At 38.6% G+C, this 56,465-nt stretch carries 69 protein-coding genes, 1 rRNA gene and 2 other annotated features (1 of these 72 running past the window's edge); of the genes, 66 read left to right on the forward strand and 4 right to left on the reverse strand.

Annotated features, from left to right (window positions below; translation table 11 throughout):
- From rrf to rpsI, 65 genes are all read left to right on the forward strand, one after another.
- Positions 1–92 (forward strand): 5S ribosomal RNA (rrf, locus tag HNR27_RS16535); the annotation flags it as partial.
- A 120-nt stretch (positions 93–212) separates the two neighbouring features.
- On the forward strand, positions 213–908 hold the full coding sequence (locus tag HNR27_RS16540; RefSeq protein ID WP_429340545.1) for an MgtC/SapB family protein: 696 nt from the start codon (positions 213–215) through the stop codon (positions 906–908).
- Between the two features lie 282 nt (positions 909–1,190).
- Positions 1,191–1,652 carry a CtsR family transcriptional regulator gene (locus HNR27_RS16545; protein WP_429340546.1) on the forward strand — a complete coding sequence of 154 codons (462 nt, stop codon included), beginning with the start codon at positions 1,191–1,193 and terminating at the stop codon, positions 1,650–1,652.
- Positions 1,653–1,684: 32 nt separating this feature from the next.
- Positions 1,685–2,233, forward strand: coding sequence for a protein-arginine kinase activator protein McsA (mcsA, locus tag HNR27_RS16550; protein ID WP_429340547.1), 549 nt, complete (start codon positions 1,685–1,687; stop codon positions 2,231–2,233).
- Complete coding sequence (gene mcsB / locus HNR27_RS16555; protein WP_212922255.1) at positions 2,230–3,294, forward strand: protein-arginine kinase McsB; 1,065 nt, start codon at positions 2,230–2,232, stop codon at positions 3,292–3,294. Before mcsA ends, mcsB begins: the two co-directional genes overlap by 4 nt.
- Positions 3,295–3,312: 18 nt before the next feature.
- Positions 3,313–5,739: an ATP-dependent protease ATP-binding subunit ClpC gene (clpC, locus tag HNR27_RS16560; protein ID WP_212922254.1), complete on the forward strand. Its 2,427-nt coding sequence runs from the start codon at positions 3,313–3,315 to the stop codon at positions 5,737–5,739.
- 209 nt (positions 5,740–5,948) lie between these two features.
- A complete protein-coding gene (gene radA, locus HNR27_RS16565) occupies positions 5,949–7,322 on the forward strand; it encodes a DNA repair protein RadA (protein WP_429340548.1) in 1,374 nt (457 codons plus the stop codon).
- Between the two features lie 191 nt (positions 7,323–7,513).
- Positions 7,514–8,608 (forward strand): PIN/TRAM domain-containing protein, encoded by a 1,095-nt coding sequence (locus tag HNR27_RS16570; protein WP_212922252.1) that lies wholly within the window; start codon positions 7,514–7,516, stop codon positions 8,606–8,608.
- A gap of 289 nt (positions 8,609–8,897) precedes the next feature.
- Positions 8,898–10,367, forward strand: a complete 1,470-nt coding sequence (gltX, locus tag HNR27_RS16575) for a glutamate--tRNA ligase (RefSeq protein WP_212922251.1) — start codon at positions 8,898–8,900, stop codon at positions 10,365–10,367.
- A gap of 62 nt (positions 10,368–10,429) precedes the next feature.
- Positions 10,430–10,650, forward strand: a binding site (T-box leader).
- 80 nt (positions 10,651–10,730) lie between these two features.
- The gene (cysE, locus tag HNR27_RS16580) at positions 10,731–11,372 is read left to right on the forward strand and encodes a serine O-acetyltransferase (RefSeq protein ID WP_212922264.1); all 642 of its coding nucleotides are present in this window, start codon (positions 10,731–10,733) and stop codon (positions 11,370–11,372) included.
- Between the two features lie 3 nt (positions 11,373–11,375).
- The gene (cysS, locus tag HNR27_RS16585) at positions 11,376–12,776 is read left to right on the forward strand and encodes a cysteine--tRNA ligase (RefSeq protein ID WP_429340549.1); all 1,401 of its coding nucleotides are present in this window, start codon (positions 11,376–11,378) and stop codon (positions 12,774–12,776) included.
- A gap of 3 nt (positions 12,777–12,779) precedes the next feature.
- On the forward strand, positions 12,780–13,178 hold the full coding sequence (locus HNR27_RS16590) for a Mini-ribonuclease 3 (protein ID WP_212922249.1): 399 nt from the start codon (positions 12,780–12,782) through the stop codon (positions 13,176–13,178).
- Positions 13,178–13,921, forward strand: a complete 744-nt coding sequence (gene rlmB, locus HNR27_RS16595; protein ID WP_212922248.1) for a 23S rRNA (guanosine(2251)-2'-O)-methyltransferase RlmB — start codon at positions 13,178–13,180, stop codon at positions 13,919–13,921. Before HNR27_RS16590 ends, rlmB begins: the two co-directional genes overlap by 1 nt.
- A gap of 2 nt (positions 13,922–13,923) precedes the next feature.
- Entirely contained in the window at positions 13,924–14,430 is a 507-nt protein-coding gene (locus tag HNR27_RS16600; protein WP_429340550.1) for an NYN domain-containing protein, read from the forward strand.
- 109 nt (positions 14,431–14,539) lie between these two features.
- Positions 14,540–15,190 carry an RNA polymerase sporulation sigma factor SigH gene (sigH, locus tag HNR27_RS16605; protein ID WP_212922246.1) on the forward strand — a complete coding sequence of 217 codons (651 nt, stop codon included), beginning with the start codon at positions 14,540–14,542 and terminating at the stop codon, positions 15,188–15,190.
- Between the two features lie 69 nt (positions 15,191–15,259).
- Positions 15,260–15,409, forward strand: a complete 150-nt coding sequence (rpmG, locus tag HNR27_RS16610; RefSeq protein WP_429340551.1) for a 50S ribosomal protein L33 — start codon at positions 15,260–15,262, stop codon at positions 15,407–15,409.
- A gap of 45 nt (positions 15,410–15,454) precedes the next feature.
- The gene (gene secE / locus HNR27_RS16615) at positions 15,455–15,628 is read left to right on the forward strand and encodes a preprotein translocase subunit SecE (RefSeq protein ID WP_212922244.1); all 174 of its coding nucleotides are present in this window, start codon (positions 15,455–15,457) and stop codon (positions 15,626–15,628) included.
- A 254-nt stretch (positions 15,629–15,882) separates the two neighbouring features.
- Entirely contained in the window at positions 15,883–16,416 is a 534-nt protein-coding gene (gene nusG, locus HNR27_RS16620) for a transcription termination/antitermination protein NusG (protein ID WP_429340552.1), read from the forward strand.
- A gap of 153 nt (positions 16,417–16,569) precedes the next feature.
- Complete coding sequence (rplK, locus tag HNR27_RS16625) at positions 16,570–16,995, forward strand: 50S ribosomal protein L11 (RefSeq protein WP_042145365.1); 426 nt, start codon at positions 16,570–16,572, stop codon at positions 16,993–16,995.
- Between the two features lie 171 nt (positions 16,996–17,166).
- Positions 17,167–17,859: a 50S ribosomal protein L1 gene (rplA, locus tag HNR27_RS16630; RefSeq protein WP_429340553.1), complete on the forward strand. Its 693-nt coding sequence runs from the start codon at positions 17,167–17,169 to the stop codon at positions 17,857–17,859.
- 49 nt (positions 17,860–17,908) lie between these two features.
- Positions 17,909–18,042 (forward strand) — a sequence feature (ribosomal protein L10 leader region).
- Between the two features lie 43 nt (positions 18,043–18,085).
- A complete protein-coding gene (gene rplJ, locus HNR27_RS16635) occupies positions 18,086–18,586 on the forward strand; it encodes a 50S ribosomal protein L10 (RefSeq protein WP_212922241.1) in 501 nt (166 codons plus the stop codon).
- A 64-nt stretch (positions 18,587–18,650) separates the two neighbouring features.
- Positions 18,651–19,016, forward strand: coding sequence for a 50S ribosomal protein L7/L12 (gene rplL / locus HNR27_RS16640; RefSeq protein WP_212922240.1), 366 nt, complete (start codon positions 18,651–18,653; stop codon positions 19,014–19,016).
- Between the two features lie 115 nt (positions 19,017–19,131).
- Complete coding sequence (locus tag HNR27_RS16645; RefSeq protein ID WP_429340554.1) at positions 19,132–19,734, forward strand: class I SAM-dependent methyltransferase; 603 nt, start codon at positions 19,132–19,134, stop codon at positions 19,732–19,734.
- 428 nt (positions 19,735–20,162) lie between these two features.
- Positions 20,163–23,699: a DNA-directed RNA polymerase subunit beta gene (rpoB, locus tag HNR27_RS16650; RefSeq protein ID WP_212922238.1), complete on the forward strand. Its 3,537-nt coding sequence runs from the start codon at positions 20,163–20,165 to the stop codon at positions 23,697–23,699.
- Between the two features lie 97 nt (positions 23,700–23,796).
- Positions 23,797–27,405 (forward strand): DNA-directed RNA polymerase subunit beta', encoded by a 3,609-nt coding sequence (rpoC, locus tag HNR27_RS16655; RefSeq protein WP_280530762.1) that lies wholly within the window; start codon positions 23,797–23,799, stop codon positions 27,403–27,405.
- A gap of 161 nt (positions 27,406–27,566) precedes the next feature.
- A complete protein-coding gene (locus tag HNR27_RS16660) occupies positions 27,567–27,818 on the forward strand; it encodes a ribosomal L7Ae/L30e/S12e/Gadd45 family protein (protein ID WP_212922237.1) in 252 nt (83 codons plus the stop codon).
- A gap of 130 nt (positions 27,819–27,948) precedes the next feature.
- Positions 27,949–28,368 (forward strand): 30S ribosomal protein S12, encoded by a 420-nt coding sequence (rpsL, locus tag HNR27_RS16665; protein ID WP_047983292.1) that lies wholly within the window; start codon positions 27,949–27,951, stop codon positions 28,366–28,368.
- 40 nt (positions 28,369–28,408) lie between these two features.
- Complete coding sequence (rpsG, locus tag HNR27_RS16670) at positions 28,409–28,879, forward strand: 30S ribosomal protein S7 (RefSeq protein WP_212922236.1); 471 nt, start codon at positions 28,409–28,411, stop codon at positions 28,877–28,879.
- Positions 28,880–28,921: 42 nt separating this feature from the next.
- The gene (fusA, locus tag HNR27_RS16675) at positions 28,922–31,000 is read left to right on the forward strand and encodes an elongation factor G (RefSeq protein WP_212922235.1); all 2,079 of its coding nucleotides are present in this window, start codon (positions 28,922–28,924) and stop codon (positions 30,998–31,000) included.
- 121 nt (positions 31,001–31,121) lie between these two features.
- Positions 31,122–32,312: an elongation factor Tu gene (tuf, locus tag HNR27_RS16680; RefSeq protein WP_212922234.1), complete on the forward strand. Its 1,191-nt coding sequence runs from the start codon at positions 31,122–31,124 to the stop codon at positions 32,310–32,312.
- Positions 32,313–32,741: 429 nt separating this feature from the next.
- Positions 32,742–33,050 (forward strand): 30S ribosomal protein S10, encoded by a 309-nt coding sequence (gene rpsJ, locus HNR27_RS16685; RefSeq protein WP_010095771.1) that lies wholly within the window; start codon positions 32,742–32,744, stop codon positions 33,048–33,050.
- 31 nt (positions 33,051–33,081) lie between these two features.
- Positions 33,082–33,711, forward strand: a complete 630-nt coding sequence (rplC, locus tag HNR27_RS16690; RefSeq protein ID WP_212922232.1) for a 50S ribosomal protein L3 — start codon at positions 33,082–33,084, stop codon at positions 33,709–33,711.
- A 26-nt stretch (positions 33,712–33,737) separates the two neighbouring features.
- Entirely contained in the window at positions 33,738–34,361 is a 624-nt protein-coding gene (gene rplD, locus HNR27_RS16695) for a 50S ribosomal protein L4 (protein WP_429340555.1), read from the forward strand.
- Entirely contained in the window at positions 34,361–34,648 is a 288-nt protein-coding gene (rplW, locus tag HNR27_RS16700; protein WP_212922230.1) for a 50S ribosomal protein L23, read from the forward strand. Before rplD ends, rplW begins: the two co-directional genes overlap by 1 nt.
- Before the next feature lie 29 nt (positions 34,649–34,677).
- On the forward strand, positions 34,678–35,508 hold the full coding sequence (rplB, locus tag HNR27_RS16705) for a 50S ribosomal protein L2 (protein WP_212922229.1): 831 nt from the start codon (positions 34,678–34,680) through the stop codon (positions 35,506–35,508).
- A gap of 58 nt (positions 35,509–35,566) precedes the next feature.
- On the forward strand, positions 35,567–35,845 hold the full coding sequence (gene rpsS / locus HNR27_RS16710) for a 30S ribosomal protein S19 (protein WP_212922228.1): 279 nt from the start codon (positions 35,567–35,569) through the stop codon (positions 35,843–35,845).
- Positions 35,846–35,866: 21 nt separating this feature from the next.
- Positions 35,867–36,208 carry a 50S ribosomal protein L22 gene (gene rplV, locus HNR27_RS16715; RefSeq protein ID WP_212922227.1) on the forward strand — a complete coding sequence of 114 codons (342 nt, stop codon included), beginning with the start codon at positions 35,867–35,869 and terminating at the stop codon, positions 36,206–36,208.
- Positions 36,209–36,211: 3 nt separating this feature from the next.
- Positions 36,212–36,853: a 30S ribosomal protein S3 gene (gene rpsC, locus HNR27_RS16720; protein WP_212922226.1), complete on the forward strand. Its 642-nt coding sequence runs from the start codon at positions 36,212–36,214 to the stop codon at positions 36,851–36,853.
- A 17-nt stretch (positions 36,854–36,870) separates the two neighbouring features.
- A complete protein-coding gene (rplP, locus tag HNR27_RS16725; RefSeq protein WP_010095762.1) occupies positions 36,871–37,305 on the forward strand; it encodes a 50S ribosomal protein L16 in 435 nt (144 codons plus the stop codon).
- Positions 37,295–37,495, forward strand: coding sequence for a 50S ribosomal protein L29 (rpmC, locus tag HNR27_RS16730; RefSeq protein ID WP_212922262.1), 201 nt, complete (start codon positions 37,295–37,297; stop codon positions 37,493–37,495). Before rplP ends, rpmC begins: the two co-directional genes overlap by 11 nt.
- Positions 37,496–37,519: 24 nt before the next feature.
- On the forward strand, positions 37,520–37,783 hold the full coding sequence (rpsQ, locus tag HNR27_RS16735) for a 30S ribosomal protein S17 (protein WP_042145406.1): 264 nt from the start codon (positions 37,520–37,522) through the stop codon (positions 37,781–37,783).
- 43 nt (positions 37,784–37,826) lie between these two features.
- Complete coding sequence (rplN, locus tag HNR27_RS16740) at positions 37,827–38,195, forward strand: 50S ribosomal protein L14 (protein WP_010095756.1); 369 nt, start codon at positions 37,827–37,829, stop codon at positions 38,193–38,195.
- Between the two features lie 34 nt (positions 38,196–38,229).
- Positions 38,230–38,541: a 50S ribosomal protein L24 gene (gene rplX, locus HNR27_RS16745; protein WP_212922225.1), complete on the forward strand. Its 312-nt coding sequence runs from the start codon at positions 38,230–38,232 to the stop codon at positions 38,539–38,541.
- 27 nt (positions 38,542–38,568) lie between these two features.
- Complete coding sequence (rplE, locus tag HNR27_RS16750) at positions 38,569–39,108, forward strand: 50S ribosomal protein L5 (RefSeq protein ID WP_212922261.1); 540 nt, start codon at positions 38,569–38,571, stop codon at positions 39,106–39,108.
- A 29-nt stretch (positions 39,109–39,137) separates the two neighbouring features.
- A complete protein-coding gene (locus tag HNR27_RS16755; protein ID WP_010652082.1) occupies positions 39,138–39,323 on the forward strand; it encodes a type Z 30S ribosomal protein S14 in 186 nt (61 codons plus the stop codon).
- Between the two features lie 30 nt (positions 39,324–39,353).
- Positions 39,354–39,752: a 30S ribosomal protein S8 gene (gene rpsH / locus HNR27_RS16760; protein ID WP_212922224.1), complete on the forward strand. Its 399-nt coding sequence runs from the start codon at positions 39,354–39,356 to the stop codon at positions 39,750–39,752.
- A gap of 30 nt (positions 39,753–39,782) precedes the next feature.
- Positions 39,783–40,319, forward strand: a complete 537-nt coding sequence (gene rplF, locus HNR27_RS16765) for a 50S ribosomal protein L6 (protein WP_212922223.1) — start codon at positions 39,783–39,785, stop codon at positions 40,317–40,319.
- Positions 40,320–40,349: 30 nt separating this feature from the next.
- Positions 40,350–40,712 (forward strand): 50S ribosomal protein L18, encoded by a 363-nt coding sequence (rplR, locus tag HNR27_RS16770; RefSeq protein ID WP_212922222.1) that lies wholly within the window; start codon positions 40,350–40,352, stop codon positions 40,710–40,712.
- Between the two features lie 20 nt (positions 40,713–40,732).
- Positions 40,733–41,236 carry a 30S ribosomal protein S5 gene (gene rpsE, locus HNR27_RS16775; protein ID WP_212922221.1) on the forward strand — a complete coding sequence of 168 codons (504 nt, stop codon included), beginning with the start codon at positions 40,733–40,735 and terminating at the stop codon, positions 41,234–41,236.
- 13 nt (positions 41,237–41,249) lie between these two features.
- Positions 41,250–41,432: a 50S ribosomal protein L30 gene (gene rpmD, locus HNR27_RS16780; RefSeq protein WP_212922220.1), complete on the forward strand. Its 183-nt coding sequence runs from the start codon at positions 41,250–41,252 to the stop codon at positions 41,430–41,432.
- 29 nt (positions 41,433–41,461) lie between these two features.
- The gene (gene rplO, locus HNR27_RS16785) at positions 41,462–41,902 is read left to right on the forward strand and encodes a 50S ribosomal protein L15 (RefSeq protein WP_212922219.1); all 441 of its coding nucleotides are present in this window, start codon (positions 41,462–41,464) and stop codon (positions 41,900–41,902) included.
- Complete coding sequence (secY, locus tag HNR27_RS16790; protein ID WP_212922218.1) at positions 41,902–43,191, forward strand: preprotein translocase subunit SecY; 1,290 nt, start codon at positions 41,902–41,904, stop codon at positions 43,189–43,191. Before rplO ends, secY begins: the two co-directional genes overlap by 1 nt.
- 30 nt (positions 43,192–43,221) lie before the next feature.
- Positions 43,222–43,866 carry an adenylate kinase gene (locus tag HNR27_RS16795; protein WP_429340556.1) on the forward strand — a complete coding sequence of 215 codons (645 nt, stop codon included), beginning with the start codon at positions 43,222–43,224 and terminating at the stop codon, positions 43,864–43,866.
- Between the two features lie 435 nt (positions 43,867–44,301).
- Positions 44,302–44,520 (forward strand): translation initiation factor IF-1, encoded by a 219-nt coding sequence (infA, locus tag HNR27_RS16800; protein ID WP_010529010.1) that lies wholly within the window; start codon positions 44,302–44,304, stop codon positions 44,518–44,520.
- Positions 44,521–44,551: 31 nt separating this feature from the next.
- The gene (rpmJ, locus tag HNR27_RS16805) at positions 44,552–44,665 is read left to right on the forward strand and encodes a 50S ribosomal protein L36 (protein WP_010095733.1); all 114 of its coding nucleotides are present in this window, start codon (positions 44,552–44,554) and stop codon (positions 44,663–44,665) included.
- A gap of 23 nt (positions 44,666–44,688) precedes the next feature.
- Positions 44,689–45,054: a 30S ribosomal protein S13 gene (gene rpsM / locus HNR27_RS16810; RefSeq protein ID WP_212922216.1), complete on the forward strand. Its 366-nt coding sequence runs from the start codon at positions 44,689–44,691 to the stop codon at positions 45,052–45,054.
- A gap of 21 nt (positions 45,055–45,075) precedes the next feature.
- On the forward strand, positions 45,076–45,465 hold the full coding sequence (rpsK, locus tag HNR27_RS16815) for a 30S ribosomal protein S11 (RefSeq protein WP_212922215.1): 390 nt from the start codon (positions 45,076–45,078) through the stop codon (positions 45,463–45,465).
- 305 nt (positions 45,466–45,770) lie between these two features.
- Complete coding sequence (locus HNR27_RS16820) at positions 45,771–46,715, forward strand: DNA-directed RNA polymerase subunit alpha (RefSeq protein WP_212922214.1); 945 nt, start codon at positions 45,771–45,773, stop codon at positions 46,713–46,715.
- Positions 46,716–46,759: 44 nt separating this feature from the next.
- The gene (gene rplQ, locus HNR27_RS16825) at positions 46,760–47,113 is read left to right on the forward strand and encodes a 50S ribosomal protein L17 (RefSeq protein ID WP_212922213.1); all 354 of its coding nucleotides are present in this window, start codon (positions 46,760–46,762) and stop codon (positions 47,111–47,113) included.
- Positions 47,114–47,363: 250 nt separating this feature from the next.
- On the forward strand, positions 47,364–48,203 hold the full coding sequence (locus HNR27_RS16830) for an energy-coupling factor ABC transporter ATP-binding protein (protein WP_429340557.1): 840 nt from the start codon (positions 47,364–47,366) through the stop codon (positions 48,201–48,203).
- Positions 48,179–49,051 (forward strand): energy-coupling factor ABC transporter ATP-binding protein, encoded by an 873-nt coding sequence (locus HNR27_RS16835; RefSeq protein WP_429340558.1) that lies wholly within the window; start codon positions 48,179–48,181, stop codon positions 49,049–49,051. The genes HNR27_RS16830 and HNR27_RS16835 overlap by 25 nt, the downstream gene beginning before the upstream one ends.
- Positions 49,044–49,844, forward strand: coding sequence for an energy-coupling factor transporter transmembrane component T family protein (locus HNR27_RS16840; RefSeq protein WP_212922211.1), 801 nt, complete (start codon positions 49,044–49,046; stop codon positions 49,842–49,844). Before HNR27_RS16835 ends, HNR27_RS16840 begins: the two co-directional genes overlap by 8 nt.
- Before the next feature lie 18 nt (positions 49,845–49,862).
- Positions 49,863–50,603 (forward strand): tRNA pseudouridine(38-40) synthase TruA, encoded by a 741-nt coding sequence (truA, locus tag HNR27_RS16845; protein WP_212922210.1) that lies wholly within the window; start codon positions 49,863–49,865, stop codon positions 50,601–50,603.
- 272 nt (positions 50,604–50,875) lie between these two features.
- Entirely contained in the window at positions 50,876–51,313 is a 438-nt protein-coding gene (gene rplM, locus HNR27_RS16850; RefSeq protein WP_212922209.1) for a 50S ribosomal protein L13, read from the forward strand.
- Positions 51,314–51,331: 18 nt separating this feature from the next.
- Positions 51,332–51,724 carry a 30S ribosomal protein S9 gene (gene rpsI / locus HNR27_RS16855; protein WP_212922208.1) on the forward strand — a complete coding sequence of 131 codons (393 nt, stop codon included), beginning with the start codon at positions 51,332–51,334 and terminating at the stop codon, positions 51,722–51,724.
- Between the two features lie 439 nt (positions 51,725–52,163).
- Here the strand turns inward: rpsI and HNR27_RS16860 are convergent, their stop codons facing one another.
- The 4 genes from HNR27_RS16860 to HNR27_RS16875 all read right to left on the reverse strand — a co-directional run bounded on the left by HNR27_RS16860 (position 52,164) and on the right by HNR27_RS16875 (position 56,004).
- Positions 52,164–52,529 carry an SRPBCC domain-containing protein gene (locus tag HNR27_RS16860; RefSeq protein WP_212922207.1) on the reverse strand — a complete coding sequence of 122 codons (366 nt, stop codon included), beginning with the start codon at positions 52,527–52,529 and terminating at the stop codon, positions 52,164–52,166.
- 384 nt (positions 52,530–52,913) lie between these two features.
- The gene (locus HNR27_RS16865; RefSeq protein ID WP_212922206.1) at positions 52,914–53,831 is read right to left on the reverse strand and encodes an NAD(P)H-binding protein; all 918 of its coding nucleotides are present in this window, start codon (positions 53,829–53,831) and stop codon (positions 52,914–52,916) included.
- 826 nt (positions 53,832–54,657) lie between these two features.
- On the reverse strand, positions 54,658–55,263 hold the full coding sequence (locus HNR27_RS16870; protein WP_429340559.1) for a hypothetical protein: 606 nt from the start codon (positions 55,261–55,263) through the stop codon (positions 54,658–54,660).
- Between the two features lie 138 nt (positions 55,264–55,401).
- Positions 55,402–56,004: a TetR/AcrR family transcriptional regulator gene (locus HNR27_RS16875; RefSeq protein ID WP_429340560.1), complete on the reverse strand. Its 603-nt coding sequence runs from the start codon at positions 56,002–56,004 to the stop codon at positions 55,402–55,404.
- Positions 56,005–56,183: 179 nt separating this feature from the next.
- On the opposite strand from HNR27_RS16875, the gene HNR27_RS16880 reads away from it, so the two are divergent.
- Positions 56,184–56,465, forward strand: partial view of a hypothetical protein gene (locus HNR27_RS16880; protein WP_429340561.1) — the 5' portion only. The gene runs 270 nt beyond the window's last position; the window shows 282 of its 552 coding nt (coding positions 1–282); it begins with the start codon at positions 56,184–56,186; its stop codon lies beyond the right edge, outside the window.

Genomic DNA, 56,465 nt, shown 5'->3' on the forward strand with positions numbered 1-56,465 from the left:
ACACCTGTTCCCATACCGAACACAGAAGTTAAGCTTCTCAGCGCCGATGGTAGTTGGGGCATTGCCCCTGCGAGAGTAGGACGTTGCCAGGCAAATTAAAAGCTAAGTTACTTATATAGTGACTTAGCTTTTTTCTTTATAATAAAATCAACATCATATTTACTCTCAAAATTACTAAACTGATAATAGAGAGAATAAGGAGGAGTTGTAGGATGAATGCACTTTTTTCAGAGCTTTTGAACGAGCACTTTATTTTAATTATTACTCGAGTACTTATTGCTTTGCTATTATCGGGACTTATCGGGTTTGAAAGGGAGTTAAAAAATCATTCAGCAGGGTTCCGTACACATATTTTAGTAGGTGTTGGTTCCTGTCTAATGATGGTATTATCCTTATATGGCTTTGACGCTTATATCGAACAGTATGGTAATATCCGTTTTGATCCAGCAAGAATACCTTCTTATGTAATTAGTGGTATTGGGTTCTTAGGAGCAGGTACTATTATGGTTTACGGCGGCACGATAAGAGGTTTAACTACCGCGGCATCTATTTGGGCAGTTGCAGGTCTTGGGCTCGTTGTAGGTGTAGGTATGTATGCGGTAGCTGTATTTACAACATTAATCATTTTATTAAGCTTAGTATTTCTAAATAATTTTGAGAGACTTTTTACCAAAAATAAGAACTATATGGTCATTGAGATAGTCGCATATCCAAATTTAGAAATCAATAAGGTAATATCAGTATTTGAAGAACACAATTTGACGATTAAGGAAGTAGAAGTAATAAAGGTAGAGAATAATTTAAGGAGCATATTTGTTAAATTTAACCGTGAAGAAAATCTAAATAGGATGAAGCTGATGGATCATTTGTCCAATATTGATTCTGTAAAAGGCGCTTCAGAGCGTTAACTTCATATTATAAAGTCATAAATAGGTCTGACTTCTTTGTTTCAACACTAAAACTTCTATAAAAGTGTTAGTTGTAAATAAGGAATGTTAGACCTTTTGCCTTTTTATACAAATAGCTACGTAAAAATAGGGATCAATGATTTTTTCAAAAAATTTTTGTCTAGAATAGAGAGGGTAAGGTATTTGCATCTATTCAAATTTGAAGTATAATAAAGGCATAGTCAAAGATAGTCAAAGTCAGAACGATTTTATTGGCAGGATTGGATTAGGGGAGGTATACTTATGAGCAATATTTCTGACATAATTGAACAATATTTAAAGAAGGTATTACAAACAAAAGGACAGGATGCAATTGAGATAAAGCGAAGTGAGATTGCAGATAGATTCCAATGTGTTCCTTCTCAAATAAATTATGTCATAAATACACGCTTTACGGTTGAAAAAGGATATATTGTTGAAAGTAAGCGTGGTGGAGGAGGCTATATTCGAATTATACGTATCAAACATCAAGACAAGTCAGAGTTGATCGATGAAATTATTCGCTTAATAAATCCTACTGTTACCCAACAAGCCTCCATTGATGTATTAGAACGTTTAGTAGAAGAAGAAATTATTACAGAGCGAGAGGCAAAGATTATGGCTAGTGGGCTTGGAAGAAATACACTTGCCTTTCAATTACCACTAAGGGATGAAGTAAGAGCTCGTATATTAACATCGATGTTAACAACCTTAAAGTATTTATAATGGTTTCAATTTGATTTGAAGGGGGAAAACCAATGGAGTGTCAGGAATGCCATCAAAGACCCGCTACATTGCATTATACACAAGTTATTAATGGTCATAAAACCGAGGTTCAAATCTGTGAAGTCTGCGCCAAAGAAAAAGGATATATGACATATCCAGAGGAAGGCTATTCACTTCATAATTTGTTAACAGGTTTATTTAATTTTGAATCAAATCCTATGGGTGCTTCACATGGGACGACATTTAATAAGGAAAATGATCTCCAATGTCCAAAATGTGGTTTAACATTTACAGAGTTTAAGCAAATAGGAAAATTTGGTTGTGGTGAGTGTTACCATACATTTGCGTCAAATTTAAATCCTATTTTTCGCAGGGTGCATAGTGGAAATACGGAGCATCGTGGAAAAATACCAAAGCGCATAGGAGGTAACCTACACTTAAAAAAACAGCTATCTTCTTTAAAAGATGAACTACAAAATTTAATTATGAATGAAGAATTTGAGCAAGCAGCCGTAGTGAGGGATAAAATTAAGGAAATAGAGCAACAAATTGATCGGAAGGAAAAGGGTGATGCAAGGTGACACTAGAGCATTTTATGAATGAAGCAATTAGTCCATGGATGCGGGAGGAAGGACCAGATAATGATATAGTTCTAAGCAGTCGTATTCGATTGGCCCGAAACTTTGCAGACATGCCATTTCCGATTATCGCTGATCAGAAGGATCTTGAGAAGATTAGGGAGTTTTTCCAAATAGAATATGAACACACTTCGTTTCAGGACTATAAGGATCTGGAGTTTGTTTCAATCCGAGATCTTACCGCAATTGAGAAGAGTGTCTTAGTTGAAAAACACCTAATTAGTCCCTTATTAGCAAAAAAGGAAGGGGCTGCTGCTACCTTAATTTCTGAAAATGAACAAGTATCAATTATGATAAATGAAGAAGACCACATCAGGATTCAGCTATATTTTCCAGGACTTCAACTAACCAAAGCGTTAACGAAAGCATTGGAGCTTGATGACTGGCTAGAAGAGAAGGTTTCTTATGCTTTTGATGAGACAAGAGGATTTCTTACAAGCTGTCCGACAAATGTTGGAACTGGAATGCGGGCTTCTGTAATGATGCATTTGCCTGCACTTGCGATGACAAAACAAATTAATCGGATGATGCCAGCAATTAATCAATTAGGCCTTGTTGTCCGTGGAATTTATGGTGAGGGTAGCGAGGCGTTAGGGAATCTATTTCAAATTTCCAACCAGATTACACTAGGAAAAACAGAAGAACATATCATAGAGGACTTAGAAAGTGTTGTTCAGCAATTAATTGGCCACGAAAGAAAAGCAAGAAACAGAATACTAGAGCAATCCGGAATTGAGTTGGAGGATCGCATTTATCGTTCATTAGGTGTTTTAGAATACAGTAGAATTATTGAATCAAAGGAAGCAGCAAGATGTTTATCTAATGTTCGTTTAGGAATAGATTTAGGAATCATTAAAAATGTTTCTCGTAATATACTTAATGAACTAATGGTTTTAACACAGCCTGGCTTTTTGCAGTATTTTGCTAAAAAGACGTTAACAGCAAATGAACGAGACATACTTAGAGCATCTTTAATTAGGGAACGATTACAATTTGAGAAATAGGTAGGAGGAAATGGTTATATGATGTTTGGGCGTTTTACAGAAAGAGCACAAAAAGTATTGGCTTTGTCCCAAGAAGAGGCGGTACGACTTGGACATAATAATATTGGAACAGAACATATTTTACTCGGTCTAGTGCGTGAGGGCGAAGGGATAGCTGCTAAAGCATTAGAATCACTTGGGCTCGAAATTGCAAAGATTCAAGAAGAAGTGGAGAAATTAATAGGGACAGGTAAACAACCGATGCAAACAATCCATTACACTCCTAGAGCCAAAAAGGTAGTGGAGCTATCCCAGGATGAAGCACGAAAGCTAGGTCATTCCTATGTAGGGACTGAACATATTCTACTAGGGTTAATTCGTGAGGGTGAGGGTGTTGCTGCTAGAGTTTTAAATAATCTAGGAGTCAGTTTAAACAAAGCAAGACAACAGGTGCTTCAGCTTTTAGGAAGTAATGAGTCACAGGCAGGTCGACAAGGCCGTGGACAATCCTCTAGTGCAAATACACCAACACTAGACTCTTTAGCACGTGATTTAACAGCTAGTGCAAAAGATGGCAACATAGACCCGGTTATCGGAAGAAGCAAAGAAATTGAACGTGTTATCCAAGTGCTAAGCCGTCGAACAAAAAATAATCCGGTACTAATTGGTGAGCCTGGAGTGGGAAAAACTGCAGTAGCAGAAGGGCTGGCACAACAAATTGTTAATAATGAAGTTCCTGAAACACTTCGTGATAAGCGTGTCATGACCCTTGATATGGGGACGGTTGTTGCTGGTACTAAATATCGTGGTGAGTTTGAAGACCGTTTGAAAAAAGTAATGGAAGAGATTCGTCAGGCGGGTAACATTATCCTGTTTATTGATGAGCTGCATACCTTAATAGGTGCTGGAGGAGCAGAAGGTGCGATTGATGCTTCGAATATATTAAAGCCTTCCTTAGCACGTGGAGAGCTTCAATGTATTGGTGCTACTACATTAGAGGAGTATCGTAAATATATCGAAAAAGATGCAGCCCTTGAAAGAAGATTCCAACCAATTCAAGTGGATGAACCAACATTAGAAGAAACCATTCAAATATTAAAAGGATTACGTGACCGATATGAAGCACATCATCGTGTTACAATAACAGATGAAGCAATTGAAGCAGCGGCGAAATTATCGGACCGTTATATTACCGATCGCTTCCTTCCAGATAAAGCAATTGATCTAATAGATGAGGCGGGTTCGAAGGTTAGACTACGCTCATACACCGTTCCACCAAATTTAAAAGACCTAGAACAAAAACTAGAAGAAGTACGAAAGGAAAAGGATGCAGCAGTACAAAGTCAAGAATTTGAAAAAGCTGCTTCACTAAGAGACTCAGAGCAACGGTTAAGGGAAGAATTGGAAACCACGAAAAGAGAGTGGAAGGCGAAGCAAGGCCAAGAGGATTCCCAAGTAACTGTTGAGGATATAGCAAGTATTGTTTCTACATGGACAGGAGTACCGGTATCGAAATTAACGAAGGATGAAAGTGAGCGTCTATTGAACCTAGAAGAAGTTCTTCATGACCGCGTAATTGGTCAAGAAGAGGCAGTTAAGGCGGTTGCAAAAGCGATTCGTAGGGCTCGTGCAGGTTTAAAGGATCCGAAGCGTCCAATTGGATCATTCATTTTCCTAGGTCCTACAGGAGTTGGTAAGACCGAGCTTGCTCGTGCATTAGCAGAGGCAATGTTTGCAGATGAGGATGCGATGATTCGTATTGATATGTCGGAATATATGGAGAAGCATTCAACTTCACGTTTAGTTGGATCACCTCCAGGTTATGTAGGTTATGAAGAAGGCGGCCAATTAACGGAAAAGGTTCGCAGGAAGCCATATTCTGTTGTATTACTAGACGAAGTAGAAAAGGCTCATCCAGATGTCTTTAATATTTTATTACAAGTACTAGAGGATGGACGTTTAACCGATTCTAAAGGAAGAGTTGTAGATTTTCGTAACACGGTTCTAATCATGACATCAAATGTAGGCGCAAGCGAATTAAAACGTAATAAGTTTGTTGGCTTCAACTTAGAAGAGGAAGGCAAAGACTATAAGGATATGAAAGCAAAAGTTATGGATGAATTGAAGAAAGCATTCCGTCCAGAATTTTTAAACCGCATTGACGAGACAATTGTTTTCCATTCTTTAGAGAAGAAACATATGAAGAGTATCGTTACCCTCATGATCAAGGATGTACAAAAACGATTAGCGGAACAGGATGTGGAATTCACGTTAACAGATAAAGCAATTGAGAAGATTGCCAATGAAGGATTTGATCCTGAATATGGTGCAAGACCACTTAGAAGATCCATTCAAAAGAATATTGAAGATTTACTGTCAGAGGAATTACTAAAAGGCACGATTAAAATAGGGCAAAAGGTCAAAATTGGCTTAAGTAATAAAGGTGAATTTATTATTTTGTCCTAAAAAATGAATAAAACAATAGAAAAAACTAGAAGAATTTTCTCTTCTGGTTTTTTTCTATAATCCGGGAATTGTGATAAGATGCGAAATAGGGTTCAATGTGAAAAATATGTGGCAAACATTAGGGAATTTACAATAAAATTGATAGATTCCTGTAACCAAGCACATATAAAAAACGTATATAATAGAGATAGCCGAAAGGAATGAGTAGGTTGGCAAAACTTAAAACAAAATTTGTCTGTCAAGATTGTGGCTATGAGTCAGCTAAGTGGCTTGGAAAATGTCCTGGCTGTCATAATTGGAATACATTTGTTGAAGAAATAGAGATGACAGGAAAGCAGAGTAGACACACCTTTAGTGGTGTAACAACTGCTGGAAGTAAACCCCAAAAAATAACAGAAATAGTGTCGCAAAAAGAACCAAGGATTACGACAAAATCGAAGGAGCTTAACCGTGTCTTAGGTGGTGGAATTGTCGCAGGATCACTCGTGTTAATTGGTGGAGACCCTGGTATTGGGAAATCGACACTATTATTACAAGTATCTTCGCAGCTTGCAGAGAAAGAGCTGCCAGTCCTTTATATTTCCGGTGAGGAGTCGATTCGTCAAACGAAGCTACGAGCAGATCGTCTAGGGGTAAAATCTGATTTGCTTTATATACTTTCCGAAACAAATCTGTTAGCAATAGCAAATCATATCGAACAACTCAAACCATCATTTGTCGTCATTGACTCTATTCAGACTATTTATCGAGAAGAGATTGCTAGTGCTCCGGGAAGTGTCTCACAAGTAAGGGAATGCACCAGCGAATTAATGCGTATCGCAAAAACAAGCGGTGTTCCAATATTTATTGTGGGACATGTTACGAAGGACGGCGCTATTGCTGGGCCGCGACTATTGGAGCATATGGTGGATGCAGTTCTTTATTTTGAGGGAGAAAGACATCATACTTATCGCATACTTCGCGGGGTAAAAAATCGTTTTGGTAGCACGAATGAAATGGGCATTTTTGAAATGAAGGAAGAGGGACTACGGGAAGTTATGAACCCTTCGGAGATATTTTTAGAGGAACGTTCACAAGGTGCCGCGGGCTCTACAGTTGTTGCATCGATGGAAGGTACAAGGCCTGTTTTGGTAGAAATACAAGCATTAATTTCCCCAACTAGCTTTGGTAACCCAAGAAGAATGGCTACAGGTGTAGATCATAACCGTGTTCCATTATTAATGGCCGTATTAGAAAAAAGAGTAGGGCTCATGCTTCAGAACCAGGATGCTTATATTAAGGTAGCTGGTGGTGTGAAATTGGACGAGCCGGCAATAGATTTAGCAATCGCAGTAAGTATTGCCTCCAGTTTTCGAGATATTCCGACAAGACCAGATGATATTTTTATTGGCGAAGTAGGCTTAACCGGAGAGATAAGACGTGTATCAAGAATAGAACAGCGTGTTCAGGAGGCTGCTAAATTAGGTTTTAGTCGGGTTTTCTGTCCAGAAAACAATCTAGATGGATGGACTCCTCCGGCAGATATTCAGGTTGTAGGGGTGAAAAGCATACAGGATGCGTTGAATATAGGGTTGGTTAGATAACAATCGCAGAAAATAATAGAATTTTGTCGAATTTTGATTGACTTGGAATTCTGTATATGGTAAAATTTATATTTTGCCAATTTGATTGTTTTTATTAGCTGTGCTATTATGGTAAAGTACTAATCTAATTTGTAAATAATGGTTATTATTTTAAGTTTATAGGTAATAATAATGGTTAGGAGGTGACAGTGGTGCTGAAAAAAATTGTTCACTTATTCTTTATCATTTCGGGTGGTACCATTGGGTATTTATATATACCATATTTTATTAGGCTATTAAATTTCTCGAATATAACCTGGATTGATTCACCATATTTAGGGGCTGCATTAGGTGCAATTATATTTTTCGTCATTTCTTATTGGATTGCTAATTATATTGTAGACTTTTTAAGGTGGATTGAAGAGGGATTAGTAAGGATTCCGATAGGTGATCTATTATTCGGGAGTTTAGGATTAATTATTGGTCTGGTTACTGCATTTTTAATTAATTTACCGATTCAAGAAATCAATATCGAATTTGTTTCAAAGGTTATTCCACTATTTATTACAATTCTATTAGGTTATTTTGGCTTCCAGGTTGGATTTAGACGACGGGATGAATTATTGAATTTGTTAACCATTAACCGTAAGGAAAAGAAGCGGACATCATCAGATGGTGAAACAAATGAACTAAATCTACCTCGACCTAAAATACTAGATACTAGTGTTATTATTGATGGTCGAATTGCAGATATTTGCCAAACTAACTTTTTAGAAGGAACAATTATCATCCCTCAGTTTGTTCTCGGTGAGCTTCAGCATATTGCAGATTCATCAGATGTTCTTAAGCGGAATCGTGGTAGAAGAGGATTAGACGTGCTAAATCGAATTCAAAAGGAACTACCTATTAAGGTAGAAATCTATGAAGGTGATTTTGAAGATATTCAAGAGGTAGACAGCAAACTTATAAAGCTTGCGAAGGTTATCGATGGTATTGTTGTAACAAATGATTTTAACTTAAATAAGGTTTGCGATCTTCAAGGTGTTCACGTTCTTAATATCAATGATCTTGCAAATGCAGTTAAGCCTGTTGTCCTACCTGGTGAAGAACTGTTGGTACAAGTTATCAAGGACGGAAAGGAACAGAATCAAGGGATTGCATATTTAGATGACGGCACCATGATTGTTGTAGAAGAAGGTAGAAATTATATCGGAAAAACAATTGAAGTACTTATAACTAGTGTTTTACAAACATCAGCAGGACGTATGATTTTTGCTAAACCAAAATTACTTGAAAAAGCATTGTAAAAAGGGTATAACTTATATTGGAGATTGACAATAAATAAAGTGATAACAGTCAGTGTTATCACTTTTTGTTATAATGTTATAGGGAATTAAATACTTGTGTTTTGTTACGTGTGTTTACCGCTGCATAAGTACACTTCGCTTTCCGTTTGGTGGCGGTGAGCCCTTGTGTAATGGACTACTCGGTACACCAAATTTTTCTTACTAGCAATAATACATTCAGCCACCACCAAGCTGTCTTTATACTAAGATATTTTATAACAAATCCAATAAAAGAAGGAAGAGACTAACTATGACAAATGAAGTACGTGTGCGTTATGCACCAAGTCCAACTGGACATTTACATATAGGAAATGCTCGTACTGCATTATTTAATTACTTATATGCTAAACATTTTAATGGCAAATTTATTATTCGTATTGAAGATACAGATGAAAAACGTAATGTTGAAGGTGGAGAAGAGAGTCAGCTTAAGTTTTTAAAATGGCTTGGTGTAGACTGGGATGAAGGTGCCGATGTTGGAGGCAATTATGGTCCTTATCGCCAAATGGAACGCTTAGATATTTATAATAAATATGTTAATGAGCTATTAGAGATGGGCCTTGCTTACAAATGCTATATGTCAGAAGAGGAACTTGAGCAGGAACGAGAAGAACAGATAGCAAAAGGACAAGCACCTAAGTATTCTGGAAAACATCGTAATTTGACACCAGAACAAATTGCTGCCTTTGAAGCAGAGGGACGTAAGCCAAGTATTCGTTTCCGTGTTCCAGACAATGTAACTTACGTATTTGATGATATCGTTCGTGAAACGATTAAATTTGAATCAAGTGATATCGGTGACTGGGTAATGGTTAAGAAAAATGGTGTACCAACTTATAACTTTGCTGTAGCCATTGATGACCATTTAATGAATATTACCCATGTTCTTCGTGGTGAAGAGCATATTTCTAATACTCCGAAACAGTTGATGATTTACCAAGCATTTGGTTGGGAGGCGCCAAAGTTTGGTCACATGACGTTGATTCTTAATGAAAACCGTAAAAAGTTAAGTAAGCGTGACTCTCATATCATTCAGTTTATTGAGCAATACAAAAACCTTGGGTATTTACCTGAAGCACTATTTAATTTTATTGCTTTACTCGGATGGTCTCCAGTAGGAGAGGAAGAAATATTTAGTCAAGAAAAGCTCGTTGAAATATTTGATCCAGAGCGACTATCCACTTCGCCGGCTATATTCGATGTTCAAAAATTAAAGTGGATGAACAATGAATATATTAAAGCTACAGATTTAGATAAGGTAATTGAATTAGCAATGCCACATTTAATTGATGCAGGTCGCATACCAGAGAATATGGATGAGGAAACAAGAATCTGGGCAGAGAAGGTAATTGGACTGTATCGAGAGCAATTACGCTATGGTGAAGAAATTGTAGAACTATCTGAAATGTTCTTTTCAAAAACTGTTCAGTATGATGAAGAAGCTAAAGCGATATTAGCAGAAGAACAAGTACCTGAGGTATTACAGGTATTTACCGATAAATTGATTCATTTAGATGAATTTAATAAGGATACAATTAAAGATCAAATAAAGGCCACACAAAAAGAGACAGGGCATCGTGGTAAAAAGCTATTTATGCCAATTCGTGTTGCAACTACTGGCCAAACTCATGGTCCAGAGCTTCCATTAGCAATTGAGCTACTAGGCAAGGAAGTAATTTTAGAGCGATTGGACACCTTATTGAAGGAATTAGGAGCATAAAAATCGAAGCGATCTAATTCACATTTAGGGCAAATTATAATATAGTATTACTACAATAAAATAAAGGAACGTGGAAGAGGGAAAGTAGTAGCTAGATGGTTACACAGAGAGAATCACCATAGGCTGGGAGTGATTTTAACCACTAACTATGAAGTGCCCCTTGGAGTCCGTTATGGAAGTAATAGTACATAGCGGCGGTTCTCTACCGTTAATAGAGTTAAGTTGGAAGGATACTTACTGGTACCTTCAAACAGAGTGGAACCGCGCTTAGAGCGTCTCTGTGTTTTAAACACAGAGACGTTTTTTTTATATATAAAAGTGTAACGAATAATTTTATATGGGGAAAGAGGGATATGGATGGGAATGTTTAAACGCATGAAGGAAGATATGGATGTGGTCTTTGAACAGGATCCTGCTGCCAGAACATATCTGGAGGTATTTTTAACTTATTCCGGACTGCATGCTGTATGGTCTCACCGAATTGCACATGCGTTTTATAAGCGAAAGCTATATTTTATTGCAAGAGCCATTTCCCAGATAAGCCGCTTTTTTACAGGAATTGAAATACATCCAGGTGCGAAAATAGGTAGACGTTTATTTATTGACCATGGGATGGGCGTTGTCATTGGAGAGACTTGTGAAATCGGTGATAATGTTACGATATTCCAGGGAGTTACACTAGGGGGAACTGGAAAGGAAAAAGGGAAGCGTCATCCAACGATAAAGGATAATGCACTGATTGCCTCGGGAGCAAAGGTGCTAGGATCAATTACCGTTGGTGAGAGTGCTAAGATTGGTGCTGGCTCTGTTGTATTAAAGGATGTTCCCGACCATTCAACTGTTGTAGGGATTCCGGGCAAGGTTGTCATTCAAAACGGAGAGAAAGTAAGACGCGATTTAGATCATCATAAGTTACCAGATCCAGTTGCTGATACATGTTCAAAAATGCAAGAGGAAATTGAACTATTAAAAGCAGAAATAGCTAAATTGAAAGAAGGGAAATAAATCATGTCGATAAAAATTTATAATACACTGACAAGGGAAAAGCAAGCGTTTCAGCCAATTGAGGAAGGGAAAGTACGGATGTATGTTTGCGGACCAACCGTATACAACTATATTCATATAGGGAATGCCCGTCCTGCTATTGTGTTTGATACGGTTAGGAGATATCTAGAATACAAAGGGTTTGACGTTAACTATGTGCTCAACTTTACCGATGTTGACGATAAAATTATTAAAACTGCCAATGAGCTTGGCGAAAATGTTTTTGATGTATCTAATCGGTATATCGATGCGTATTTAGAAGATGTTAGTAGATTAGGCGTGAAAAAGGCATCCCATAACCCAAGAGTAACAGATACGATGCAGGACATTATTCATTTTATCGAAAGCTTAGTAGAGAAAGGCTATGCATATGAAGCAGATGGGGATGTTTACTTCAAGCCTAGAGCATTTGATGGGTATGGAAAGCTATCCCATCAATCCATCGATGAATTACGTTCTGGTGCTAGAATCCAAATAGGGGAAAAAAAGGATGATCCATTAGATTTTGCTTTATGGAAGGCCGCAAAAGAGGGCGAAATTTCATGGGATTCTCCTTGGGGCAAAGGTCGTCCTGGTTGGCATATCGAATGCTCGGCAATGGCTAAAAAATACCTAGGCGAGACGATAGATATCCATGCAGGAGGCCAAGATTTGACGTTCCCACATCATGAGAATGAAATAGCACAATCTGAGGCAAATAATGGGAAGTCCTTTGCAAACTATTGGATGCATAATGGGTATATTAATATTAATAATGAGAAAATGTCCAAGTCACTTGGTAACTTTGTATTAACAAGGGATCTTCTAGCAGAGCATGACCCAAATGTTATTCGGTTCTTTATGTTAAGTGTACATTATCGTCACCCGATCAATTTTTCAAATGATCTATTAGAATCTGCGAAAAACAGTCTGGAACGAGTAAAAACATCCTATCAAAATTTAGAGCATCGAAAGGCATCTAGTACAAATCTTGATTATCAGGCCGATGAATGGTTAGAGAAAATTGATGATTTCAAAAAACGCTTTGAAGCTGAAATGGACGATGATATAAATACGGCAAATGCTATTTCTGTTCTTTTTGACCTAACAAAAGAAGCAAATGTGTACTTAAATCAAGATCACACATCAGTTGAGGTAATCAATCTGTTTCAGGAAACCATTTTAACCTTCCTTGATATTTTGGGCATTACAATTAAGGAAGAAGAAACACTACTAGATGAGGTCATTGAGGAGTTAATCCAAGAACGTAATGATGCTAGAAAGAATCGAGACTTTAATCGTGCAGATGAAATTCGTGATCTTCTTAAGGAGAAAGGTATTATTCTAGAAGATACACCACAAGGAGTGCGCTGGAAGAGAGGCTAGGAAATGAACAACGATATCAGACTAATGAAAAGCCTAGCCCTTGCCTATATGGGCGATGCGGTTTATGAGGTTTTTGTTCGAGAGTATTTATTAGGGAAGGGGACAGTCAAGCCGAATGATTTGCATAAGGAAGCGATAACCTTTGTTTCTGCAAAAGCCCAAGCTGCTGTCCTATTGAATTGGCTGGAAGAGAAATTACTTACAGAGGAAGAAGAAGCGATTGTAGCAAGAGGAAGAAATGCAAAATCTGGTTCTATTCCGAAAAATACAAGTGTGCAAACATATCGTTATAGTACTGCTTTTGAAGCGTTGCTTGGATATTACTATTTATCAAAAGAAGAAACGCGCTTAAATGAGTTAATGAAGCAAGCAATCGACTACATAGAAAGGAGGAATAACTAATGGAAAAGGAAATAATTATTGGTAAAAATCCAGTTGTTGAGGCGCTTAAATCTGGTCGTTCAGTCAATAAAGTATTAATCTCAGATCAGTTAAATGCAAATGCACAAGGAAAAATAAACCAATTAGCCAAGTCAGCAGGTACAATCGTACAAAAAGTCCCAAAGAATAAAATAGATCAGCTCTCAGATGGTAACCATCAAGGGGTTATCGCATATGTGGCTCCTTATGATTACGCATCATTAGATGAATTGTTTGAACGAGCCAAAGAACGAGAGGAAAGCCCATTTTTTATTATTCTTGATGAACTGGAGGATCCACATAATTTAGGCTCTATCCTAAGGACGGCTGATGCTACTGGAGCGCATGGTGTTATCATTCCGAAAAGAAGGTCTGTAGGTCTAACGGCAACGGTGGCCAAGACAGCAGCTGGGGCATTAGAACATATTCCTGTTGTACGAGTGACAAATATTGCTCAGACAATTGAGGAGTTAAAGGAACGAAATGTCTGGGTGGTTGGGACGGAAGCGGAGGCAACAGAGGACTATCGAAAGCTCGATGGCGCATTGCCGATAGCTCTTGTTATCGGTAATGAAGGAAAGGGTATGAGTAGACTGGTGCGTGAAAAGTGTGATTGGACTGTAAGTCTTCCGATGAAAGGAAAAGTCTCTTCTCTTAATGCTTCTGTTGCCTGTAGCTTGCTATTGTATGAGGTGTATCGTAAAAGATATCCGATTGGTGAGTAACCATGGTGGTATTAATAGTGGATGGCTACAACATTATTGGCGATTGGGATGAGTTGAAACAACTAAAGAAGAAGGATTTGGGACAAGCACGAGATAAATTAATCGAGATGATGGCAGAATATCAAGCATACTCGGGTCACAGGGTAATTATTGTATTTGATGCGTATTATGTGCGTGGTATTGAAAATAAATTGAAGCAATACAAAGTAGAAATAATCTATACGAAGGAAAAGGAAACAGCTGACGAATGCATTGAGCGCCTAGTTAAGAGGTTAAAGAATGTCCAGACACAGGTTTATGTTGCAACCTCTGATTATGCAGAGCAACGAATTATTTTTGGGCAAGGTGCTCTAAGGAAGTCTGCACGGGAATTGTCACTGGAATTGGCGGAGCTTGAAAGGGAAATTAGTCACAATGTGTCACAGCACCTCAAAACCATGCCGAAATCTAAAATACCTTTATCTGATGATGTTCTAGAAAAGTTTGAAAAATGGCGAAGAGGGGAATAAATATCATGGCGCCCATGCATTTGTCTAGAAAATTTAGGCTATTGTGTTATTAAGGTGCTTACTGTATAATGTTTGTAATATTGACTAATTTGTCAAGGGGGCTTTCCGGGTGAACATCAAGCAATTAATCAAAGACAATGACAAATTACTCAAGCTTGATGATGATGAAGTTTTAGAGCTAATCCATCAAGGAGATAATGAGGCATTGGATTATTTAATTCATAAGTATAAGAACTTTGTCCGGGCTAAAGCTAGAACTTATTTTCTAATTGGTGCTGATAAAGAAGACATTATCCAAGAAGGCATGATTGGCCTTTATAAGGCAATTCGGGATTATAATGAGGATAAATTGACATCCTTTAAAGCATTTGCGGAATTATGTATTACGAGACAAATTATAACGGCTATTAAGACTGCTACGAGGCAGAAACATATTCCATTAAATTCTTATGTTTCGTTGGACAAGCCTATTTATGATGAAGAATCCGATCGAACATTACTTGACGTTATCGCTGGCTCTAGGGCGATTGATCCACAGGAGCTATTGGTTAACCGAGAAAATTTTGGCGATATGGAACTAAAGCTTTCAGAGTTACTGAGTGAATTTGAAAAAGGGGTACTCCATTTATACTTAGAAGGTAAGACATATCAAGAAATTTCTGTCGAGTTAAATAGGCACGTAAAATCGATTGATAATGCGTTGCAGCGAGTAAAACGAAAGCTGGAACAACTGATGGAAACGAATGAACTAAGCTTATAAGTATCGTTGACACAATTGGACAACCGTGCTACATTAAAATGAGAAAAAACCCTAATTTGGGGTGATATGATGACGAAGAAAATCACATTAGCGTGTGCAATATGCTCCAGCAGAAATTACACAACTAGTAAAAATGTATCCACACAAGCTTCACGCATGGAAGTGCGAAAATTTTGCAAAACATGTGGACAACATACATTGCATCGCGAAACAAAATAATTTTTAGATAAGTGGAATCCACGCCTGAGTTTGGGGGGTACAAACATGTTTAAATTTCTAAAAAATGTCTCTAGAGAAATGAAGAAAGTTAGTTGGCCAAAGGGAAAGGAATTATCTAGCTATACCATTGTTGTAGTTTCAACCGTTGTATTTATGGCTGTTTTCTTTGGGCTTATCGATTTAGGAATCTCTCAATTTTTGAACTTATTTTTTGAATAAAATTCTTATAATTATGCTATAATGAAAGATGGATAGCGACTGTTGCTAAAAACCCGGATAATACGGGTTTTTTTAATAGGCTTTTTTTAATTTAGGCTCTTTTTGTATTGGTGGTTGTGATGGGGACCCTCATAGCAGCTTCTGAGAAAGTCTCATTATCTCCTAATTTATGATAATAGGCTTTTTGCGAATAAAGCCTTATTTGAAATGGTGAATCTACCCAAAGGGAGGGAAGGACGTAAGGTCCTATTATTATGGAGAAAAATTGGTATGTTGTTCATACATATTCAGGGTATGAAAATAAAGTAAAAGCAAACCTGGAAAAACGAGTAGAAACAATGGGTATGGAAGATAAAATTTTCCGTGTCATTGTTCCTGAGGAAGAAGAAACAGAAATAAAAAACGGTAAAAAGAAAGTACAAAAGAAAAAGGTATTTCCTGGTTATGTTCTAACCGAAATGATTATGACAGACGATTCTTGGTATGTTGTTCGCAATACTCCAGGAGTTACTGGCTTTATCGGTTCTAGTGGTGGTGGTACAAAGCCAACCCCATTACTACCTGGCGAAGCGGAAGCTATTCTTAAGCGTATGGGAATGGCGGAACCTGTAGTTCAAGTAGACTTCGAATTAAAAGAAAATGTAAGAGTTATGGATGGACCTTTTGCTAACTTTACCGGTTCGATTGAACAAATTGATGTGGATAAGCAGAAGGTTAAGGTTCATGTGAATATGTTTGGTAGAGAGACTCCTGTAGAATTGGATTTCTCACAAATCGAGAAAATATAAGGATAAATATTTCTTGAAAGTCTTGCATATTTTTCATTTTCGTGCTAAAATTCTTGTGTTATTCATGCCCTCTAACCAAATGTTAGGGCTAAAAATGAGTGGGAGGGGAATATCCCCAATTACCACATCACGGACTTTAAGGAGGTGTGTCTCGTGGCTAAAAAAGTAATCAAATTAGTTAAATTGCAAATTCCAGCTGGTAAAGCTAACCCAGCACCACCAGTAGGACCTGCACTTGGTCAAGCCGGTGTTAATATCATGGGATTCTGTAAGGAATTTAATGCTCGTACGCAAGATCAAGCTGGTTTAATTATTCCGGTTGAAATCACTGTGTTTGAAGACCGTTCATTTACATTTATTACGAAAACTCCACCTGCAGCTGTATTGCTTAAGAAAGCAGCTGGTCTAGATTCGGGATCTGGAGAACCTAATAAAAATAAGGTTGCGACTTTAAAACGTGATAAAGTAAGAGAAATTGCAGAAACCAAAATGCCTGATTTAAACGCCGCTGATGTAGAAGCAGCGATGCGCATGGTTGAAGGTACTGCACGTAGCATGGGTATTGTTATTGAAGACTAATACTCTAATGTACACTAAAGGGTTGCGGTAATGGTCATCCGTTTCGCGCAACCTTTTTCATGAATAAGAAATACCATTTTCTTATTTGTATTAGTGCTTTATAAAAGCTGTTCGGGCTTTTATAAGTGGGAGGTACAACCGTTATTACCACAATAGAGGAGGAAATAAATAATGGCTAAAAGAGGTAAGAGATATCAAGAAGCTGCTAAGCTTGTTGATCGTTCTAAAGCTTATGAAATAAATGAAGCTGTTTCTCTACTAAAGGAAACAGCTAAAGCTAAATTTGATGAAACTGTTGAAGTTGCATTCCGTTTAGGTGTTGATCCTAAGAAAGCTGACCAACAAATTCGTGGTGCTTTCGTATTGCCACACGGTACTGGTAAAACACAATGCGTTCTAGTATTTGCTAAAGGTGATAAAGCTAAAGAAGCTGAAGCTGCTGGAGCAGATTATGTTGGAGATCAAGATTTAATCAACAAAATTAACCAAGGCTGGTTTGAGTTTGATGTAATCGTAGCTACTCCTGACATGATGGCTGAAGTTGGTAAACTAGGTCGTGTGCTTGGACCTAAAGGTCTAATGCCAAACCCTAAAACTGGTACAGTTACATTCGAAGTGGAAAAAGCAGTGAAGGAAATTAAAGCTGGTAAGGTTGAGTATCGTGTAGATAAGCAATCGAACGTCCATGTTCCTATCGGTAAAATTTCTTTTGATAACCAAAAACTTGTTGAAAACTTTGACGCGTTAGTAGAAACTATCATCAAAGTTAAACCACAAGCTGCAAAAGGAATCTACATGAAAAATGTAGCAATTACCTCTACAATGGGACCTGGAATTAAAGTTGATGTTACAAACTACCGTTAATTGGTAATTGACTTTTATTGGTCAATTCGGTATACTAAATATCGCTTAATAAATTGAATACGTTGTACCGTAGACAGCAGGTGCGAGCAATCGCTTAATGTCCTGCCGAGGTGATTGAAACAAATAGATGAATTTGTTTTTTAGGAGCCTTCATGTCTACATGGGGGCTCTTTTTATGAATGAACCTAGAGCGGTATAATGGACAAAACTAACGGGAGGTGGAACAATGTCAAAGGTAATGGAATCAAAACAACAACTAGTACAAGAAATCGCTGATAAATTACGTGATAGTAAATCAACTGTTTTAGTTGACTACCGTGGTCTTGATGTTGCTGAGGTGACTCAATTACGTAAAGAGCTTCGTGATGCGGGTGTTGAATTTAAGGTTTATAAAAATACAATGACACGTAGAGCTGCTGATGATGCAAATCTGTCAGAGTTAAATGAAGTTCTAGTAGGACCTACTGCTATTGCATTCAGTAATGAAGATGTAATTGCGCCAGCTAAAATCCTAAGCAATTTTGCTAAAGACCATGATGCTTTAGAAATCAAAGGTGGCGTACTAGAAGGTAAGATTGTATCACTTGAACAAATCAAGGAGCTTGCAGATCTACCAAACTTCGAAGGTATGGTATCTATGCTACTCAGCGTGCTTCAAGCACCAATTCGCAACTTTGCTTACGTTACAAAAGCTATTGCGGAACAAAAAGAAGAACAAGGCGCATAATTTGATTTACAATCGAATGCTGTTCGAACAACTATAAAATTAAATTATTAGGAGGAAATATAAAATGACTAAAGAGCAAATTATCGATGCTATTAAAGAAATGTCTGTCCTAGATCTTAATGATCTTGTTAAAGCTATTGAAGAAGAATTTGGAGTAACTGCTGCGGCTCCTGTTGCTGTTGCTGGTGGAGCAGCTGCTGGTGGCGCTGCTGAAGAAAAAACTGAATTTGATGTTGTACTTGCTGATGCTGGTGCTTCTAAAATTAAAGTTGTTAAAGCAGTTCGCGAAATCACTGGTCTTGGCTTAAAAGACGCTAAAGACTTAGTTGATAACGCTCCTAAAGCAGTTAAAGAAGGCGTTTCTAAAGAAGAAGCTGAAGAAGTTAAAGGTAAGCTTGAAGAAGCTGGCGCTACTGTAGAAGTAAAATAATCAATCATACTAACTTCATTAAAAAATTAAATGAGCTCGTCGTATTAATCGACGGGCTCTACATTTAATTATAGAAACTTCATTATGACATATTATAGGTAAAGTAGGTGCCCAAATGACTGAGCATTACTTTTCACAAAAACCCCAATCAAAAAGTTCACCCATGACATGGAATTATAAACTGCGTGGAAAAAACTATGTATTTTCTAGTGATGTAGGTGTTTTTTCAAAAAACGAGGTCGACTTCGGTACAAGATTATTAGTTGAAACGTTCACTCCGCCACAAGTACCAGGGGATATATTGGATTTAGGCTGTGGGTATGGTCCAATTGGGGTGGCTATTGCTAATGAGATGCCTGAAAGAACGGTTGTCATGGCTGATGTAAATGAACGTGCATTATCTCTAGCGAAAACGAATACAGAACAAAACGGCATACATAATGTAGAAATAGTAATAAGCAATCAGTTTTCTAGTTTGAAAGAACGTTCTTTTGCTGCTATCTTAACTAATCCGCCGATTCGAGCAGGTAAAAAAGTAGTTCATGGAATGTTTGAAGGTTCGAAGGATAGATTGCATAAGGGTGGAGAGCTTTGGGTTGTTATTCAAAAAAAGCAAGGTGCACCTTCAGCAATTGAAAAAATAGAAGCTTTATTTGGAAACTGTGAAACTATAGAGCGCAGTAAAGGGTATTATATTTTGCGAGCGGTAAAGGATTGACTTTCTATTTTAAAATGTGGTAATATAATAAAATGCTAATATGGGAAACCTTTGTCAAGAGGAATTTGTTATCAAAGGAAGAAAAGTGTATAATTCACTGGTTATCGGAAACAATGATAGAATCGAGTTTTTTAGTGCGTTCTATCTATTTTTCTCATTTAATCTAGATTAAAATTAGGTTATTTCTTTTCTTTTTAAAATGATACCCCATAATTTTAGGTATGGCAAGTAATATTTTGTTTCGGTGAAATGGAGCTAAAGGATGCAATTTCACCTGTTGTAAGTATTACTTGTGAGGTAAGTTTATTTAATGCAGTTGTGAGAACATAGCTTCCTGTTATGGAGGTAGTTGTTCTCTAACAATATATTATTTTTAACTATGAGCATTGCTCATAATCAAAATAAGCATGATTTGAGAGGTGAAGCAGTTGACAGGTCAACTAGTTCAGTATGGACGGCACCGAAAGCGTAGAAGTTATGCGCGCATCAGTGAAGTATTAGAATTGCCGAATCTAATCGAAATCCAAACCGCTTCATATCAATGGTTTATGGAAGAAGGTTTGCGAGAGATGTTTCAGGACATTTCTCCAATTGAGGATTTTACAGGTAATCTATCACTTGAGTTTGTAGATTATAGCTTAGGTGAACCGAAATATCCAGTAGATGAATCAAAAGAAAGAGATGTAACTTACAATGCTCCGCTTCGTGTGAAGGTTCGTTTGATCAACAATGAAACTGGTGAAGTGAAGGAGCAAGAAGTCTTTATGGGAGACTTCCCTCTCATGACGGATACAGGTACGTTCATCATTAATGGAGCAGAACGTGTTATCGTATCACAGCTTGTTCGTTCGCCGAGCGTTTACTTCAACGAAAAAATTGATAAAAACGGAAAAAGGGGCGTCGCTGCAACCGTTATTCCAAACCGAGGAGCTTGGTTAGAATTTGAAACGGATGCTAAAGATGTTGCTTATGTTCGTATTGACCGTACACGTAAATTGCCAATCACAGTGCTGTTACGTGCTCTTGGATTTGGTACGGATCAAGAAATAATTGATTTAATCGGTGAAAACGAATATCTAATGAATACATTAGAAAAGGATAATACAGAAACGACTGAAAAAGCACTTCTTGAAATCTATGAGCGTCTACGTCCAGGAGAACCACCAACTGTTGAGAATGCAAAAAGCTTGCTTATTTCACGCTTCTTCGATCCTAAGCGTTATGATCTTGCACATGTTGGTCGTTATAAAATAAACAAGAAGCTTCATATTAAAAATCGCTTGTTTAACCAGGTACTAGCTGAACCGATTGTCGACCCTGAAACTGGTGAAGTTTTAGCACAGGCTGGCGATAAAGTGGAGCGTAGATTATTAGATAAATTAATCCCGTACATTGAAGAAAATGATGTAATCTTGGGAGAGAGAATACTAGAGCCGCATGATGGAGTTTTAGAGGATCCAATTCGAATTCAATCGATTAAGATTGTCGACCCAACTGATCCGAGTGGTGAAAGAGCACTTAATGTTATTGGGAATGCACATATCGATTCTAGTGTTAAGCACATTGCACCTGCTGACATTTTAGCTTCGATTAGCTATTTCTTTAATCTACTACACCATGTTGGGGATACGGATGATATCGATCACCTAGGTAACCGTAGACTTCGTTCGGTTGGGGAACTATTACAAAATCAGTTCCGTATCGGTTTATCTCGAATGGAGCGGGTAGTCCGTGAACGTATGTCTATTCAGGATACGTCTAGTGTAACTCCACAGCAACTGATCAATATTCGTCCGGTTATCGCGTCAATTAAGGAATTCTTTGGTAGCTCACAGCTATCTCAGTTTATGGACCAGACTAACCCGCTTGCTGAACTAACACATAAGCGTCGTTTGTCAGCATTAGGACCGGGTGGTTTAACTCGTGAACGTGCTGGTTTCGAGGTGCGTGACGTTCACTATTCGCATTATGGTCGTATGTGTCCAATTGAAACACCTGAGGGACCGAATATTGGATTAATTAACTCCTTATCATCCTATGCAAAGGTTAATAAATTTGGTTTTATTGAAACGCCTTACCGTCGTGTTGATCCTGACACTGGTAAAGTAACCAATCAAATTGATTATCTAACTGCAGATGAAGAGGATAATTATATTGTTGCACAAGCAAATGCTCGCTTAAATGATGACGGTACATTTGCTGACGAAGAGGTTATTTCTCGTTTTCGTGGTGAGAACACAGTTGTTCCACGCGAGAAGATTGACTATATGGATGTATCGCCGAAGCAGGTTGTATCTGCTGCGACAGCGTGTATTCCATTCTTAGAAAACGATGACTCAAACCGTGCGCTAATGGGAGCGAACATGCAACGTCAGGCTGTTCCACTACTTAGTCCAGAAGCTCCAATTGTTGGTACTGGAATGGAGTATGTTTCTGGTAAAGACTCTGGTGCTGCTATCATTTGTAAGCACGATGGAATTGTGGAACGTGTGGAAGCTAAAGAAGTTATTGTTCGTCGAGTTGCTGTTGTCGATGGAAAAGAAGTAAAAGGTGATACAGATCGCTATAAGCTTCAAAAATTCATTCGTTCTAACCAAGGTACTTGCTACAATCAACGCCCTATCGTTCAGGAAGGGGATCGTGTGACCAAGGGTGAAGTTCTTGCTGACGGTCCTTCTATGGAAAAAGGTGAACTAGCACTTGGACGTAATGTTTTAGTTGCGTTTATGACTTGGGAAGGATACAACTACGAGGATGCTATCATTATGAGTGAGCGCCTTGTAAAAGATGATGTATATACTTCTATTCATATTGAGGAATATGAATCTGAAGCTCGTGATACAAAGCTTGGACCAGAAGAAATCACTAGAGATATTCCGAATGTTGGTGAAGAAGCACTTAAAAATCTAAACGAACAAGGAATTATTCGGATTGGTGCTGAAGTTTCTGATGGTGATATCCTAGTCGGTAAAGTGACACCTAAGGGAGTTACAGAACTATCTGCTGAAGAGCGTTTACTTCATGCAATCTTTGGTGAAAAGGCACGTGAGGTGCGTGATACTTCTCTACGTGTGCCACATGGTGCAGGTGGAATTGTCCTTGATGTTAAAGTGTTTAATCGTGAGGATGGGGACGAATTACCACCAGGTGTCAATGAATTAGTACGTGTTTATATTGTCCAAAAGCGTAAAATTCATGAAGGGGATAAGATGGCTGGTCGTCACGGAAATAAGGGTGTTATTTCTCGTATTTTGCCGGAAGAAGATATGCCATTCCTTCCTGACGGTACACCCGTTGACATTATGCTTAACCCTCTAGGGGTACCTTCGCGTATGAACATCGGACAGGTGTTTGAGCTGCATTTAGGTATGGCTGCAAGACAGTTAGGCATTCATGTTGCAACACCGGTATTCGATGGTGCTACCGAACAAGACGTTTGGGATACATTAGAAGAAGCTGGAATGCCTCGTGATGCAAAATCCATACTTTATGACGGAAGAACTGGTGTGCCTTTTGATAACCGTGTGTCTGTTGGGGTTATGTATATGATTAAACTAGCACACATGGTTGACGATAAATTACATGCACGTTCAACTGGTCCGTACTCACTTGTTACGCAACAACCGTTGGGTGGTAAAGCTCAGTTCGGTGGTCAGCGCTTCGGTGAGATGGAGGTATGGGCACTAGAAGCTTATGGTGCTGCTTATACGCTTCAAGAAATTCTAACAGTTAAGTCTGATGATGTAGTTGGACGTGTGAAGACGTATGAAGCTATTGTTAAAGGTGACAATGTACCAGAGCCTGGTGTACCAGAATCCTTTAAAGTATTAATTAAAGAATTACAAAGTCTTGGTCTTGACGTTAAGATTCTTGCAGGTGATGAATCAGAAATTGAAATGCGTGACCTGGAGGAAGAAGATACACAGGCGGCAAGCAAGTTAAATTTAGAGGTTGAAGAAAATTAATTATCGGGGGAATAGACTAGCTAATTAGTCTTCCCCCAATAAGCTCTTAGCAAGGTAATTCATCGTAAAAACGGACATTAAAAAGGGAGGTATACCCTTGTTAGATGTAAATAATTTTGAATTTATGAAGATTGGTCTAGCTTCACCAGAAAAAATCCGTTCATGGTCCTATGGTGAAGTAAAAAAACCAGAAACGATTAACTATCGTACATTGAAACCAGAGAAAGATGGGTTATTCTGTGAACGCATTTTTGGTCCAACGAAAGACTGGGAATGTCATTGCGGAAAATATAAAAGAGTTCGTTATAAGGGTGTTGTTTGTGATCGCTGTGGTGTAGAAGTAACGAAGTCTAAAGTTCGCCGTGAACGTATGGGACATATTGAATTAGCTGCACCTGTGTCACATATTTGGTATTTCAAAGGAATTCCAAGTCGAATGGGTCTTGTATTAGATATGTCTCCACGTGCTTTGGAGGAAGTTATTTATTTTGCTGCATATATTGTTACAGATCCAGGAAATACGCCTTTAGAAAAGAAACAACTACTTTCTGAAAAAGAATACCGTACGTATTATGAAAAATACGGTTCTTCGTTTAAAGCACAAATGGGTGCGGAGGCTATTCGCAAGCTTCTTCAAGATATTGACCTTGATAAAGAGGTTGATGCATTAAAAGAAGAGCTGAAAACAGCTCAAGGGCAACGCAGAACAAGAGCAATTAAGCGATTAGAAGTATTAGAGGCATTCCGTAACTCAGGAAATGAAACATCTTGGATGATCTTAGATGTACTTCCTGTTATTCCACCAGAGATTAGACCAATGGTTCAGTTAGATGGTGGACGTTTTGCAACCTCTGATCTAAACGATTTATATCGTCGTGTAATTAACCGTAATAATCGTCTAAAGCGTTTATTAGATTTAGGTGCACCAAGTATCATTGTGCAAAACGAAAAACGTATGCTACAAGAAGCTGTTGATGCTTTGATTGATAATGGTCGTCGTGGTCGTCCAGTTACTGGACCGGGAAATCGTCCATTAAAATCACTTTCTCATATGCTTAAGGGTAAGCAAGGTCGTTTCCGTCAAAATTTACTTGGAAAACGTGTTGATTACTCTGGACGTTCTGTAATTGTAGTTGGTCCAAACTTAAAAATGTATCAATGTGGATTACCAAAAGAAATGGCACTTGAACTGTTTAAGCCATTTATTATGAAAGAGCTAGTAGAGCGTGGTATTGCACATAACATCAAATCAGCTAAACGTAAAATTGAACGTGTTCATCCTGATGTTTGGGACGTATTAGAAGACGTTATTAAAGAACACCCGGTTTTACTTAACCGTGCACCTACTCTTCACAGATTGGGAATACAGGCTTTTGAACCAACACTAGTAGAAGGTCGTGCAATCCGTCTGCATCCATTAGTATGTACAGCTTATAACGCTGACTTTGATGGTGACCAAATGGCTGTTCACGTACCACTATCTGCTGAGGCACAAGCAGAAGCACGTTTGTTAATGCTTGCTGCACAAAACATTCTTAATCCAAAGGATGGAAAACCAGTTGTTACACCATCACAGGATATGGTGTTAGGAAACTATTACTTAACACTAGAACGTGAAGGTGCTATCGGTGAAGGTACAGTAGTCACAGATGTAAATGAAGCTAGAGTTGCATATCAAAACGGCTTTGTTCATTTGCATACACGTATTGCTGTTAAGGCATCTACTTTGAACAACAAAACATTTACTGAAGAGCAAAATAATCAATTATTGTTAACAACAGTAGGTAAGTTAATCTTTAATGAGATTTTGCCAGATTCATTCCCTTATATTAATGAGCCAACGAAATTTAATCTTGAACAACGTACTCCTGAACACTATTTTGTGGAAAAAGGAACAAACATTAAAGAAGAGATTAAAAAGAGAGAAATCATCAAGCCATTTAAGAAGGGATTCCTCGGTGATATCATTGCAGAGGTGTTCAAACGATTTAAGATTACGGAAACATCTAGAATGCTTGACCGTATGAAGGATCTTGGTTTTAGCATGTCTACTACAGCTGGTATGACGGTAGGTATTTCCGATATCGTGGTATTACCAGAAAAAGAAGAAATTCTAAATGAAGCGCAAAAGAAAGTTGATAATGTAATGAAGCAATTCCGCCGTGGTCTAATCACGGAAGAAGAGCGCTATGATCGTGTTATCGCTATATGGTCACAAGCAAAAGATACGATTCAGGATAGGTTAATGGAATCACTTGATAACCGTAACCCAATCTTTATGATGAGTGACTCTGGAGCTCGTGGTAATGCATCTAACTTTACACAGCTTGCTGGTATGCGTGGACTAATGGCTAACCCGGCTGGTCGAATCATTGAATTACCAATTAAATCAAGCTTCCGTGAAGGCTTAACAGTATTAGAGTACTTTATTTCTACCCACGGTGCGCGTAAAGGTCTTGCGGATACCGCATTAAAAACAGCTGACTCAGGATACTTAACTCGTCGTCTTGTTGATGTTGCACAGGATGTAATTGTTCGCGAAACTGATTGTGGAACAGATCGAGGACTTCCAGTTACCGCTTTAATGGACGGTAATGAGGTAATAGAACCACTATTCGACCGATTAGTTGGACGTACAGCTTTTGAAACAGTTGTGCACCCTGAGACAAAAGAGGTAATAGTGGAGTATGATACTGTCATCAGTGAAGACCAAGCGAAGCAAATTGTGGAAGCTGGTATTGAAAAAGTAACAATCCGCACAGTGTTTACATGTAATACAAAACACGGTGTTTGTAAGAAGTGTTATGGTCGCAATTTAGCAACAGGCTCTGAGGTAGAGGTTGGCGAAGCGGTTGGAATTATCGCTGCACAATCGATTGGTGAGCCTGGAACACAGCTAACAATGCGTACGTTCCACACTGGTGGGGTTGCTGGAGATGACATTACACAAGGTTTACCACGTATTCAGGAGTTGTTTGAAGCACGTAACCCGAAAGGTCAGGCTGTTATTAGTGAAATTTATGGAACAGTCTTAGAAATTCATGAAGCGAAGGATAAACATGAAGTTGTAATCCAAGGTGAAGTAGAACAACGCTCATATGCCGTTCCATACAATGCTCGACTTAAGGTTTCTGTTGGTGATGAAGTAATTGCCGGACAGGAGCTTACAGAAGGATCAGTGGATCCAAAGGCATTAATACGTGTCCAAGGTGTTGCAGGTGTTCAGGATTACTTGCTACGTGAAGTGCAACGAGTATACCGTATGCAAGGTGTTGAAATTGGTGATAAACACGTTGAGGTTATGGTACGACAAATGCTTCGTAAAGTACGTGTAATTGATGCTGGTGATACGGATGTCTTACCTGGTTCTCTACTTGAGCTGCATCAGTTTAAGGAAGCTAACCATAAAGTACTCATGGAAGGTAACCAACCAGCAGTTGGTAAGCCAGTACTACTAGGTATCACTAAAGCTTCATTAGAAACTGATTCGTTCCTATCTGCTGCATCCTTCCAAGAAACTACAAGGGTTCTAACAGATGCTGCAATCAAGGGTAAACGAGACGAATTACTAGGTCTAAAAGAGAACGTTATTATCGGTAAGCTTGTTCCAGCAGGTACAGGAATGCAACGTTACCGAAAAGTTCAACTACCAAAGGTTGAAACGGAAGAGGTATTAGAAGAAGAAGTAGAACAGCCTGTACAGTAAGAAAAATGATTTAAGCTTTCGATTGTTTAAGGCTTTCTAGATAAAAAAATTATAATCGGAAGCACCAAAATGTTATAAATTCTAGTTGACATTGTAAAACGAGAATGATAATATATTCAAGGTGCTTCCGATTTATACTTGTTACTTTGGAGGATATAATTATGTCTTATGAAAAAGTGACGAAAGTAAAATCACAGCTAGTAATTGGCATGAAGCAAACACTGAAGGCTATGAAAAATGGCCATGTAAGTGAAGTGTTTATAGCTGAAGATGCTGATCGGCGAAAAACACAAGAGATTGAAGAATTAGCTAAATCGCTGGGCATTCCGTGTCAGCGTGTTGATTCCATGAAAAAGCTAGGTGCCGCATGCGGAATTGATGTTGGCGCATCGAGTGTAGCAATAAAAAAGTGATGGTTTTGGCGGGATAGATTCTCGCGAAAGCTTTGTTTTTTGCTTCAAGATGAACCACCTGGATGTGTGGTATTACAAACCGGGTGATTACTAGCTGTTTTTTAGTAAACCAGAAGGGAGGAAATCGAAAATGCCTACAATTAACCAACTTGTTCGCAAAGGTCGCGAAAGCAAACCTAAGAAATCTGACTCACCAGCACTTAATAAAGGGTACAACAGCTTCAAGAAATCATTAACAAATGAAAACTCTCCACAAAAACGTGGTGTTTGTACTCGTGTTGGTACACTAACCCCGAAAAAACCGAACTCTGCATTACGTAAATATGCTCGTGTTCGTTTATCAAACAACATGGAAGTAACTGCATACATTCCTGGAATTGGACACAATCTACAGGAACACAGTGTAGTTTTAATCCGTGGAGGACGTGTAAAAGACTTACCAGGGGTACGTTATCACATCGTACGTGGCGCACTTGATACAGCTGGAGTAGATGGCCGTATGCAAGGACGCTCTAAATATGGTACAAAACGCCCTAAAGAGAAGAAATAATGATTGTTCACAACACAGATGAAAGAAAGGAGGGGGACATATGCCACGTAAAGGACCAGTACCTAAGCGCGATGTCTTGCCAGATCCACTTTATAATTCAAAACTAGTAACTCGTTTAATCAACCAAATCATGATTGATGGTAAACGAGGCATTGCTCAAAAAATTCTTTATAATGCATTTGAACTAGTTCAAGAGCGTAGCGGACAAAATCCGATGGAAGTATTTGAACAAGCAATGAAAAATGTTATGCCTGTACTTGAAGTACGTGCACGCCGTGTTGGTGGTTCTAACTACCAAGTACCGGTTGAAGTTCGTCCAGAACGTCGTCAAACTTTAGGCTTACGTTACCTTGTTAACTATGCACGCTTACGCGGAGAGAAAACAATGGAAGAACGTTTAGCTAACGAAATCCTAGATGCTTCAAACAACACAGGAGCTGCTGTTAAGAAGCGCGAAGATATGCACAAAATGGCAGAAGCAAACAAAGCGTTTGCTCACTATCGTTGGTAATTTAAACAAATATAAAGCCTTTAGCAGGAAGGAGAAGAATACATGGCAAGAGAGTTCTCCTTGGAAAAGACGCGCAATATTGGTATTATGGCACACATCGATGCAGGTAAAACCACTACAACTGAGCGTATTCTTTTCTATACAGGACGCATTCATAAAATTGGTGAAACACATGAAGGTGCTTCCCAAATGGACTGGATGGAACAAGAGCAAGAGCGCGGAATCACGATTACATCCGCTGCGACAACTGCTCAATGGAAAAACCATCGTATCAATATCATTGATACTCCAGGACACGTTGACTTCACCGTAGAAGTTGAGCGTTCATTACGCGTACTTGACGGAGCTGTTACAGTACTTGATGCTCAATCTGGTGTAGAACCACAAACTGAAACAGTATGGCGTCAAGCAACAACCTATGGTGTTCCACGTATTGTTTTCGTTAACAAAATGGATAAAACAGGTGCTGACTTTTTATATTCAGTAGGTACATTAAAAGACCGCTTAGGAGCAAATGCACACCCAGTGCAATTACCTATCGGTGCTGAAGACCAATTTAATGGTATTATTGACCTTATTAATATGGAAGCACACTATTATCTTGATGATCTTGGTACAGTTGACGAAGCACGTGAAATCCCAGAAGATCTAAAAGATAAGGCAGAAGAATTACGCACTAGCCTAATTGAGGCTGTTTCTGAGTTAGATGAAGATCTAATGATGAGATACTTAGAGGGAGAAGAAATCTCTAATGAAGAGCTTAAAAAGGCAATTCGTAATGCTACACTTAGCGTAGAATTCTACCCAGTATTCTGTGGATCTGCATTTAAAAACAAAGGTGTTCAATTAATGCTTGATGGTGTAATTGATTATCTTCCAGCACCAACTGATATTCCTCCAATCGAGGGTACTGTTCCTGGTACGGAAGAAAAAATCACTCGTCCTTCAAGTGATGATGAACCGTTTGCAGCTCTAGCATTTAAAGTTATGACCGACCCATTTGTTGGAAAGTTAACCTTCTTCCGTGTTTACTCAGGAACTTTAGATTCTGGTTCTTATGTTCGTAACTCGGTTAAAGATAAGCGTGAGCGTATTGGTCGTATTCTTCAAATGCACGCTAACCACCGTCAAGAAATTTCAAAGGTTTACGCTGGTGAAATTGCTGCTGCGGTAGGATTAAAGGATACATCTACTGGTGACACATTGTGTGATGAAAAGAATTTAGTAATTCTTGAATCAATGGAATTCCCAGAGCCAGTTATCTCTGTAGCTATCGAGCCTAAAACAAAAGCAGACCAAGATAAAATGGGTATTGCGTTAGGTAAACTAGCTGAAGAGGACCCTACATTCAGAACTGAAACAAATCCTGAAACTGGTCAAACAATCATCTCTGGTATGGGTGAGCTTCACTTAGATATCATTGTGGACCGTTTAAAGCGTGAGTTCAAAGTAGAGGCGAATGTTGGTGCTCCACAAGTAGCATACCGTGAAACATTCCGTGCAGCTGCTGAAGTCGAAGGTAAATTCGTACGTCAGTCTGGTGGACGTGGACAATACGGTCACGTTTGGATTAAATTTGAGCCAAACGAAGAAGGCGCTGGCTTTGAATTTAACAATAACATCGTTGGTGGTGTGGTACCACGTGAATACATCCCTGCTGTTGAACAAGGTGTTAGAGAAGCAATGGAAAATGGTGTATTAGCTGGTTATCCATTAATCGATGTAAAAGCATCATTATTTGATGGTAGCTACCATGATGTAGACTCAAACGAAATGGCGTTTAAAGTAGCTGCATCTATGGCTCTTAAAGCTGCTAAAAATAAATGTAACCCTGTACTTTTAGAACCAATTGAAAAAGTTGAAATTGTTGTTCCAGAAGAATACATGGGTGATATCATGGGTGACGTTACTTCCCGTCGTGGACGTGTAGAAGGAATGGAAGCTCGTGGTAATGCTCAAGTAATTAGAGCAATGGTTCCTCTTTCTGAAATGTTTGGATATGCAACTGCATTGCGTTCAAACACACAAGGTCGTGGAACATATACAATGCACTTTGATCACTATGAAGAAGTACCAAAGAGCATTGCAGAAGAAATTATTAAGAAAAACGCTGGAGAATAATTGATTTTTTCTTTATTCTCAAGTATAACTTTTAGTGTAAGCTAAGAAATAAACAAGTTTTATTTCTTAGCTCCAACATATACTTAAAAAATCTTTCATTTATTTAAAGGAGGAAATATAAATGGCTAAAGAAAAATTTGACCGTTCCAAATCACACGTTAACATTGGTACAATCGGACACGTTGACCATGGTAAAACTACATTAACTGCTGCTATCACAACTGTAATGGCTAAGAAAAGCGGTAAAGGTACTGCAATGGCTTATGACCAAATCGACGGTGCTCCAGAAGAAAGAGAACGTGGTATCACAATCGCTACTTCTCACGTTGAGTACGAAACTGAAACTCGTCACTATGCACACGTAGACTGCCCAGGACACGCTGACTATGTTAAAAACATGATCACTGGTGCTGCACAAATGGACGGAGCTATCCTAGTAGTATCTGCTGCTGATGGTCCAATGCCACAAACTCGTGAGCACATCCTACTTTCTCGTAACGTAGGTGTTCCAACTATCGTTGTATTCTTAAACAAAGTTGACATGGTTGACGATGAAGAATTACTAGAATTAGTTGAAATGGAAGTACGTGACCTACTATCTGAATACGACTTCCCTGGTGACGATGTTCCAGTAATCAAAGGTTCTGCTCTTAAAGCACTAGAAGGTGATGCAGAGTATGAAGAAAGAATCGTTGAGCTAATGAACGCTGTTGACGAATATGTACCAACTCCAGAACGTGACACTGACAAACCATTCATGATGCCTGTTGAGGACGTATTCTCAATCACTGGTCGTGGTACTGTTGCTACAGGTCGTGTTGAGCGCGGTCAAGTTAAAGTTGGAGACGAAGTTGAAATCATTGGTCTTCAAGAAGAATCAAGTAAATCAACTGTAACTGGTGTTGAAATGTTCCGTAAGCTTCTTGATTATGCTGAAGCTGGAGATAACATCGGTGCACTACTTCGTGGTGTGGCTCGTGAAGATATTAACCGTGGTCAAGTACTTGCTAAGCCAGGTTCAATTACTCCACACACAAATTTTAAAGCTGAAGTTTACGTATTGTCTAAAGAAGAAGGTGGACGTCACACTCCATTCTTCTCAAACTATCGCCCACAGTTCTACTTCCGTACAACTGACGTAACTGGTGTTATTACACTACCAGAAGGAGTAGAAATGGTAATGCCTGGAGACAACATTGAAATGAATGTTGAACTAATTTCTCCAATCGCTATTGAAGATGGTACTCGTTTCTCTATCCGTGAAGGCGGACGTACTGTTGGATCAGGCGTTGTAACTTCTATTACAAAATAATAATAGCTTACGAAAACAGGTAACGTGACGACGTTACCTGTTTTTTTGTTTTTTTTAACTAGTTAAATTTGTGTTGGAGCATAGAAACTACCATTATATACATGAACAGATGACACATTCTCTCGTAATACACCAAAGGTCAAAGGTCATAATATCGGAAGCTACACCAAACTTTCCCAAGTTATAAATCTTCTTAGAAACCTTGCAATCACTTAAATTAGCAAGTATAATAATTAATTGTGCAACATATAAGATTTTCATCAAAAAAGGTTGCATTGACCATATAAATTCTATATAATGAGAATGTTGGTCACTCGAGGCGATGATGTGGAAGGTTGTTGGCACACCCGGCCCCTTTGCCATGGCGGGGTGCTAAGAAATTTTCATGGAGTATGTCTATTATAATATGGGCGAAAAGGAGGGAAAATAATGGCAAAAGAAAAAATAAGAATCCGTTTAAAAGCATATGATCACCGTATTCTTGATCAGTCTGCTGAAAAAATTGTAGATACTGCGAAGCGTTCTGGAGCAAAAGTTTCTGGTCCAATTCCATTACCTACTGAAAAAGCTGTTTACACAATTTTACGTGCGGTTCACAAATACAAGGACTCACGTGAACAATTCGAAATGCGTACACATAAACGTCTAATCGATATTGTTAACCCAACACCACAAACAGTGGATTCTTTAATGCGTTTAGATCTACCATCTGGTGTAGATATTGAAATTAAACTATAAAATATTGTCTTTATAATAGGAGGTGTAACGGATGACGAAAGGAATCTTAGGTCGTAAAATCGGCATGACTCAGCTATTTAACGAAAACGGTGAATTAATTCCTGTTACTGTTATTCAAGCTGAGCCGAACGTAGTTTTACAAAAAAGAACGCTTGAAAATGATGGATATGAAGCGATTCAACTAGGTTTTCAAGATTTAAAACAATCTCGTACGAATAAAGCGGAAAAAGGTCATGCTGAAAAAGCAAACACAACCCCTAAGCGCTACGTTCGTGAAATCCGTAATGCTAATCTTGATGAGTATGAAGTAGGTCAAGCGATTAGCGTAGAAATTTTCCAAGCGGGCGAAAAGGTTGATGTAACTGGAACTTCAAAGGGTAAAGGATTCCAAGGCTCTATTAAGCGTCATGGACAATCACGTGGACCAATGTCACACGGTTCTCATTACCATAGATCTCCAGGTTCAATGGGAGCAATCGATGCAATGCGCGTATTCCCAGGCAAAAACCTACCAGGACATATGGGTCAAGAACAAGTAACGATCCAAAACCTAGAAGTTGTTAGTGTAGATGCAGAACGCAACCTACTACTAATCAAAGGTAATGTACCAGGTGCAAAAAAATCATTCGTAAAAATCACGAGTGCAATCAAGGCTAACTAATCATATATACGAAGGGAGGATATGTCATGCCTAAAGTAGCACTATTTAAACAAGATGGTTCACAAGCAGGTGAAATCGAATTAAACGATTCTGTCTTTGGTATTGAACCAAACACACATGTTTTACACGAAGCGGTAGTTATGCAACGTGCTTCTATGCGTCAAGGTACGCATAAAGTTAAAAACCGTTCTGAAGTTCGTGGCGGAGGTCGTAAGCCATGGCGTCAGAAGGGAACAGGACGTGCGCGTCAAGGTTCTATTCGCTCACCACAATGGGTTGGTGGTGGTACTGTATTCGGTCCTACACCACGTAGCTATAGCTATAAATTACCTAAGAAAGTTCGTCGTTTAGCACTTAAATCTGCATTATCTTCTAAAGTACAAGAAGAAAACGTAGTAGTTTTAGATAACATCGTATTTGATGCTCCTAAAACAAAAGAAGTTGTAAAAATGCTTGGAGCTTTAAATGTAAACGAAAAAGCATTAATCGTAACTGCAGAAACTGATGAAAATGTAGTACGTTCAGCTAACAACCTTCAAGGTGTTAAAGTTCTATCTGTTACTGAAGTTAATGTACTTGATTTATTAATGCATGACAAACTTATCTTAACGAAGGATGCAGCTGAAAAAGCAGGGGAGGTGCTTGCATAATGACTGATGCACGTGATATTATTAAGCGCCCTGTAATTACTGAGCATTCTGCTGATCTTATGGCAGAGAAGAAATATACGTTCGAAGTAAGTAAAAAAGCGAACAAAACACAAATCAAAGATGCGGTTGAAGAAATCTTTGGTGTAAAAGTTGAAAAAGTTAACACAATCAATCTAAAAGGTAAATTCAAGCGAATGGGCCGATACGGTGGTTTCCGCCCAGATCGTAAAAAAGCAATTGTGCAGCTATCCGCTGACAGCAAAGATCTAGACTTCTTTGAAGGCTAAGAGATATTAAGTGAAGGAGGGAAAACAAGATGGCGATCAAAAAGTTTAAACCTACCTCTAATGGTAGACGTAATATGTCTGTATCAGATTTTGCTGAAATCACTACAGATACACCGGAAAAATCCCTACTTGCTCCGCTAGCGAAGCGTGGTGGACGTAACAACCAAGGGAAATTAACGGTTCGTCATCAAGGTGGCGGTCATAAGCGTCAATATCGTATTATTGACTTTAAACGCGATAAAGATGGTATACCAGGAAGCGTTGCTACAATCGAATACGATCCTAACCGTACCGCTAATATTGCATTAATTAACTACGCTGATGGTGAAAAGCGTTATATTCTAGCACCAAAAGGATTACAAGTTGGTCAAGTAATTGAGTCTGGAGAAAATGCAGACATTAAAGTGGGTAATGCACTTCCACTAGCAAACATTCCAGTTGGTACTGTAATCCATAATATTGAATTAAAACCAGGTCGCGGAGGACAATTAGCTCGTTCTGCTGGTGCTGAAGCACAAATCCTAGGCCGTGAAGATAAATATACACTTGTACGTTTAGCTTCTGGTGAAGTTCGTTTAGTGCTATCAACTTGCCGTGCTACTGTTGGTCAAGTGGGTAACGTAGAACATGAACTAATTCGCGTTGGTAAAGCTGGTCGTTCTCGTTGGATGGGTATTCGCCCAACTGTACGTGGATCTGTAATGAACCCTAACGATCACCCACACGGTGGTGGTGAAGGTCGTGCTCCTATCGGACGTAAATCACCAATGACTCCTTGGGGCAAACCAACACTTGGATATAAAACACGTAAGCGTAATAAAGCTTCTGATAAGTATATTGTTCGTAAACGTAAAAAATAATTACATTGTCTAAACGGGAAATAATTCCCATTTCTGAACTTCGAAAGGAGGTTTATCCATGGGTCGTAGCTTAAAAAAAGGACCTTTTGCAGATGACCATCTATTGAAAAAAATTGATCAATTGAATGAATCTGACAAGAAGCAAGTGATTAAAACTTGGTCACGTCGTTCTACAATATTCCCGAACTTCATCGGACATACTATTGCGGTTTATGATGGACGTAAGCATGTGCCTGTATATGTTACAGAAGACATGGTTGGACATAAATTAGGTGAATTTGCTCCAACACGTACGTACAAAGGACACGCTAGTGACGATAAGAAAACAAAACGCTAATGAGAGGAGGCGCTAAAGGGTATGCAAGCTAAAGCCGTAGCAAAATCAGTTCGTATTGCTCCTCGTAAAGTGCGATTAGTCGTTGATTTAATTCGAGGAAAACAAGTTGGCGAAGCAATTGCAATTCTACGCCACACACAACGCGGTGCTTCTCCTGTAGTAGAAAAGGTGTTAAAGTCAGCAATCGCTAACGCAGAACACAACTACGAAATGGATCCAGATAACCTAGTAGTTTCTGAAGCATTCGTAAACGAAGGTGTAACATTGAAACGTTTCCGTCCACGCGCTCAAGGACGTGCAAGTAAAATTAATAAGCGCACAAGCCACATTACAGTGGTTCTATCAGAAAAGAAGGAGGGGTAATTAGTGGGTCAAAAAGTCAATCCTAATGGTCTTCGTGTCGGTATTATTAAAGACTGGGAGTCTAAGTGGTATGCTGGCAAAGACTATGCAGACTTACTACATGAAGATATTAAAATTAGAGAATATCTTGAAAACCGCTTAAAAACTGCCGCAGTTTCTCATATTGAAATTGAACGTGCAGCTAACCGTGTTAACGTTACAATTCACACTGGTAAGCCAGGAATGGTAATTGGTAAAGGCGGTTCAGAAGTAGAAGCTCTACGTAACTCATTAAATAGTCTAACTGGCAAACGCGTTCACATTAACATTGTTGAAATCAAAAAAGTTGATGTAAATGCTAAGCTAGTAGCTGAAAATATTGCTCGTCAATTAGAAAATCGTATTTCATTCCGTCGTGCACAAAAGCAAGCTATCCAACGTGCTATGCGTGGTGGTGCAAAAGGAATAAAAACACAGGTATCTGGTCGTCTAGGTGGCGCAGATATTGCTCGTGCTGAACATTATAGTGAAGGAACAGTTCCACTACACACATTACGTGCTGATATCGATTATGCAACAGCAGAAGCTGATACAACATTCGGTAAACTTGGTGTTAAAGTGTGGATCTATCGTGGTGAAGTCCTTCCAACTAAAACAAACAAATAAGGAAGGGGGCTTTTCTTATGTTAATGCCTAAACGTGTTAAATATCGTAGACAACATCGTGGTAAAATGAGAGGCCAAGCAAAAGGTGGTACTCAGGTTACTTTTGGTGAATATGGAATACAAGCTCTTGAGGCTTCTTGGATCACAAGTCGCCAAATCGAAGCTGCTCGTATCGCTATGACTCGTTACATGAAACGTGGCGGTAAAGTATGGATTAAAATTTTCCCAGATAAGCCTTATACAGCGAAGCCTCTAGAAGTCCGAATGGGTTCTGGTAAAGGTGCTCCTGAAGGTTGGGTAGCAGTAGTTAAACCTGGAAAGGTAATGTTTGAGATTGCTGGAGTTTCTGAAGAAGTTGCTCGTGAGGCTTTACGTCTTGCATCTCACAAACTACCGATCAAAACTAAATTTGTAAAACGTGAAGAAATTGGTGGTGAAATCAATGAAGGCTAATGAAATCAGAGAACTAACCACTGCCGAAATTGAACAAAAAGTTAAATCATTAAAAGAAGAATTATTTAACCTACGCTTTCAACTAGCAACTGGTCAACTTGAAAACACTGCACGTATTCGTGAAGTGAGAAAAGCTATTGCTCGTATGAAAACTGTAGTACGTGAACGTGAACTAAGCGTTAACAACTGATAATGAGAGGAGGTTAGCCTCAAAATGACTGAACGTAATAATCGTAAAGTGTATACAGGTCGTGTCGTTTCAGATAAAATGGATAAAACAATTACTGTTTTAGTTGAAACTTATAAAAACCATAAGCTATATGGTAAACGTGTTAAATACTCTAAAAAGTTCAAAGCACATGATGAAAACAATCAAGCAAAAACAGGCGATATTGTTCGTATCATGGAAACTCGCCCACTTTCAGCAACTAAGCGTTTCCGTCTAGTTGAAGTGGTTGAAGAAGCGGTAATTATCTAATAATGTTCGTTCGGAAGATATCCGAAGGGAGGTCTCAAAGCGTATGATTCAACAAGAAACTCGTTTAAAAGTTGCAGATAACTCAGGTGCACGTGAGTTGCTTACTATCAAAGTACTTGGTGGCTCCGGCAGAAAAACTGCTAATATTGGTGATGTTATCGTTTGTTCTGTAAAACAAGCAACACCAGGAGGCGTTGTCAAAAAAGGTGACGTTGTAAAGGCAGTAATCGTTCGTACTAAATCTGGTGTACGTCGTAAAGATGGCTCGTATATTCGTTTTGATGAAAATGCTGCAGTAATTATTCGTGACGACAAAAGTCCAAGAGGAACTCGTATCTTCGGACCAGTTGCGCGTGAATTACGTGATGCACAATTCATGAAAATCGTATCTCTAGCTCCAGAAGTTCTATAAGAAGAGAATTACCTTGTAAGGAGGTGCGTCAAGCATGCATGTAAAAAAAGGTGATAAAGTTATCGTTATTTCCGGTAAAGATCGCGGCAAAACCGGTACTATCCTTGAAGCTTATCCAAAAAAGGACCGTGTACTTGTTGAGGGTGTTAACATGATTAAGAAACACGCGAAACCATCACAAGAGAATCCACAAGGTGGAATTCTTAACCTAGAAGCACCAATTCATGTTTCTAACGTGATGCCAGTAGATCCGAAATCCGGTAAACCAACTCGTGTTGGGTATGAAGTACGTAACGGAAAGAAAGTTCGTATCGCTAAAAGTTCCGGAGAAGCTTTAGATAAATAGTATTTGCTGTGAAAGGAGGGCAACATGGTGAATCAATTAAAACAAAAATACCAAGATGAAATTGTTCCATCATTAATGAATAAATTTAACTACAAGTCTATTATGGAAGTGCCAGCAGTTGAGAAAATTGTTGTCAACATGGGTGTTGGTGATGCAGTTCAAAACTCTAAGGCACTAGATAGCGCTGTTGAAGAATTAGCATTAATTTCTGGTCAAAAGCCAATGATTACACGTGCTAAAAAGTCAATCGCAGGTTTCCGTCTACGTGAAGGAATGCCGATTGGTGCGAAAGTAACACTTCGCGGTGAGCGCATGTATGAATTCCTACAAAAGCTAATTTCTGTTTCACTACCACGTGTACGTGACTTCCGTGGTATCTCGAAAAAAGCTTTTGATGGTCGTGGTAACTACACTTTAGGTGTTAAAGAACAATTAATTTTCCCAGAAATTAACTACGATAAAGTAAGTAAAGTGCGTGGTATGGATATTGTTATCGTAACAACTTCTAATACAGACGAAGAAGCACGTGAACTTTTAGCTCAGCTGGGCATGCCTTTCCAAAAATAGACATGAGCTAATACAAGGAGGGAAAATTTGTGGCTAAAAAATCAATGATTGCGAAACAAAAACGCCCACAAAAGTATAAAGTTCAAGAATATACTCGTTGTGAACGTTGCGGTCGTCCGCATTCAGTAATTCGTAAATTTAAACTTTGCCGTATTTGTTTCCGCGAACTTGCCTATAAAGGTCAAATTCCTGGTGTCAAAAAAGCAAGCTGGTAAACCCCGATTAGGGAAGGAGGTAATTAAGTAATGGTTATGACAGATCCAATCGCAGATATGCTAACTCGTATTCGCAATGCGAACATGGTTAAACATGAAAAGTTAGAGCTTCCTGCTTCTAAAATTAAAACTGAAATTGCTGACATTCTAAAGCGTGAAGGCTTTGTACGTGATTATGAAGTTATTGAAGATAACAAGCAAGGGATCTTACGTATTTTCCTTAAGTACGGTGTTAATGAAGAACGAGTAATTACAGGAATTAAGCGTATAAGTAAGCCAGGACTACGTGTATATGCAAAAGCTGATGAGGTACCTCGTGTACTAAATGGCTTAGGAATTGCAATCGTATCAACATCTAAAGGCGTTCTTTCTGATAAAGAAGCTCGCGCTCAAGCTGTTGGTGGCGAAGTTCTAGCATATGTTTGGTAATTAATTTTTATTGATGAGGAGGTGCATGGAATGTCTCGTATAGGACTTAAGCCAATTGAGATTCCGAGTGGTGTAGAAGTAAAACTTAACAGTAATACAATAACTGTAAAAGGCCCAAAGGGTGAACTTACTAGAGATTTTCATCATGACATGAAAGTCGTTGTTGCAGATAACGTTGTGACTATTGAACGTCCAAGTGATCAAAAAGAACATCGTTCATTACACGGAACAACTCGTAGCATCATTGCTAACATGGTTGAAGGTGTATCAAAAGGTTTTGAAAAACAACTTCAAATCATCGGTGTTGGTTATCGTGCACAAAAGCAAGGTAACAAAGTTGTCGTAAACGCTGGATACTCTCATCCAGTTGAAATAGATCCAATTGAAGGTATTGAAATCGAAGTACCAAGCAACACTTCTGTAATCGTTAAAGGTATTGATAAAGAAAAGGTTGGAGCAGTTGCTGCCAACATTAGAGCGATTAGAAAACCTGAACCATACAAAGGTAAAGGTATTCGCTATGTTGATGAATACGTACGTCGTAAAGAAGGTAAAACTGCTAAGTAAGGTTAGTTAGGCGAGAAAGGAGTGACCCGGATGATCACAAAACCTGACAAAAATGTTGCACGTAAAAGAAGACATAACCGCGTTCGTAAAAATCTTTTCGGAACTGCTGAACGTCCTCGTTTAAACGTGTACCGTTCCAATAAACACATTTATGCACAGCTTATAGATGATACAAATGGTGTAACATTAGCAAGTGCATCTACAGTTGAGAAAGAATTAAATCTTGATTCAACAAGTAGCGTTGAAGCTGCTACTAAAGTTGGAGAATTAGTTGCAAAACGTGCCCAAGATAAAGGTCATAAATCAGTTGTATTTGATCGTGGAGGCTACCTTTATCATGGTCGTGTAAAAGCATTAGCAGATGCTGCTCGTGAGGCAGGTCTTGAATTTTAATCGTAAAAGGAGGGACATAGATGAAAACAGTAATCGATCCTAATAAATTAGATCTTGAAGAGCGCGTTGTTGCGGTAAACCGCGTTGCAAAGGTAGTTAAAGGTGGACGTCGTTTCCGTTTTGCAGCACTAGTTGTTGTTGGAGATAAGAATGGTCATGTTGGATTTGGTACTGGTAAAGCGCAAGAGGTACCAGATGCAATTAAAAAGGCAGTTGACGATGCAAAGAAAAACTTAATTACTGTACCAATCGTTGGTACAACAATTCCACACGAAATTCATGGAGAGTTCGGTTCTGGTCGAGTACTAATGAAGCCAGCTTCTGAAGGTACTGGAGTTATCTCTGGTGGTCCTGTTCGTGCGGTACTAGAGCTTGCAGGTGTAGGTGACATTTTAACGAAGTCACTTGGTTCGAACACACCAATTAACATGATTCGCGCTACAATGGATGGCTTAAGCAATCTAAAACGCGCAGAGGAAGTTGCTAAACTTCGCGGAAAGTCAGTAGAAGAACTGTTAGGATAAGGAGGGAAACATTATGTCTAAAAAATTAGAAATCACCCTCACACGCAGTGTTATCGGTGCAAAAGAAAAGCAAATTAAAACCGTTGAAGCACTAGGTTTAAAAAAGATTCGTCAAACCGTAGTTCTTGAAGATACTCCAGCTGTTCGTGGAATGGTTAACAAAGTATCTCATCTTGTATCGGTTAAAGAAGGTTAAATAACTAAGCGTAAAGAGGAGGTGCTCGTATGAAACTTCATGAATTAAAACCAGCAGAAGGAACTCGCAAAGAAAGAAACCGTGTTGGTCGTGGAACATCATCTGGTAACGGAAAAACTTCTGGTCGAGGACAAAAGGGACAAAAGTCACGTTCTGGCGGTGGAGTTCGTCCAGGATTTGAAGGTGGACAAATGCCTTTATTCCAACGTTTACCAAAACGCGGATTTACAAACATAAATCGTAAAGAATATGCTATAGTGAACTTAGACGTTTTAAACAGATTTGAAGACGGCACAGAAATTACTCCTGAGCTTCTACTTGAGTCAGGTGTCGTATCTAGCTTAAAATCAGGTATCAAGGTACTTGGTAATGGTTCCGTCGAAAACAAATATACCGTTAAAGCTCATAAGTTCTCTGCTTCAGCAAAAGCAGCAATCGAAGAAGCGGGCGGTAAAGTAGAGGTGATCTAATGTTCCGTACATTCTCCAATTTTATGCGCGTGGCTGACATTAGACGGAAAATAATTTTCACATTACTTATGTTAATTGTATTCCGTCTAGGCACATTTATTCCTGTGCCATTCACAGATAAAAGTGCTATTGATTTTATGAACCACCAAAATGTATTTGGATTCTTGGATACCTTTGGTGGGGGGGCATTACAAAACTTCTCTATTTTTGCAATGGGGATTATGCCTTACATTACAGCATCGATTATCATGCAGCTTTTGCAAATGGATGTTGTGCCAAAGTTTTCAGAGTGGAAAAAACAAGGGGAGATGGGTAGAAAGAAACTAGCCCAAGTTACTCGTTATGGCACTGTAGTTCTTGCATTTGTGCAAGCAATTGCAATGTCTATCGGATTTAACGCAATGGCTGGTGGCTTGTTAATCGCTGACCCAGATCCTGTTAAGTTTGTAATCATTGCACTTGTATTAACTGCTGGAACAGCATTCTTAATGTGGTTAGGTGAACAGATCACTGCAAATGGAGTTGGGAATGGAATCTCGATTATCATTTTTGCAGGTATTGTAGCTGCTTTACCGAATGCAGTAGAACAACTATATGTACAGTACTTTACAAATCCTGGCGATGAATTATTCATGAATGTCGTTATTGTTGCGATTATTGCTTTAGTAGCAATAGCGATTACGGTTGGCGTTATTTACGTAAATCAGGCGTTACGTAAGATCCCAGTACAATATGCAAAGAAATTAGTAAACCGTTCGCCAGTAGGTGGACACTCTACTCACCTACCAATTAAAGTAAATGCTGCAGGGGTTATTCCTGTAATCTTTTCTGTTGCATTTATTATGGCGCCGAGAACAGTTGCGAGCTTCTTTGAAGGTAAATGGGCAACAACAATCCAATCAATTTTTGATTATACGTCACCAGCAGGTATGGTCATTTACGTTGCGTTAATTATTGCGTTTTCGTATTTCTATACATTTGTTCAAGTTAATCCGGAGCAAATGGCAGAAAATCTGCAAAAACAAGGTGGATATATCCCAGGAATTCGTCCTGGTAAAAATACTGAAACATATTTAACTCGTGTAATTAATCGATTAACTTTTGTAGGAGCAATTTTCTTAGCTGCTGTTTCTGTATTGCCGATTTTATTAGGTTCGATAGCAAAACTTCCGCAAGCAGTACAAATCGGTGGAACTAGTCTACTGATTGTAGTTGGAGTTGCTATTCAAACAATGAAACAATTAGAAGGACAGCTAGTAAAACGTCACTATAAAGGTTTTATTAAATAAGAAATCTGCTAATGAAGCGAGGGGAAATGATTGAATTTACTTTTAATGGGCTTACCTGGTGCTGGTAAAGGCACACAGGCTGAGAAGATCACCGAAAAATATAACATCCCTCATATTTCAACAGGAGATATGTTTCGATCTGCAATAAAAGAAGGAACAGAGCTTGGCAAGAAGGCGAAAAGCTTTATGGATCAAGGCGCTCTAGTTCCGGACGAAGTAACAATTGGTATCGTAAAAGAACGTCTTAGTAAAGCTGATTGTGCATATGGGTTTTTGCTGGATGGTTTTCCAAGAACTATTGCACAAGCAGAAGCTTTACAAGCACTTCTAAAGGATATTGATCAAGCTATTGATTATGTGATACATGTGAATGTACCAGAGGAAAAATTAGTGGAGCGTTTATCCGGTCGTAGAATTTGTCCAGCATGTGGTAGAGCTTATCATGTAATATATAACCCTCCTAAAAATGAGGGTATATGTGACAAAGATGGTCAGGCGTTAATTCAACGTGACGATGATAAACCTGAAACGGTTAAAAATCGTTTAGCGGTTAACATCGAACAACAGAAGCCGTTACTAGATTTTTATGAAGATAAAGGATATCTTGTAACAATTGATGGTGATCAAGAAATCAATAAGGTCTTTCAAGATATTCAAACAATTATTGAAAAATAAGCAATTACTGTAGGCACTGCACGAATAGACAATTCTATTTGTACAAAAATAATATGAGTCGTAAAGTTTAATGCTTTACTTGTGAATAACACAGTATGTGTTTGACAATAAAACCCTCAAATTAGGTAACGTTGGTAAACGAAACTGATTCGATTCCACAGATAGGTCTTGTTTGTCGTATTTTGCAAGGACACTAGACGATGTGACTATCAGCTAAGTTCTTGATAATTGCAATGTCTTGGCATTAGATGGGGAAACCGTAAATATGATCGACCAATGAGAAAGAATAGCACATCATATTGTAACATGGATTATACGTCTCCTAAGTCCAAAACAGCCTTCTAAAAACTGGTCGTGTCACAAATAAAAATCAAGATTTACGTGTTTTGTATAAAACAATATTGTGACTGATTTAAGAGAAGGGAGTAAAGCACGATGGCGAAAGATGATGTAATTGAAGTGGAAGGAACCGTAACGGAAACATTGCCTAACGCAATGTTTAATGTAGAGCTTGAAAATGGCCACACGGTCTTGGCTCATGTGTCTGGTAAAATTCGTATGCACTTCATCCGTATCTTACCAGGTGATAAAGTAACGGTAGAATTATCTCCGTATGATTTAACTAAAGGACGAATTACGTACCGTTATAAATAAGCGAGCTCCGATATAAAAGGAGGTAAAGATGATGAAAGTAAGAGCATCTGTTAAGCCAATTTGTGAAAAATGCAAAGTCATTAAACGAAAAGGCAAAGTAATGGTGATTTGTGAAAATCCTAAGCATAAGCAAAAACAAGGTTAATTTGAAGGAGGTGCGCTAAGTATATGGCACGTATTGGAGGAGTAGACATTCCACGTGATAAACGTGTAGTAATTTCTTTAACTTACATTTATGGTATTGGTAAGAAAACTGCTCAAGAAATTTTAAAGCAAGCTGGTGTTTCTGAGGATACTCGTGTTCGTGACCTTACTGAAGATGAGTTAGGACGCATTCGTCAAGCAGTTGATGGATACACAACTGAAGGTGATCTTCGTCGTGAAGTATCGTTAAACATCAAACGTCTAATCGAAATTGGTTCTTATCGCGGATTAAGACATCGTCGTGGCTTACCTGTTCGCGGACAAAATACGAAGAATAACTCTCGTACACGCAAAGGTCCACGTCGTACAATCGCTAACAAGAAAAAATAATGTAAGGAGGTAAACAAATAGATGGCTCGTAAAACTAATACACGTAAACGTCGTGTCAAAAAGAATATTGAGACTGGCGTAGCACATATCCGTTCTACTTTTAATAACACTATCGTAACAATTACAGATGTTCAAGGTAATGTTATTGGTTGGAGTTCTGCAGGTGCACTTGGTTTCAAAGGATCTCGTAAATCAACTCCATTCGCTGCACAAATGGCTGCTGAAACAGCTGCTAAAACTGCAGTTGATAACGGAATGAAAACTTTGGAAGTTTCTGTAAAAGGTCCAGGAGCTGGTCGTGAAGCTGCTATTCGTTCTTTACAAGCAGCAGGACTAGAAGTTACTGCAATTCGTGACGTTACTCCAGTTCCTCATAATGGTTGCCGTCCACCAAAACGTCGTCGTGTATAATTGAACGTATAATATTTGTCACCCTGTCTATAATGGGTTATGATGACTAAAAGTATTAGGTGAAATACTGTAATAGTTTAAGTATTGAATCACCAAGGTTTATAGAAGAAAGCTTGAAGCAATCCGCCATTAGGCGCTTGCATCGTTTTCTTTTTTCTAACCTTGTCATACAGCATCGCATAGACAAAAGGTACGATGAAACTATACAGGTAGAGCAGAATCGCCAACTGCCTATTTGAGGAATTTCGGTTAGAACTCCTTGTGTCTAACCGGGGTTTCGACGTTTTTAAGGAGGGTATTATGGAATGATTGAAATAGAAAAGCCAAAGATTGAAACGGTTGAGATTAGTGATGATGCTACATTTGGAAAATTTGTGGTAGAGCCGCTCGAACGTGGTTATGGTACAACTCTTGGAAACTCCTTGCGTCGTATCCTACTATCCTCACTTCCAGGTGCTGCTGTAACATCAGTTCAAATTGATGGAGCATTACATGAATTTTCAACTATCGATGGTGTGGTTGAGGACGTAACTACTATCATTTTGAATTTGAAAAAGCTAGCACTAAAGATCTATTCTGATGAACCTAAACAACTGGAAATTGATGCGCAAGGAGAAGGAGTAGTTACTGCTGCTGATCTAACCTTTGATAGTGATGTAGAAGTATTAAATCCTGAACTTCCGATTGCAACATTAAATTCAAAAGGTAGCCTGCGTATGAAGATTACGGCCGAGCGTGGTCGTGGTTATGTTCCAGCTGATGCAAATAAACATGAAGATCAACCAATTGGTGTTATTCCAGTTGATTCCATTTTCACACCGGTATCACGTGTTACTTACCAAGTAGAGAATACTCGTGTAGGACAGAGTGCTAACTATGATAAATTAACATTAGATGTTTCGACTGATGGTAGTATCAGACCAGAAGAAGCAATTTCGCTTGGTGCTAAGATTTTATCGGAGCATCTGAACATCTTTGTTGGTTTAACAGATGAAGCACAAAATGTCGAGATTATGGTTGAAAAAGAGGAAGACCAAAAAGAAAAAGTAATGGAAATGACAATTGAAGAGTTAGATTTATCGGTTCGTTCTTACAATTGTCTAAAACGTGCTGGCATAAATACAGTTCAAGAGCTTTCAAATAAATCTGAAGAAGATATGATGAAAGTGCGTAACCTTGGCCGTAAATCATTAGAGGAAGTTAAAGTAAAACTTGCTGATTTAGGATTAAGCTTACGTAAAGACGATTAATAGTAAGGACATCTTTAGAGTTTCAAGAAAGGGAGGGATAGTCCATGGCAAGAAAACTAGGACGTACTACAGACGCACGACTAGCACTACTTCGCAACCTTGCATCTGATTTAATTATTCACGAGCGGATTGAAACAACAGAAGCAAAAGCGAAAGAGCTTCGATCTGTCGTTGATAAAATGATTACATTAGGTAAACGTGGTGATCTTCACGCTCGTCGTCAGGCTGCAGCATTCTTATACAACAAAGAAGCTAATGAAGAGGATTCAGTACTTCAAAAGCTTTTCAACGATGTTGCTAAACGCTACGAGGATAGACAAGGTGGATATACTCGCGTTCTTAAGCTAGGCGAACGTCAAGGTGATGGAGCGAAAATGGCAATCATTGAGCTAGTTTAATCATCCATACACGTTAAGGGCAGGACTAAATCTCTTCCACGAGGTGAAATCCAAGCCCTTTTTTTGTATATGGAAAGTGAATAGGGTTTGTAATGGAAAGACATATAAATGCATTATCTATATACAGCTACACGTCTGTAGATAATGCGCCGAACCCATCTAGCGGTGCTGGGTATTTAACATAATTCAAAATTAATAGTACAATACATAACGTAAAGTAAAAAACCAAGGCAGGTAGAGGAGGATTATGATGAGAGAGCGTTTTATAGAGTTTAGAAATGTATCGTTTCGATACGGAGATGAGCAGCCTTGGGTGTTGGACGATGTTTCGTTCACCATATATAAAGATGAGTGGGTAGCCATAATTGGCCATAATGGCTCTGGAAAATCCACTATTGCTAAATTAATGAATGGATTATTATTCCCGCAAAAGGGAGAAATAATTATTAATGGAATTCCAGTGAATGAACAGACCGTATGGGATGTTCGCAAACAGGTCGGCATGGTGTTTCAAAACCCGGATAACCAATTTGTCGGCACAACCGTACAGGACGACGTAGCCTTTGGTATGGAGAATCGAGGGTTCGCCCGAGAAGAAATGGTGAACAGTATCAATGAGGTACTTCAAGCTGTTCGGATGGACGAATATCTTTTAACAGAGCCACATCGTTTATCTGGTGGGCAAAAGCAGCGCGTAGCGATAGCAAGTGTATTAGCGATAAATCCAGAAGTATTAATTTTAGATGAAGCGACTGCAATGCTTGATCCAAAGGGTAGAAAAGAAATCATGCGAACTGTTTCAGAAATACAAGAAAAAAATGAGATTTCACTTATTACGATAACCCATGACTTAGAGGAAGTTGTACAAGCTGAAAGAGTTATCGTTATGAATAGTGGTAAGGTTTGGGCTGAAGCAACACCAAGGGATATTTTTAAGCAAAAGGATGACTTACGAAAGATAGGACTGGACGTACCGTTTGTTGCTGTATTAGCAGATGAATTAAAACAACTAGACATCATGATTAAAAATGAACCGTTGAATCATGATGAACTATTGGAGGAACTATGGACATTACATTCAAAGATGTAAGCTATATCTATCAAGCTAATTCACCTTTTGCTCATAAAGCGTTGGATCACTTATCTTTCCATATCCCTGCAGGTTCTTTTGTTGCAATTATTGGCCATACTGGTTCCGGTAAGTCTACACTAATACAACACTTAAATGGGCTACTAACCCCTACTGAGGGTGAGGTACAAATTGGCGATTATCAGATTACATCAGATAAAAAGCCAGAGAACCTGAAGGAACTACGCAGTAAGGTCGGCGTAGTATTCCAGTACCCAGAACATCAGTTATTTGATGAAACCGTTCGAAAAGATATTGCCTTCGGTCCCAAAAATTTTGGAGTTTCAGAGGAAGAAATTGAAAGAAGAATATTGGAGATAGCACCTGCTGTTGGAATAGATGAGTCTTTGTTAGAGCGTTCTCCATTTGATCTTAGTGGCGGACAGATGAGAAGGGTAGCAATTGCCGGTGTTCTGGCTGTAAAGCCGAATATTCTTGTGTTAGATGAGCCGACTGCAGGTTTAGATCCAAGAGGCCAATCAGATATTATGAATATGTTTTATGAACTACATCAAAGAGAAAATCTAACAACCATACTAGTTACCCATAGTATGGAGGATGCGGTTAAATATGCAGACCATGTAATGATTATGAACAAAGGAACAAAATACATGGAGGGTATTCCAGAAGAGGTTTTTGCGCAGCAGGAAGCATTAAATAAGGTACAGCTAGATGTACCGGAAGTCATTCAATTCCTAAATGCGTTTAACGCACGTTTCGGCGTGGATATTCCTTTTAGAAGACAAAGTGTTGCTGAGCTGGCTTCTGAGATTCAGCACGCCTTGAAGGGGGCTGAATCGATTGAATAACGCAATTGTGATTGGTCAATATGTCCCTGGAAATTCCCTTATTCATCGATTAGATCCACGAATGAAAATTACAATAATATTTTTCTTTGTCATCGTTGTTTTCTTTGCGAACAATATTATCAGCTATAGTATATTAACGATATTTGCTATTTTAACAACTTTATCTACGAGAATATCATTACGTTTTATTTTAAAGGGACTCACACCTGTTTGGTTTTTAATTGCATTCACCTTTATTTTGCATTTAATTGTAACGAAGGAAGGTACCGTATTATTCGATGTTTTTGGATATAAGGTTTATTCAGGAGCGTTAATACAGGGATTTGCAATCTCATTACGGTTTTTTCTATTAATTTTAATTACCTCTCTATTAACCTTAACGACGACACCAATAGAAATTACCGATGCAGTAGAGGACTTACTCCATCCCTTGAAAAAAATAAAGTTTCCAGTACATGAGCTTGCATTAATGATGTCCATTTCACTACGGTTTATACCAACCTTGTTACAGGAAACAGATAAAATATCGAAAGCACAAGCATCTCGAGGAGTAGACTTTCGCACAGGCCCAATCAAGGAACGCTTACATGCCATAGTTCCATTACTCGTTCCGCTGTTTGTCAGTGCATTTAAACGAGCGGAAGAGCTAGCAATGGCAATGGAGGCAAGAGGCTATCAAGGCGGAGAGGGGCGAACAAGGCTGAGACAATTAAAAATCAAAGGCTTAGATATTCTAGTTTTTCTCTTCTTTTTAGCTGTAGTGGCTGCACTATTCTGGACAAGAAATTACTAATTTGGGAGGGCTGGAAAGGTGCCAAAAATAAAATGTATACTTCAATATGATGGTTCGAACTTCTTTGGCTATCAAGTCCAGCCTGAAAAAAGAACGGTACAAGGAGAGCTAGAAAAAGCCCTAGAAAGGATTCACAAGGGTGAAAAAATTCGTGTGCATGCCTCAGGAAGGACAGACACTGGAGTACATGCTAAAGGACAGACCATTCATTTTGAAACGAAGCTTTATATCCCGGGAAATAGTTGGGGGCGAGCACTAAATTCTCTTTTACCGGAAGATTTACATGTGAAAGCTTCTGAGGAAGTACCAGAGAGCTTTCACGCTAGATATGATGTTTTAGAGAAGGAATATCGTTATTTTATCTTAAATAGAAAAGAACCCGATATTTTTGCTCGAAATTACTCCTATCATTTTCCCTATAAAATTAATATAGAGGCCATACAGGAGGCATGTCGATATTTAGAGGGGACACATGATTTTACTACCTTCTCTTCAGCTCGAGCGACAGTTAAGGGAGATAAGGTTCGAACTTTGTTTGAAGTATCTTGTCAGAAGAATGGGGACCAGATTGAATTCCATTTTAGAGGAAGCGGATTTTTATATAATATGGTTCGTATTTTAGTAGGGACGTTATTAGAGGTTGGACAAGGCAAGATAGATCCAATAAATATAAGAGAAATGCTAGAAAAGAAGGATAGAAGGCTTGCAGGCAAAACAGCACCAGCTCAAGGGTTGTTTCTATGGAAAGTAGTATATTAATGCTAAGTACTATTCGACATTTCCTGGGAAATATCAACAGTTTTCTTTCCTAGTTAAAATAGTATATAATAGTCTTTATAGATTCTCACTTTAAAAGCATAAAAAAGTTTGCCAAACCCTTGACAAAATACCATTATTTGATATATTATGGTCTATGGCATTTTATTTCTAAAAACCGCGATTAGCCCCGGAACTAATTGTGTTGAAAATAAAGAAATAACGAAACTTACAATTAAAAAATTATTGAATGAATATTTGGAGGGAAACCAATCATGCGCACAACTTTCATGGCGAATGAAAACAATATCGAACGCAAATGGCTTGTTGTGGATGCAGAAGGCCAACGTCTTGGTCGTCTAGCAAGTGAAGTTGCTGCAATCCTTCGCGGAAAGCATAAGCCAACTTACACTCCACATGCTGACACTGGTGATTATGTAATCATCATTAACGCTGACAAAATTGAACTTACTGGAAATAAACTAAGTGACAAAATGTACTACCGTCACTCTGGACATCCAGGTGGATTAAAATCTCGTACTGCTGATGAAATGCGTACTAAATACCCTGAGCAAATGCTTGAGATTGCTATCAAAGGCATGCTTCCAAAAGGATCTTTAGGCCGTAAAATGGGTAAGAAATTGCACGTTTATAGAGGTGCTGAACATAACCATGCAGCACAAAAACCAGAAGTTTACGAACTTCGTGGATAATAAAAGGAGGTAAACAAATTGGCACAAGTACAATACTACGGCACTGGTCGTCGTAAAAGCTCAACAGCACGTGTACGCTTAGTACCCGGTACTGGTAACATTACAATCAATGGTCGTGAAGCAAAAGACTATTTCCCATATGAAACTCAATTATTAATCCTTAACCAACCACTACAAGCTACTGAAACTCAAGGAACTTATGATGTTCTAGTTAATGTTCATGGTGGTGGATTTACTGGTCAAGCTGGTGCAATCCGTCACGGTATCGCACGTGCTTTACTAGAAGCAGATCCTGGTTATCGTCCAGCACTTAAGAGTGCAGGATTCCTAACTCGTGATCCACGTATGAAAGAACGTAAGAAATACGGTCTTAAAGGCGCACGTCGTGCACCACAGTTCTCAAAACGTTAATAACCCTTGTTACTATTGGGTTTACTGCCTGTTTGGAAGTCAATTCCAAACAGGCTTTTTCATACAAAAAATAGATAGTGACTGGAATTTTTTTTAATTACATTCACTATCGTATCTTTTGGGAATCATTATTTGTTAATTTTGATAATCTGTAAGATGAGTACAGGTGTCCATAGTAGTTTATTCTTGCACGTCCTAATTCTTATTTGAATATCTTTCATTCGGGGCAAACTGCATAGAAGCATGTGTGTCTTAATCCATGAACGTTAATACACCCTTCACAGAAGGAGTCAGATTTTTAATAAAGTTGGAAGCCGAGGCAATGTGAGAAAGCTCGGCTTTTGTCTTTAATTTTAAAATTAGGTAATAGAGTCATTACAAATACCATCACTTCAACTATTGAGAGTCCAATGATTAGTTTAACAATAAGAGTTGGAATTTACACTTTATAACCGAAATCTAGCGGCTTACCGGTTTCTGCAATTGTTTTAATATTACTAAGTATCATCCACCAGAATTGGTCTGCCTTTTCAAATTGCGGATTATTATCTGTCCATTGATCATTTACTAGTTGTAATAGGGTACAGTTTCCAACTGTGTTCAACCTTATGGTCACTGTGCTTTCCAGTTCCGCGTGTCTATCATGATGTGAGGGGCCAGGGTGGTCGGTGTAACTCAACAATTTGTATTCCTCGAAAGCTAACAACCTACCGTAGATATGTACGGTTTGATCTCCTTCTACTCCAGGGCCAACAAACTCTATAGCATCGCCCACCTGCATACTTGATCGGATGACCCCTCCCATAAAAGCGTGAAACGATTTCTCTGGATTAACTAACAACAGGATAAACTGATTTGTTATACCTGTCAGGGTTGTGGGCTATCCCTCTGGCTATCCCTCTCAAAGTGATTCCATTTACTTCAATAGATACCGGGTATTCCATAATGAACAACCATCCTCCTTTTCTAAGCTCTTCTTAAAGTAAAGAAGTTAAGATACGTGTACATAAAGAAACTTGGATCTACGTCTAGATTCTGGATAAAAAAGATTAAGTGTTTTCTGCGCAACAACCATTCATGGAGAAATAAACCCGTGGATGTTACGCTCAAAAAAAGTTTGATTATTCTAGGGGATGTTTTGTTGAACATTAGTTACCCGATAGCTTATTAAAAAAGAGGATATCCAAGATTAAGGTTTGAATTTATTTGCGTGTTCTGCCACCCACTGAGCATATGTACGGACAGGTCTTCCGATAATTTGTTCAACTGAGGGCTGCTGCTCAACTGTCCATTGGATATACTTATCAGGATGCTTGCCGTATTCTTCTAGCGCATAAAGTGTTACTTCAATCGTTTCGTCAGGCCAGCCTTGGGTTCGCCAATGTTTACGAGCTTGATCTGGTGTCAACTCTTCTGTAAGTATCTCGCGCCCAATAGCTTTGCTAATTAAATGTACGCGCTCCATTGTACTAATTGGCACGTTTACTGCTTCCAGTATTTTGCCGAGATATTTATCTTCAAGTAAGGCTGCGGAGGCAACTGCAGCAAGGTCGTCCTCATGAATAAATGGATAGTAGCCAGTATTGATGTATGGCTCGCGGACGATTCCTTCATTCTTAATAGACTCCTGCCAACCAGACCCTGTTGCAGGGTAACTACCTTCAAACATTCCCCCCATCACAGCTGATGGCCGGATATGTGTCCATTCCATACCCGATTGCTCTACGGCCTTCTCAATAGCCAACCAAAACCATGTTTCAGGTGGGTAGTTGATTTCATATTCAGGACCATGCGATGAGAGTACGACAAAGCGCTGTACATTTGCCCTTTTTGCCAATACTAGGTTCTCCTTTATTGTCTTTGCGTTCGCACCTGCTAAGAATACTCGTTCTATGTCTAGAAACACCTCGTGCCTCTCTACGGGGAGGGCAATGTTTCCATTGACAATCTGAACACCTTCTGGCCAATTATGCACTTGCTGCCCTTCGGCAAGAATGCGTACCTTCTTACCAGCCTTAAGCAGTTGATTTACAAGACAACGCCCTACTAGTTCGGTGGGACTCGTGCCTTCACCTTTGTTTGGCGGCACGACGGTGATTAATATCATAATAACTCTCCTTGTTTTAAGCCATTATCATCTGCTTTACCTCTGATCATAAGACTTAATGTTACCACATGGATTTTTTACCGCAAGCACTTAACCCTAAAACCGTTATGACTATTAATGAAATATAAATAAATTTACGCATTCATTATCCCTCTAATAACACTATTCCGTAACATGGCTCTATTATGAAATAGATTTACAAAAGTGTTTTTTAGGATATCCTTTATTGTATTTCAAATATTAAACGTTCTTAAAGTAATAGTATCAATCTTTATTATAAATTATCAAACTTTATTTCGAGTCTACAATGGGTACTTTTTCTAAATCACTTTTGTCACATAAGTTAATCTGGTATTATTGCACTTTTCTTTTGAACTTATCGTTGCAAATTTTCATTTGTCATCAAACAACAATCCTTGAAAGAGGATAAGGAATAAACAAAGCAGGATGACCCCAACTCCTAGAATTCTCAATTATTATTTCTTTAGTTTTGATAATACTGGCACCCCTAGTCTACTCCTTCCAATGAAACATTAAGCTTCTGCTAATAACTATTCGATAAACACGTTCAGTAACTAAAAATACCAAACCATAGACTAGTAGTAAAAAACTGATACATGCGAATGCACTAAATTACGATGACTAAAATATTGTCCAGAAAAGCAATTGTCCATAATTGCCTGACCATCGGTAATGCAACAAGCAGATGGCAAACGGCAACGATAAGGGGAGCAATAAATGCTGTCAGCAACATATAGTGGAATTTAATCCCCTTTCACTCATCCCTATTTTTCTAAGTATCTCAAAGCGTTTTCGATCATAGAAACTATCGGCTTTCCAGCCATTTCTTAAATTCATCAGGTGTATGTACATTATTGTCTAACACAGCATTATAAATATCGAAGCTTGTTACTCGCTTTCCATAATCGGGTCGTGTTGCCCAAACGGTTTTAATGCTTAAAATAGAGACAATCGCAGCCGGAGTTAGTTGTTCAGGTAGTGTGCGAATATGCTGCAAATCGGGCTGCTCTTCAGGCTTGTCTACAAACCAAATATCTAGTTCCCATTTCTTTCCGATATTGGACTGGTAAGTGATTCCTAGGAAGTAACCGTCTGGATAAGCTGGATCGGTGTTCCAATTACCCGTATCGTTGATGAATTTTAAATCACGAACTTGAGGATTGGACATCAATTGTGAAGCTATTCTGGAAACTGTAGCGATGTTCAATGTCGAACAAACAACCGTTATATCAAGATCTCTCCAAGCCATTAAGCCTAAAGCCGCACTCCCTACTTTTACTGGTGTACCAGCTTCTGCTAACAATTGATCAAGGCGCATCTCTTCAACAATTGCATCCGCTTCGGTTTGCAGCTGCAGTTGGCGGGCAAGTAGTTCTTCCTGTTTTATCATGGTAACACTCCCTTGTAGCATCCACTTTTTTCACGGTTAATAAATTGTGGATGTGTTTTCTTTATAATACGACGTTGTATAGATAATTATTTTCCTAAGTTAAAGAGACTTTCTCTCGTTACTACGAGGATCTAAGAACAGGAGTAGATCTTCTATCTTCTATTCCTGAAGCTGTGGCTGTCCAGCTACCCCATAAAAGAACAACTCCATCAATTGATCCATATTCTCGGTGGTCTGTTTTTGACTCGAGCCCTCCCATTTCCGGACTAGTTCATTCTGAAACAATGTAAAATAACGCATCATGATTTCTTCAGTTTGATCTTTTCGAATAAACCCCTCTTGTTTTCCAAGTGCGACATACTTCTTAAAAAAGGGCACGACCTTCTGCTCGTTATAACCGTCCATCATTTGTATCAGCCCTCTTAAATCAGCAGAAGGGAATTTCGGAAACTCATCTGCTAATATTTTTAAGTTATTCGCCTCCAACAGCATGATCTTTTTAGTCTTTTCAACAAAAGATAACTCCGAACTCAGGATATTCTCATATTGTTCCAGCTGCTTGTCCAGCCAGTTAATCAAGGAATCCGTATAAAGCTGTTCCTTTGTCCCGAAATAATTATATATGGTTGCAGGAGAAACATTTGCTTTATATGCAATCTCATTCACGCTAACCTTTTGAAAGCCATATTTGAAAAATAATTCAATTGAGGCACTGAATATCTGCTCTATTTTTTTCTGTTTCCGTCGTTCGTAACCATTCATATTAGTTCACCTCATATGTAGTTTAACTAAAGTTTTAGAGTGATTCAATATAAATAATACAAAATATATTGATTAATGAATTTTATATCGATATAATGGTTTTAGAGTCAAATACTATATTTAGTACATAACTTTATACTAATCAAGTGTTATCTAATTGATGATGGGAGTGGCGTGAAATGAGACAGTTTCGGATTCCTTCTTTCTTGCAGGATGTGTTTGGTGAAAAACAGTCTGTTCCATCCGTTTTAACAATATTGCTTTTCGGTGGTATACTGACCGCTGCGTTATATTACCGATTCCCTGAAATGGTTTCCGATTTGCCAATGTGGCGCAGTGTTCTAGCATTATTATTGATTTTCGATGTTTTTGCTGGTGTTATTGCGAATTTTACAGCATCAACTAGTAATTTCTATGCAGCGAGGAAAAAAAATCGAATCGTATTCCTCGCCATCCACGTC

This window comes from Ornithinibacillus bavariensis (assembly GCF_050433565.1).
GTDB classification, from domain to species: Bacteria; Bacillota; Bacilli; order Bacillales; family Amphibacillaceae; genus Ornithinibacillus; species Ornithinibacillus bavariensis.

Excerpts from the sequence above, each read along its gene's own strand:
- HNR27_RS16540 (WP_429340545.1), top strand. The coding sequence starts at position 213 with ATGAATGCACTTTTTTCAGAGCTTTTGAACGAGCACTTTATTTTAATT.
- HNR27_RS16545 (WP_429340546.1), top strand. The coding sequence starts at position 1,191 with ATGAGCAATATTTCTGACATAATTGAACAATATTTAAAGAAGGTATTA.
- mcsA (WP_429340547.1), top strand. The coding sequence starts at position 1,685 with ATGGAGTGTCAGGAATGCCATCAAAGACCCGCTACATTGCATTATACA.
- clpC (WP_212922254.1), top strand. The coding sequence starts at position 3,313 with ATGATGTTTGGGCGTTTTACAGAAAGAGCACAAAAAGTATTGGCTTTG.
- gltX (WP_212922251.1), top strand. The coding sequence starts at position 8,898 with ATGACAAATGAAGTACGTGTGCGTTATGCACCAAGTCCAACTGGACAT.
- cysE (WP_212922264.1), top strand. The coding sequence starts at position 10,731 with ATGTTTAAACGCATGAAGGAAGATATGGATGTGGTCTTTGAACAGGAT.
- cysS (WP_429340549.1), top strand. The coding sequence starts at position 11,376 with ATGTCGATAAAAATTTATAATACACTGACAAGGGAAAAGCAAGCGTTT.
- HNR27_RS16590 (WP_212922249.1), top strand. The coding sequence starts at position 12,780 with ATGAACAACGATATCAGACTAATGAAAAGCCTAGCCCTTGCCTATATG.
- rlmB (WP_212922248.1), top strand. The coding sequence starts at position 13,178 with ATGGAAAAGGAAATAATTATTGGTAAAAATCCAGTTGTTGAGGCGCTT.
- HNR27_RS16600 (WP_429340550.1), top strand. The coding sequence starts at position 13,924 with ATGGTGGTATTAATAGTGGATGGCTACAACATTATTGGCGATTGGGAT.
- rpmG (WP_429340551.1), top strand. The coding sequence starts at position 15,260 with ATGACGAAGAAAATCACATTAGCGTGTGCAATATGCTCCAGCAGAAAT.
- secE (WP_212922244.1), top strand. The coding sequence starts at position 15,455 with ATGTTTAAATTTCTAAAAAATGTCTCTAGAGAAATGAAGAAAGTTAGT.
- nusG (WP_429340552.1), top strand. The coding sequence starts at position 15,883 with ATGGAGAAAAATTGGTATGTTGTTCATACATATTCAGGGTATGAAAAT.
- rplA (WP_429340553.1), top strand. The coding sequence starts at position 17,167 with ATGGCTAAAAGAGGTAAGAGATATCAAGAAGCTGCTAAGCTTGTTGAT.
- rplJ (WP_212922241.1), top strand. The coding sequence starts at position 18,086 with ATGTCAAAGGTAATGGAATCAAAACAACAACTAGTACAAGAAATCGCT.
- rplL (WP_212922240.1), top strand. The coding sequence starts at position 18,651 with ATGACTAAAGAGCAAATTATCGATGCTATTAAAGAAATGTCTGTCCTA.
- HNR27_RS16645 (WP_429340554.1), top strand. The coding sequence starts at position 19,132 with ATGACTGAGCATTACTTTTCACAAAAACCCCAATCAAAAAGTTCACCC.
- HNR27_RS16660 (WP_212922237.1), top strand. The coding sequence starts at position 27,567 with ATGTCTTATGAAAAAGTGACGAAAGTAAAATCACAGCTAGTAATTGGC.
- rpsL (WP_047983292.1), top strand. The coding sequence starts at position 27,949 with ATGCCTACAATTAACCAACTTGTTCGCAAAGGTCGCGAAAGCAAACCT.
- rpsG (WP_212922236.1), top strand. The coding sequence starts at position 28,409 with ATGCCACGTAAAGGACCAGTACCTAAGCGCGATGTCTTGCCAGATCCA.
- fusA (WP_212922235.1), top strand. The coding sequence starts at position 28,922 with ATGGCAAGAGAGTTCTCCTTGGAAAAGACGCGCAATATTGGTATTATG.
- tuf (WP_212922234.1), top strand. The coding sequence starts at position 31,122 with ATGGCTAAAGAAAAATTTGACCGTTCCAAATCACACGTTAACATTGGT.
- rpsJ (WP_010095771.1), top strand. The coding sequence starts at position 32,742 with ATGGCAAAAGAAAAAATAAGAATCCGTTTAAAAGCATATGATCACCGT.
- rplC (WP_212922232.1), top strand. The coding sequence starts at position 33,082 with ATGACGAAAGGAATCTTAGGTCGTAAAATCGGCATGACTCAGCTATTT.
- rplD (WP_429340555.1), top strand. The coding sequence starts at position 33,738 with ATGCCTAAAGTAGCACTATTTAAACAAGATGGTTCACAAGCAGGTGAA.
- rplW (WP_212922230.1), top strand. The coding sequence starts at position 34,361 with ATGACTGATGCACGTGATATTATTAAGCGCCCTGTAATTACTGAGCAT.
- rplB (WP_212922229.1), top strand. The coding sequence starts at position 34,678 with ATGGCGATCAAAAAGTTTAAACCTACCTCTAATGGTAGACGTAATATG.
- rpsS (WP_212922228.1), top strand. The coding sequence starts at position 35,567 with ATGGGTCGTAGCTTAAAAAAAGGACCTTTTGCAGATGACCATCTATTG.
- rplV (WP_212922227.1), top strand. The coding sequence starts at position 35,867 with ATGCAAGCTAAAGCCGTAGCAAAATCAGTTCGTATTGCTCCTCGTAAA.
- rplP (WP_010095762.1), top strand. The coding sequence starts at position 36,871 with ATGTTAATGCCTAAACGTGTTAAATATCGTAGACAACATCGTGGTAAA.
- rpmC (WP_212922262.1), top strand. The coding sequence starts at position 37,295 with ATGAAGGCTAATGAAATCAGAGAACTAACCACTGCCGAAATTGAACAA.
- rpsQ (WP_042145406.1), top strand. The coding sequence starts at position 37,520 with ATGACTGAACGTAATAATCGTAAAGTGTATACAGGTCGTGTCGTTTCA.
- rplN (WP_010095756.1), top strand. The coding sequence starts at position 37,827 with ATGATTCAACAAGAAACTCGTTTAAAAGTTGCAGATAACTCAGGTGCA.
- rplX (WP_212922225.1), top strand. The coding sequence starts at position 38,230 with ATGCATGTAAAAAAAGGTGATAAAGTTATCGTTATTTCCGGTAAAGAT.
- rpsH (WP_212922224.1), top strand. The coding sequence starts at position 39,354 with ATGGTTATGACAGATCCAATCGCAGATATGCTAACTCGTATTCGCAAT.
- rplF (WP_212922223.1), top strand. The coding sequence starts at position 39,783 with ATGTCTCGTATAGGACTTAAGCCAATTGAGATTCCGAGTGGTGTAGAA.
- rplR (WP_212922222.1), top strand. The coding sequence starts at position 40,350 with ATGATCACAAAACCTGACAAAAATGTTGCACGTAAAAGAAGACATAAC.
- rpsE (WP_212922221.1), top strand. The coding sequence starts at position 40,733 with ATGAAAACAGTAATCGATCCTAATAAATTAGATCTTGAAGAGCGCGTT.
- rpmD (WP_212922220.1), top strand. The coding sequence starts at position 41,250 with ATGTCTAAAAAATTAGAAATCACCCTCACACGCAGTGTTATCGGTGCA.
- rplO (WP_212922219.1), top strand. The coding sequence starts at position 41,462 with ATGAAACTTCATGAATTAAAACCAGCAGAAGGAACTCGCAAAGAAAGA.
- secY (WP_212922218.1), top strand. The coding sequence starts at position 41,902 with ATGTTCCGTACATTCTCCAATTTTATGCGCGTGGCTGACATTAGACGG.
- infA (WP_010529010.1), top strand. The coding sequence starts at position 44,302 with ATGGCGAAAGATGATGTAATTGAAGTGGAAGGAACCGTAACGGAAACA.
- rpmJ (WP_010095733.1), top strand. The coding sequence starts at position 44,552 with ATGAAAGTAAGAGCATCTGTTAAGCCAATTTGTGAAAAATGCAAAGTC.
- rpsM (WP_212922216.1), top strand. The coding sequence starts at position 44,689 with ATGGCACGTATTGGAGGAGTAGACATTCCACGTGATAAACGTGTAGTA.
- rpsK (WP_212922215.1), top strand. The coding sequence starts at position 45,076 with ATGGCTCGTAAAACTAATACACGTAAACGTCGTGTCAAAAAGAATATT.
- HNR27_RS16820 (WP_212922214.1), top strand. The coding sequence starts at position 45,771 with ATGATTGAAATAGAAAAGCCAAAGATTGAAACGGTTGAGATTAGTGAT.
- rplQ (WP_212922213.1), top strand. The coding sequence starts at position 46,760 with ATGGCAAGAAAACTAGGACGTACTACAGACGCACGACTAGCACTACTT.
- HNR27_RS16830 (WP_429340557.1), top strand. The coding sequence starts at position 47,364 with ATGAGAGAGCGTTTTATAGAGTTTAGAAATGTATCGTTTCGATACGGA.
- HNR27_RS16835 (WP_429340558.1), top strand. The coding sequence starts at position 48,179 with ATGGACATTACATTCAAAGATGTAAGCTATATCTATCAAGCTAATTCA.
- rplM (WP_212922209.1), top strand. The coding sequence starts at position 50,876 with ATGCGCACAACTTTCATGGCGAATGAAAACAATATCGAACGCAAATGG.
- HNR27_RS16860 (WP_212922207.1), bottom strand. The coding sequence starts at position 52,529 with ATGGGAGGGGTCATCCGATCAAGTATGCAGGTGGGCGATGCTATAGAG.
- HNR27_RS16865 (WP_212922206.1), bottom strand. The coding sequence starts at position 53,831 with ATGATATTAATCACCGTCGTGCCGCCAAACAAAGGTGAAGGCACGAGT.
- HNR27_RS16870 (WP_429340559.1), bottom strand. The coding sequence starts at position 55,263 with ATGCTACAAGGGAGTGTTACCATGATAAAACAGGAAGAACTACTTGCC.
- HNR27_RS16875 (WP_429340560.1), bottom strand. The coding sequence starts at position 56,004 with ATGAATGGTTACGAACGACGGAAACAGAAAAAAATAGAGCAGATATTC.